A 56,535-nucleotide genomic window follows, 5' to 3' on the forward strand; every position below is an offset into this window, starting at 1 on the left:
TGCTTGCGTAGTCGCTATCAAAATTTTCTCTGCCTGAAATTTTACTCTTTACGATCCACTCGCCCTTTTCGCTGTATTCGGTTATGAAATTTGAGTCATCTCCCCTGCCCTTGCCCATCATGTCGCAAACTATGACGTGAGCGAACTCAAGCCCCTTTGACTTATGCACGGTCATCACTCTCACGCCGTCGCTACTTTTTGGGCTGATTTTAGAGCTAAAGTTTTCAAGGTTAAATATAAAATCACTTAAATTTTTATACCCCGCGCTTAGCTCAAAAAGCCTTAAAATATCAACATCAGCCATGCTTATGCCTAAATTTTTAGCTAGGTAAAATAGGCTATTTGTAGCACTCACTTCTGGCTTTATGCTTAGTTTTTTGACATTTGCATTTACTAGCGCTTTTACATTTTTTTCATAAATTTCTTCTTTAAATAGGCAAAATTTCGCATACTCGATGATAGCAGCGACAAGCGGCGTTCTTTTTAGCTCCAAAGTGCCTTCATTGACGCTTTTTATCCCTGCACTACTAAGCACTTCTGAGATGAGGCTAATGTCGCTATTTTTCCAGCAAAGTACGGTTATATCGCTTGCATTTACGCCAGCTTTTAAAAGCTCACTTGCTTGCGAAACGACCGCACCTGCGATATCTTCATCGCTTAGCACACGCAAGTAGCCGTAGTCATCTTTTTCTACTTCAAAATACGCACACTCGCCACTTACCTCATAGCTTAGCGTCTCATCTTTTTTGGCTGGGTCTTGCGGCTCGAACTCAAGGCCATATCTATGATAAATTTCTTCAAAAACGGCGTTATTAAATTTCACCAAAGCCTTTAAACTGCGGTAGTTGCTTGGCAAATTTTCTATATCTATCTGACTAAAATCATCTCCCAGCTTGTCAAAAAGCTCCTTTTTGCCACCCCTAAATTTATAGATGCTCTGCTTCGTGTCGCCCACGTAAAAGAAGCTTCCAAGCCCGTTTTGGCCGTATCCAGAGACGATTTCAGCGATGAGCGGTAAGATGATCTCGTACTGGATCACGTTTGTATCTTGAAACTCATCGACTAAGAGGTGATTTATCCTGCCATCAAGCCTAAAATAAAGCGCCTCTTTGTCTAAGCTTTGCACCAAAAGCTTAAAAACGAGCTTGTTTATATCAGCAAAACTTAGCGCATTTATCTCTTTGTTTAGCTCCAAATTTGAAGCCTTATAAAGCTTTAATAGCTTACTAAAGCCACTTAGCCTATACTTTTCGACCTCTAAGATGTAGTTTTTCGCTGCCTCTTTTAGCTCACAAAAAAGCCTATCAAGCTCAGGGGTATAAATTTTACTAAAAGTGCGGTAGTCTAGGCTTTGCCTAGCAAAAACCTTACTCTTAAATAGCTCAAATAAATTTTGCTCGCTAAATGTCTTTTTAGCCACATCGCTAGCGCCATTTTGCAAGGCTATATGCTCATTTAACGCCCTTTGCGCCGCCCTTACCTTGCTATCATCTGGATAGCTTGCGCCACTATCTTTTAGCTCGCCGCCAAAGCTCTCATAAAATTTCGCCAAAGTCTGCGAAAAGCTAGCCTCCTTTTGGCTTGAGATGATCATCATTAAGGCTAGCTCGCTAAGAAGCTTTTTATCCTTGCTCGCCTCTTTTACAAATTTTTTCCACGCCAGATCTTGCAAGCTATCTTGCACGCTGTAATCAGGGCTAAGCCCTAAATTTTGGCTAAATTTCTTTAGTATCCCAGAGAAAAACGCATCAAATGTATAAATTTTTAGCTCACTTTGCAAAAAGACGCTAAGCCTCTCATCTCGCCTTTTTATCGCCTCGTCTTGGCTTATATCAAGCTCCGCGCACACCGCTTCAAGCTCGCCTTTTTTGTTTTGCAAGTCCAAAAAAGTGGCGATTATGCGCTCTTTCATCTCGTTTGCTGCCTTTTTTGTAAAAGTTAGAGCGACGATCTCGTTTATATTTTCACCTCGAAGCACCAAAGCGATGTAGCGAACGCTTAGCGCAAAGGTCTTACCGCTTCCAGCGCTTGCTTTTAGGGCTAAAAAATTTTTCATAACTCTCTCCTGCAAAGTGTAGCGTATTCGCAAAATGCGCAAGCGCCGCTCTTTCTCTCAAAATTTATCTTGGTTTTGTTTATGCCTTTTAGCTTTTCTATCTCGCCGTTTAGATCCTCTACGCTTTTTTTCGAGCTAACTAAGCTAGGCTCGTTTTTTAGGGCATAGTAAGCACTTCGCACCTCTCCGCCGTAAAGTGCTTCGTAAAAGGCAAGCTGGAGCGAATTTACATTTGCTTCGCCCGTTTTGTAATCAAGTATAAGCACGTCGCCGTTTGCGCCAACGTCGATCCTATCGATAAATCCCTTTATCTGCACGCCGCAAAACTCGCTTTGCACCTCTTTTTCGCACTCAAGCACCCTAAAACCAGCCCTTAAACGCTCGTTTTCATAAATTTCATACTCTTTAAATTTATGCGTCCAAATTTCAAACTCAAGTGGCGTAAGATTTTGCTTTGCTAACATCTCTTTAAAAACGGCTAGATCAAAGGTGTTATTTTGCTTATAAAATTCACTCGTATAGTATTCAAAAAGTGCGCTATGAACGCTATTTCCTTGCTTTGTGCCAAGCTCACTTGCAATAGCTTTTGGCGCATCTATGTGAGCTATCTTTGTGTAGTAGTATTTTCTTGGGCAGGTTAGAAATAAATTTAACGTCGAAAACGAAAGTGGATTTGCGAAGAAATCATGCTCCAAAATAACCTCATCGTCACTTAAATTTAAGCTCGCCTCCCCTTTTAAAAATAGCTTCAAATAGGCCTCGTCGCTAAATTTTTCATCTTTTATAGTTTTAAAATTTTTTAAAAATCTTGAAGGTATGCTCTCTTCATTTACGCAGCAGCTTATCGCCACTTTTTTGGCGTTATTTATAAGGCTTTCGTAGTAAAATCTCTGCAAATTTTCACGCTCAATATAGCTTATAAGCCCAGCTTTTTGCCTCACTTTTGAGTTTAAAAACATCTCGTTTGCGCTTCTTGCTGGGATAAAATTGTCGTTAAAATCAACTATGATAACGCCATCAAATTTCATCCCGCGGCTCTCTAGCATGCCCATGACGCTGATCTTTCCACCGCCCACATCATCGATGCTTAGGCGCGAGATATTTAACAAGAAAATCTCACTTAGCTGCTTTAAGCTAAAGCTAAAATACCTGCATAAATTCTCCATCCTAAAAAGCTCAAGTGCGAGCTTCTCTTCGCATCTTGGCTCATTTTCAAGCAACAAAAGCTCATCTATTAGCTCTTTAAATTTGCTAAATTCACACGCCTCAAAATAGCTAGCCTTAAATTTCTCAAAAAGCTGCTCACTTACGCCAAATTCGCTTAAAATAAAGCCAAGCTCCTCGTAGCTCTCACACTTACTTTGATCAAAAACTGGGCTTGCCTCTTCGTTGATCGCTCTTGTGATGTAGAAAAGCGCTTCATAAAATTTTGTATTTTTAAAGCTCTCGCCCATGGCGTAGTTAAAAATTTTAGCGCTATCATGAAGCCTTAAAATCTCGCTAAAGCCCTCATCTGGCAAGATCACTACGATGTTTTCAGGCTTTATGCCATAAAGCACAAACTCACTCGCCTTTGCCATGGCATAGGCGCACTGTAAGCTTCTTGTGGCGAAATTTCTCACTAAAACTGGCTCAAATTTTGTGATATTTTCTAAGCAAACTAGCTCGTTTGTGTTTAAATTTAGCTCATATTTTTTATAGTTTTCAAACTCGCTAATGGCTGAAATTTGCCTTATCTTTTCTATTAGTTTTTTATTAAAAACGCTAGTTTGAAAGATGATCTTTAGCGTGGTTAGTTTTGAAATTTTCTCTAAAATTTCCCACTCAAACTCGCTTAAAATGCCATCAATGTGCAGTGAAATTTCACTAAAACTTTTTATGTAAGTTTCATTTATCGAGTAAATTTTTGGCAGGGTTATATCATCATAAAGATCCTCTTTATCAAGCAAGCTCTCATACTCTTTTAAAACCGCTTCAAGTATGCTTAAATGCTCCTCAAAATCAGCGTAAATGTCGTTAAATTTGATCTCTTTAATGCTCTTTTTGCTAATAGCTAGCTCTTTAAAAAATGAAAAAAGATAGTCGTTGTTTTTCAAAAACTCAAAAAACTCAGTTGGGATTTTAAGCACCGAGTTTGCCTCTTTGACGCTGGCACAGGCTCTGTTCATAAGCACTAAAGCGTAGGTGCTATCGCACTCAAAGCGGCCATTTACAAAAACGGCCTTTTTATAAAACTCGGCGATGCTTAGACTTTTGGGGATTAGCTCGTCATTAAAACCAGCGTTAAATTCCCTGATCTTACGCGAGTTTGTAAAGACGAAAAGTTGATTTAGATTGTGCATTTTTCTCTCTTAAATTTTTAAAAATGATAGCCAAAAGCTGATAAAAGAGCGCTTTTTCTCACTTAAGCTAAGCTTTGAAAATTTTTCTAAATTCATTAAAAATTTAAGCCTTAAAGTGCTGGGGGCTACAATTTCAAAAAGGAGTAAAAATGCATAAAGAGTTAAACAGATATGGCTTTTACTACGGCTTTCCAGTTTTGCTTGCCACCACAAAAGATCAAAAAGGGCGAGATGATATCACCGTGCTTTCGTCGTCTTGGACGCTAGGAGATAGCGTGGTACTTGGCATCGGAGTTGATAACAAAGGCTATAAAAATATCCAAAATGGCTCAGACATCACGCTAAATTTATGTGATGAGAGCTTGCTTGAAGCTATAAAAAAGATAGAAAAACTAACAGGCGACGAGGATGTGCTAGAGGAGAAAAGAGCCCTTGGATACAGCTACGAAAGTGATAAATTTAAGGTGGCAAATTTACACAAAGAGCCAGGCGTAAAGGCAAAAAGCGTGCGCATAAAAGAGTGCAAGATACAGATAGAAACGATCGTAGAAAAGTGTGAGATAAAGGAGTGGTTTTGTATAGTCACTTGCAAGATAGTTGGCATCTTTGTGGATGAAAATTTGTTAAAAGATGAAAAGATCGATACTAAAAGTTGGTCGCCTCTAATCTATAAATTTAAAGAGTACGTTAAAACTGGCAAGCGTTTGGGCTTAAATTTTGGCTTTAAAGAGGTTTGATCTAGCGTTTGGTAAATTTATTTGGCTTTGACCTTGGCTAAAAACTTTTGGCTGCAAATTTAGCCCTGCTATCAAGTCTCAAAAGCTCGCCGCAAACAGCCTTTGCACGCTTACATATATCTAAAATTTCATTCATTTTCGCTCCTTAATCTATAAAAACCGTGCGCAAGCGTCCCGCTCCCGCAAGCGCGGCACGGCAAATTTTAGAGATGCGTCTACTAAATTTACCTTTAAATTTGACTTGATTATAGCCAAATTCGCCCGAATTTTATGCGAGCATAAAAATACGCTATAATCGCCAAAATTTATAAAAAGGAAGCAAAATGGGCGGAATAAAAGAGTTTTTAAAACACGAAGCCAGCGGCGGGATTTTGCTGATGATCGCTACGGTCGCGGCGCTACTGTGTCAAAATACGTTTTTGAGCGATTTTTACAACGAATTTTTAAATACCAAATTTACCATGAGCTTCGGCGAATACGGACTAAGCAAACCCCTGATCTTGTGGGTGAATGACGGGTTGATGGCGGTATTTTTCTTTCTCATCGGACTTGAGCTAAAGCGCGAGGTGCTGGAGGGCGAGCTAAAAAATCCGTCGCAAATCGCGCTACCAGCGATCGGCGCGGCAGGCGGCCTGATAGTGCCCGCGGTTATCTTCTATCTTTTTACGAAACACGACTCCTTCGCGCTTGGCGGCTGGGCGATACCGACGGCAACGGATATCGCGTTTGCTCTGGGGATTTTGAGCCTACTCGGGCCTCGCGTACCGACTAGTTTAAAAATTTTCCTCATGACGCTAGCGATCGTCGACGACCTTTGCGCGATCGTGATTATCGCGCTATTTTACACGAGCGAGCTTAGCGCCCAAATGCTTGCGGTCGCGAGCGTTTGTCTAGCCGCGCTTTTCGTGCTAAACAGACTCGGCGTAAAGAGCAAGGCGGCGTATCTGATCGTAGGCGCGGTGATGTGGGTATCGGTGCTAAAATCAGGCGTTCACGCCACGCTTGCCGGCGTCGTGGCGGCCTTTTTCATACCGCTTAGCTTTAAAGACGAGCCAGGCAAATCTATGCTAAAAAGCATCGAGCACGACCTGCACGGCTGGGTAGCGTTTGGCGTGCTGCCGATATTTGCCTTCGTAAACGCAGGCATCTCACTGCGAGGCGTCGGACTGGACGAGATTTTGTCTCCGGTAGCGCTAGGCACGGCGCTGGGGCTTTTCGTCGGCAAGCAAATCGGAGTATTTGGATTTAGCTTTTTAGCGATCAAATTTAAGCTAGCCAAGCTGCCCGAGGGGTCAAATTTCATCCAGCTTTACGGCATCGCCGTGCTTTGCGGCATAGGATTTACGATGAGCCTTTTCGTTAACGGCCTAGCCTACAACGACACGGACGCCTTTGCCTACGCCGACAAGCTCGCTATCTTGCTAGGTTCGGTAGTTTCGGGTGCCGCGGGGTTTATATTGCTTAAATTTAGCGCCAAAAACTAAAGCGCGCGCATAAAAGAGTGCAAGATACAGATAAAAACGATCGTAGAAAAGTGCGAGATAAAGGAGTGGTTTTGCATCGTTACTTGCAAGATAGTTGGCATCTTTGTGGATGAAAATTTACTAAAAGATGAAAAGATCGATACTAAAAATTGGTCGCCTCTAATCTATAAATTTAAAGAGTACGTCACAACTGGCAAGCGTTTGGGATTAAATTTTGGCTTTAAAGAGGTTTGATCTGGCGTTTTGGCTGGCTAGAAAGCGAAAATTTAAATTTGATTTTGACCTTGGCTAAAAACTTTTGGATGCAAATTTAGCCTATCTTGTAGCGTTAAAATCAAATTTATAATATCTCGTATCTTGCTTGTCGCTTAGCCTTAAAAGTAGCTGCCACCTGCCCTCTTTTAGGCCTACACTCTCACTTACGAGATCATTTTCTTGCCAAGAGGCGTTTAGATCCTTATTGTCTTTATTTGTTTGTGGACGGGTAAGTAAAATTTCATATCTAAGGCTTGAAATTTCGCCATTTTTTGGCGTTAGGAGAAATTTAAACTTACCTTGCAAGCCTTTAAACTCTGGCTCAAATTTAAGGCCAAATTTCTCATCAAATCTCGCCTCGCTCTCTTTTATAAAAGTGATGTTTTCATCGACTTTTTGGTAGCTTTGCATATAAGCAGTGTCCATCTCTACTGGGTTTTGCAGTGCTATAACGATGGTTGCGGCACAAGCAAAGATGATAGCGATGATAGAAAGGACTATGGCGTAAGGCCAAAATGTTTTTTTAGCCATTTTTTACCTTTTTATAAAAGATGATGAGCACGAAAAATGCGATCAAGCCGTATATGAAAATTCGTAAGAAATTTAAGGTCGTCTTGTTTGAGCTACCGATGCCGCTTTCTAGCTTTAAATTTAAGCTCTCAGCGATCTGCTCGGCGATATCAGCGTAGCCGTTTAAGATAGCGGCGTTATAGACATCTTTGCCATTTTTTGAGACCAAAATGGGGATAATGGTGCCTGATTCTGGATTTACACTTAGAATTTGCTCTTTGTTAAAGAGCTTTGAAGTGTTTGTATCGCTAAAAATTTCAACCTTTTGCTTATCTTTTATGAGTGCTAAAAAGACAAAAGGCGAGCTTAAATTTTGCTCCTTAAAAAGCTCGCTTAGCTCGCCATCTTTATATACGCCAACTACTAAATTTATGCCGCTTTTTTGATAAAGCTCACTGCCGATCTCATTTAGTTTTTGGCTCACTTTTTGGCTTAAAATTCCATCATCATTGATAACAAAATTTGCACCCCAAGCCAAATTTTGCCAGAGCAAAATGATAAAAATGAGTGCAAATTTCTTCAAATTTAGCCTACAAATAGGTGATTTGGCGTAAGTACTGACCAGGCACAAATGGCGCCTGCGACGACTATTAGCAGGATAATGGCTTTTTCTATTATGCCTAGCATCGCTACTCCTTTACAATGACGTGTTTAGCGTTATCTACGCTCTTCATCTCGATGCTAGCTGCATCTTTTAGTGAGTAAGGCTTGGTTGCGACCTCTTTTTGCAAGCCGATGCCAACGTATGTAAGCACCGCTAGGATAGAGAGCAAAAGCGCCACCGCTATTAAAAATCCGCTAATGCCGTTTAAGGCAAAGATATTTCTATTTTTATTTTCCATTATTCGCCCTTTGACAGCGATATGACATACTCGCCAACTGCACTTTGCTGGATCTCATTTAGCCTGCCATCATTAAATTTAGGCATAGTGCCGATCGCTCCTTTTTTGCCACGATTTAGCACCTCAGCCACAAAGCTAGCCGAGCCATATTTGCTAAGATCAACCGACATGCCATCCATGCCCTTGCCATCTTCGCCGTGACACGCCGCACATGCAGCATAAAGCTCTTTACCAGTGGCTACTAAATTTTCATTTTTAGTGCTTTTTATCGCGCTTATCTCTTTGGCTACGTATGCTGCGATCGCCTTAGCGCCATCAGCGTCAGCTAAGCCTGCTGGCATCTCACCCATTGGATAATCAAGCCCTTTTGAGCCATTAAGTATAGTCTCAACTATGCCTTTTTCGCTGCCCCAAATTTGTAAATTTGCAGCCTTGCCGCCTATGCCATCGCCTGTGATGCCGTGACATGCTGAGCACTGCACAAGATATATGCTCTCACCCATAGCGTGAAGCGTCTCTTTGCTTGGATTTGCATACTCTTTTTCAAATTTGGCGTTTGCCTCTTTGACCTCTTTGTTATACTCACCGATTTGTGAGTAAGAATTTAGTGGGTAGCCCAGCAAATAGTACCAGATCGCCCAAACTAGCGCTAGTAAAAAGACGACCGCCCAGCCAAGTGGAACAGGGTTTTTGTATTCTCCTATGCCGTCCCAGTTGTGCTCGCTAAGCTCAACGCTCTCATCTTTTTTAACCTTCATCTGCCCCACATACCTACCAGCTACAACTATGGTAAGCACGATGATTAGAGCCGCTCCTATAAGAGCTAGTAAATTTACATTATCTTCTAAATTTAGCCATTGCATACGCTCTCCTTTGTAGCCTTACGCTCTAAAATTTCGCCACCGATCTCATCGTTAAGCGCTAGTTTTGAGTATTTCTCATAGTTTCTTCTACCAGTTTTTTCGCTCTTATAAAGATGAAAAAAATAAGCATACAAAGTGATCGCCAAAAATGCTGTCAAGAAAAAATAGCCATAAGCTTGAAACTCTCTAATGTTCTCCATCTTACGCTCCTACTTTAGGCTATTTAGATAAGCAATCAGTGCTACGATCTGGCGAATTTCACCTTTTTCAAATGCACTTTTTACCTGCTCATCTTTCATATTTTCAACGATAGCTGCAGCCTCAGCCTTGACGTTAGCATTTGTCTGCTCTAGCGTGCCAAGAGCTGGCATATCTTTTTCATCATAAGGCGTGTTAAAGACCTTTTTAACCGTTAGCGCTTCAGCGTAAGCAGTCTCTATGTCAGCATTTTTCTTAAATAAAAATGGATATGCTGGCATGATCGAGCCTGGCACTACTGAGGCTGGATTTAGCATGTGATTTTCATGCCAGTCGGTCGTTCTATAGTTGCCCACACGCATAAGATCTGGACCTGTTCTTTTTGAGCCCCAAAGGTGCGGACGATCATAGGCAAATTCGCCGCTTAGCGAATACATGCCGTATCTATCAGTCTCGGCTTTAAACGGACGGATCATTTGTGAGTGGCAAGTGTTGCAGCCATTTTGCATATAGATGTTTTTGCCAGCTAGCTCTAAAACGGTGTAAGGCTTTGTGCCCTCAAGCGGTCTAGCTCTGTTTGCAAAGTCTGGTAAAATTTCAACTATGCCAGCGTAAGCGATGACTATAAAAACGCAAACTGCAAAAAAGAATGGATTTTTTTCTAACCAAGCAAACATCACATCACCTCCGCGCTAGCTTTTGCCACGCCGCCCATAGGTGAAGCGCTTTTTGGCTCTGCTAAGATAGCTTTAGCAGAAGTTGATTTGTAGATGTTATAAGCAAACATCAAGAAGCCAACTAGATAAAGAAGTCCGCCAATAGCCCTTATATAGTAGTATGGGATAAGAACAACTACTGTGTCTATAAACGAGTAGAGTAAATTTCCATAGCTATCAGTCGCTCTCCACATCATACCTTGCGTGATACCAGCGATCCACATAGACGCAAAGTATAAGACGATACCTGTTGTTTGTATCCAAAACTGAGCTTCCATTAGCGACTTTGAGTAAATTTCACGCTTAAACACGCGCGGTGTCATGTGATAAAGTGCCGCCATGATCATAAAGCCAACCCAGCCAAGAGCGCCGTCGTGAACGTGTCCTGGTACCCAGTCAGTAAAGTGCGCTAGGGCATTTACAGACTTGATAGAAAGTATCGGACCTTCAAGTGTCGAGAACATATAAAATGTCGAAGCTAGAACCATAAATTTAATAAGCGGACTCTCTCTAAGCTGCGCCCACTCACCCTTCATCGTAAGAAGGATGTTTATGGCTGAACCCCACGAAGGCAGGATCAAAACGATAGAAAAGACTGAGCCCATAGTCTGCATCCAATCAGGCGTAGCAGAGTAAATGAGGTGGTGTCCGCCAGCCCAAAGATAGATGAACATCAAACCCCAAAATGAAAATAGCGATAGTTTATATGAAAATATCGGCTGACCGCTCTCTTTTGGTAAGAAATAATAAATTTGAGCGATGATAGCCACCGTAAAGACAAATGCAACTGCGTTGTGGCCGTACCACCACTGAACCAAAGCGTCGTTTGAGCCAGCGTACATAGATACAGAGTGTAGCCATGAGCCATAACCGCTAACAAGTCTTGTTGGAACTTCCATATTGTTAAATAGATATAGCATCGCAACGCCTAAAAATGTAGCGATGTAGTACCAAACTGAGATGTAAAGTGTCTTTTCGCGGCGGATGCCGATGAGGCCAAATATACTAACACCCCAAAGTACCCAAACAACAACCACTGCGATATCTAGTGGCCACTCAAGCTCGGCGTACTCTTTGGCTGTGCTCTCGCCCATAAAAAGCGTAACAACAGCTAAAATCATAACAAGCATATATAGCCAAAAGTGAAGCTTGCCGATAAACATCAAAAATGGCGACTCGCTCATCGAGACCTTTAAAACACGCTGTCCGATGTAGTACCAAGTGGCAAAGATGCCTGAGAGCATGAAGCCAAAAATGATGCCATTAGTATGAAGAGGACGCAACCTCCCAAACGCCGAATATTCACCGGCTATGTAGTTAAGCTCTGGACAGGCCATTTGAAAAGCTATAACTACGCCAACAACCATGCCTATGATACCAAAGAGTATCGTGGCAAACATAAATAGCCTTGCTACACTATAATCATAGTGTAGTAGCTGAGATGGTCGCATAAAATATCCTCCTAGTTAAATTTATATTAATGATTTGTTATTTTAGAGTATAAGGACTATAAAAAAACTTAATTAATATAAATTCTCATTAACTAGGAAAGTCTTCTGTCTATTTTGTAACCAAGTCCTGGGACATTTTTTATAAAGTTGTTACCAACTTTGTCTCTAACGCGCTTAACAAAGGTTCTAATAGCTGCCTCAGTAACGCTCTCGCCAACCCAAACGACGCTTTTGATCTCATCGTGAAGCACGAGTGTACCAAGTCTTTTTATCAAAAGTGAGATAAATGCAAGCTCTTTTTTAGTAAGCGAAATTTCAACGCCATCTCTGATAAGTACGCGCTTGATCTTATTAAAGCTATATCCGCTTGCAACTTGGATGATATTTGCAGTTTCTATCTTGCTTTTTGCGACATTTTCTATGGTTTTTAAAAGATCATCTGCCATGATAGGTTTTATAAGATACTTATCAACTCCAACATCGATCGCCTTTAATAAAGTCTCTTTTTCGCTATGCGCACTTAGGACGATGACAGGTGTGTCTTTAGAAATTTCTTTGATATATCTTGTCATATCAAGTCCATCACTAATTGGCATAAATACATCTGTAATTACCATATTTGGGTTGTATTTTTTAAATTTTTTCAAACCTTCATCACCATTTTGAGCAGTAAAAACTTTCTCAAAATTGTCACTTAGCACATCGTGCATGATCTTTTTGCTATCGCTATCATCTTCGACAAGCAAAACCGTTAGGTTCTTTAAAATTTTATTCATCTATCTCTCCTTTGTGTGGTAACTTTATTAAAAAACAGGCCCCATTGTCGCTGTTGCCCGCTGTTATTTCTGCGTTAAATTGATCGATTATTTGCTTTGACATATAAAGTCCTAAGCCAGTGCCTTTGGCATTTTCTTTGGTGGTAAAATATGGCTTAAATATCTCATCTATCACATTTTTATCTATGCCACCGCCATTATCTTCTATGCTTAGGTAAGCAAATTTTTCGTCATTATCAATCTTTATTTTTATATTTTTATCTTCTATCTTTTTTAAATTTAGTGCGTCTTTTGCGTTGTTTAGTAAATTTATAATGACTTGCATGAGTCTGTTTTTGTGACCATAAATTTTAGAGTCCCCTAGCACCTCAAGCTCTATACGAATGCCATCTTTTTTCATCACACCTTTTACGATCTGTATCGATGCTCTAGCTGCATCTGCTAGGCTAAATTCTTGCGAAAGTGTGTTTGGGTTTAAAAACGAGCTAAACTCATCAGTAGTTTCTGACATATACTTTATGATCTGCATAGCCCTCTCATAAGAGCCAATAAATTCGCCATCTTCGCTGCGTGCTAGCTTTTTCATCTTATATAAAACTAAGCTTAGCTCATTTAGCGGCTGCTTCCACTGGTGAGTTATATTTGCCATCATCTCGCCCATCATCGCAAGCTTAGCAATCCTCATGCCATCGCTACTTGAAAGGAAATTTTCATCTAAATTTAAACTAGGCATTTGCTCTATATCCTAAAAATGATAGATAAAGTCCGTTTAAGATCATTATGCAAGCTGAGAGCTTAAACATGATCTCTTTAAATTTCTCTCTTAGTAAGCCAAAAACAAAACTAGCTAGCAACATCGCTGGCAAGGTGCAAAGCCCAAAGATAAGCATTATCAGGGATGCGTCAGCCACATTTGCGCTTAAAACTCCAAGCGCTAAGAAATAATAGACCACACCGCAAGGCAAAAGCCCATTTAAAAAGCCAAGCAGTAAAAAATTTGCCAAATTTCTCTTTTGCACGCTTGTTTTTGCCATTTTTACTATAAATTTAAGTGCTTTTTCGCTCTCTACAAATTTTAAAAGCTCGCCCCTAAAAAGCAGTGCGATGCCAATAAATGCGATCGCTAAGCCAACTATGAAAAATATCACGCCTCTTGCTTGCATACCAAAACTAATGGCTGCTCCAAAAGCGCCAAATAAAGCTCCCAAAGCCACATAAGCAAAAATTCTAGCTAGGTTATAAAGCGCGCTTAGCATTAAAATTTCACTCTTGCTTTTGCCTTTAAAAAATAGAGCTTGCAAGCTCAAAAACCCGCTACACATGCCGATGCAATGACTAAAGCTGCTCAAAAGCGCAACTGAGATAATCATGTAAAGGCTTATATTTTGCATATTATAAAATTTCTAAAAACTGCTTAAATATATATTTGCTCTCGTTAGGACCGCTGCTTGCTTCTGGGTGATGTTGCACCGAGAAGATCGGATAGTCCTTGTATCTTACGCCCTCGATCGTGTTGTCAAACAAATTTCTATGTGTCACAACCGCTACTTCAGCGATGCTCTCTGGCACGTTGTAGTTGTGATTTTGCGTTGTTATCTCGATCGCTTTTGTTTCTAAATTTAAGACTGGATGGTTTGCTCCATGCTGACCAAATTTAAGTTTATATGTCTCGTATCCAAAGGCATTTGAAAGCAGCTGATGTCCAAGGCAGATGCCAAATATCGGGATTTTTGCCTCTATCATCTTTTTAATCTCAGCGATTTCAGCCTTTAAATTTTTTGGCTCGCCTGGGCCATTTGATAAAAAGACACCATTTATCTCGCCATTTTTAAATTTATCTATCAAAACTTCAGCCTTGGTATCGTGTGGCACGACGATGACCTCAAGACCAGTTTCACATAGCTCATTTAGGATGTTTCTCTTTACGCCAAAGTCAAAAACAGCTATCTTTTTTCCGATACTTTTTAGCGGCTTATATGACTTTAAATCTCTATCCCAAGCGCCTTTTTTATGCTCGTACTCGTCCATAGCGCTGACTGTTTTTACATAGTTTATATTTTCTATGCGTCCGCTACTTTCGAGCCTGCGTTTTAGCTCATCTTTGTCGCTTATCTGCGTTGAGATGTATGCCATCAAAGCGCCCTCATCTCGTAGCATCTTTGTTAGATATCTAGTATCAACGTCATAAACGCCAAATTTGCCCTGCTCTTCAAAAAATTTGCCTAAAGACTTTTGCGAGCGGTAGTTTGACGGAGTATCGTTGTAGCTTCTCATTATTACGCCGCTTGCGTGAATTCTAAGGCTCTCCATATCATCTTCGTTTATGCCAACAATGCCGATCTCTGGCATAGTAAAGACGATAAACTGACCAGCATAGCTTGGATCGCTCATGATCTCCTCATAGCCAGTCATAGAGGTATTAAAAACGAGCTCGCCTGCACACTCGCCGTGAGCACCAAAGGCCTTTGCCTCTAAAAAAACGCCGTTTTCAATGTAGATATAAGCTTTCATTAAAGCATTCCTCTTTTTTTAAGCTCATCTTGATACAAACGCTCAAAAATCAGGTCGTATTCATCAGTTCCTGGGATAAGTTTACGTTTGTAGTTTTGCATCATCTCATATACGCTATCTTCTATCTTCTCATAGCTCTTTAGATACTCATCTATCGAGCCATATATCACGTTTTTTACGCGGTTTTCAGATACGCTATAATCAACCAACCCGCTCTTCCAAATAGTCTCAAGTATCTTGTGAGCGACATTGCTAAATCTATCTTCATGAGTTAAAATGACGTCAAATTCGCCAGCAAGTTTCTTTTTAACGAGCCAAAACATATTTTTGCGATCGATTTGCATCGTTTGCATCTCGTCCTCGTTTTTCTCTAAAAGCTCATTTACTCGCTCATCTAGCGCTCTTTCTTTTTGAACGTCAGTAGTTAAAATTTCACTTGCTTTTGCTACGATTGGCTCAATACCTTTGTTTAACTTTACAAAACCACAGTTTAAAAGATCTATTGCTATTTTATGTGAGACATAAGGTACGTGTGGAAGTTTTATACGCATTTTAAACCTTTAAATTTTTATGCCATTGTAACTAAATAAAGGTAAAACTTTACTTTGAAATTTTAACGACTTTATCATTGTCACTTCTTAGAAAATAAATTTCTCTTCGTCCGTCATAAAGGACTTTGCCGCTTGTTTTTTGCTCGTTTTGTAAATTTGAAGATAGATCCATCTCAAGTGGCTTACTCATAAAATAAGCCTCGCCCAAGCTTCGTCCAAAATCAGGATACCAACTAAGTGCGCAAAGCAGGAGCAGGAGCAGATAAAAAGCTCTAAAAATTTTTCTAAATGGCGCATAAAAGAAACAATATCCAAATATAAAAAACACAGGTAAAAGCCACAAAAAAGGCACATTATCTACAAAAATCACATTGAAATACTCATTTATGCCATAAAATGAAAAGTAGTTGTTGTAAATTCCAACAAATAGCGTAAAAATAGGAGCAAGAACAAATATAATGCCAGTAAAAAATGCATTGAAAAATTTCATAGACTCTCCTTTTTTCGTTGGATTATATTAAATTTTAGCTTTATTATTGCTCTAAATTTATTAGCCAAGATGTTTTAAACTCCAAAATGTCACAAATTTTCAAAAACAAGAGAGTTAAAACGATAAATTTAAGATGAGTGTGACATTTTTTAGATAAAAAATAAGAGATTTTTTTGAAACTTTTAAGGTAAGAAAGAGAGAAATTTAAAATTTAGCCTTTGCCATAAAAGCAAAGACTAAAAGTTAGTTTTAAGCTTTTTTCTTCATATCAAATTTATTAGCCATGAAGCCAACAAGACCAACAAAGAAAAGACCACCGCAGATGTTGCCAAGTGTAACTGGAAGCAAGTTTTTGCTTAAGAAATTTGTCCAGTTGATGACATCTAGTTTATCAGCTGTAGTGTGGAGTAAAGCTGCTGCAGCGTTGATGTCGCCACCGCTTGCTGCTATGTAGTGAGCTTTAGAGATGATAGCTTCAGTGATGATGAACATATTTGCAACGCAGTGTTCCATTGAGCATGCGACAAATGCGCCGATCATCCACATAATGGCAAAGAATTTACCAGATAGGTTGCTCTCGCTTGTCGCAGTCCAAATAGACATACAAACAAAGACGTTACAAAAGATACCACGAAGAAATAGCTCATGAAATGGTGCTGTGATCTTGCCAATAGCTGCTGGTACGAAGTGTTGCAAGATGTAGCCGTCGTATTTTAGTGGCAAACCAGAGTAGTAGTACATATAAGCGATCAATGCACCGCCAACGAAGTTAAATATCCAAACAATTACCCAGTAGCTTATGGTTTTACCAAGTGGCAATTTGCCCTCATACGCACTAACACCGCTTAAAACAGAGCTAGTAAATAGGTGACCACCATAAAATACAACCATCATAAGACCGCAGCTAAATGTGATACCACCGATGAAATTTGAAAGACCGATAGACTGTTTTTCAGCCATACCAACTGTTGAGTGAGCCCAAAAGATATCACCCATAGCAATAGCAGCACCAGCCATGATAGCAAGAAATATAATGCTTACAAGTGGCGTATGGGCTTTATGCTCCATTGAATTTGAGACCGCTTGAGCGGTTTCTGCCGGATTTAACATCACGTCTCCTTTTTATTTAACCTTCTTTGATCTATAAGAAACAAAAGCAAAGAAGCAGTGCCAAAGATAGAGATTTTAGCGTCAAAATTTAATGTTTAAAGCTTGTTTTTACACTAAATTTCAAATCCAAAACGATCAAATTTATCTTTAGCAAACCCAGACTAAATTTAGCACTTGCTAAATTTAACCAACTAAATTTTTATCAATCTCTACAATTCTTAAAAAGGCTTTTCTGGCACTTTTTTTAGCCTGCTCGCTTAGCCCCTCCTCAAAATCAAGGACATTTTCAAGCAAGACACTAATGCCAAGGAAAAGCGTCTTTGGACAAATTTTACGCAAATAGCTTAAAAGCACCGGCGTTGGTAGGTTGTGAGTTGAGTAGATGTAGTCTCTATCGTCACTTAGGTCAAAAAACTCTATCTTATCCTCATCAAAGCCGCTCATAGCATCGACTACTATCAAAATGTCAGGCGCAAATTCTCTAATAGCTGAAAATTCATTCTCAGGCACATCTTGCCCAAAAAAGACCCTCCACTCTTTTAGCTCTTGCTCTACGATGCGGCCAACTTCATTGCCAACATCATCATCACCACGCATAGGATTACCGATGCAAAGGATGGCCTTTTTCATCAAAAGTCCTTCCTAAGCACGATATATCCCTCTTTTAAATTTGCCAAAATTTCTTTAAGCTTACACTCACAAAGCTGTGGCAAGAGTCTAGCGATATGCTCAGCAAAAATTTCAACTTCAAAATACTTGCTTAAATTTCCGATCTTAAATTTCACATATTCGCCTGAGTTTTTGATCATCTCGTCAAATTCCTCATCGCTTAGCTCTAAGATCTTCTCACTAAAATCAATCGTACCAACGCCGTGTCCCACGCAAGTGGAGAAAATTTTTATCTCCTTTAGCTCGCGTGGAAGCTTTTCGTTGTCGTCCATATGCCTTTTTGTAAGCTTATAAACTTGTATCATCTTTTACTCCAAACCTCACTATCAACATCAATCGCAAAATTTTTACCAGCTTTTGCATATTTTAGATAGACATCGTTGTGTAAAAGTGCCATACACTCAGCATATCTAGGATCATCTTCTTTTTTGATAGCTGCTATAACCGCTTCACGTGCAAGCTCTGGGTTGTGGATGTCGCTTGAGGCTTTGATAGCGTCCATATATTTTTCAAATAGTGTTCTACCAAAGATATAACTCATTAGCCTTTTACTTTCAGCATGCAAGTCACGTTCAAACAAGATATCGCCCATTACTGAGTTTTTAACTGGAGGAGGCGTAGTGCTATCATTTTCGTAGCTTTTTTTGTGTAGCTTTTGATCAATGATGCCAAGAGCCATACCTAGACCATAGATAACACTTGCTGGGTGTGGAGGGCATCCTGGGATATAGACATCAACTGGGATTATCTTATCTATACCGCCCCAAACGCTGTAAGCGTCGTGGAAAATTCCACCAGTACTTCCACAAGCACCAAAAGCAACTACGATCTTAGGATCTGGAGCTGCTTCGTAAGCACGAAGTAGTGGGTAATACATCTGTCTTGTAACTGGTCCTGAGCAAAGCAAGATATCAGCGTGTCTTGGGTTTGCTACAAGCTTAAAGCCAAATCGCTCTGGATCCCACATCGGAGTGATAGCAGCGAAAATTTCGATCTCACAACCATTGCAGCTTCCGCAGTCGATCCTATAAACGCTAAAGCTTCTTTTGATATTTTTTAAATGCTCTAGCTTTGCAGTTAGATCATTTGCTGTTTTTATGTCCTCTGGGACTTGATATAGACTCATTTTATAGCCTCCTCAACGCCTTTTGTTAGCCTCTCAGCAGATTGATTTTTCTTGCACTCTGGGCAGATAAAAAGATACTCTTTTGCCTCTTCAAGTCTGCCTGGGAGTAAATTTGCTGTGCCAAGCTTTTCAAGGGTGAAATTTATAAGCCTTTTTGGCGTAAATGGCTTGCCGCAGCATTTGCAAGTTTGCATCTCAAGCTCGCCTCTTTGGATAAGAGCGCTCTTGTCAAATTTAACCGCAAGCTCAAAGCTATCGCTAAGTCTTACGGCTCCAGTTGGGCAAACCTCATCGCAGCGACCGCAGAATATGCAGCGACCACAGTCAAACTGCCAAACAAGCCTTGTTTGCTCATCGTTCATCTTAAGCTCTATTGCGTTACTAGGGCAAGCGATACCGCAAGCTGCACAACCTATGCAAAGATCGTATGTATAGTCTGGCTGACCGCGGAAATTCTCAGGCACAATATATGGCTCAAATGGATAGGCGTATGTCGCCTTTCCATATTTTTCTGTGATGTCAAATAACTTCATCATCTTAAATCCTTCTTACTAACCCCGCCATCTTGACAGAATTTTTTAAGGTCTTTTTCTGTTAAAATTTTACTTTTCTTAGTCCTTACATCAACCAAAGTAACACGCTCGGTGCATGAGTAGCAAGGGTCAAGTGAGCAAACGATAAGCGCAGCGTCACTTATGTTGTTTCCTCTAAATTGATACCTTAGGCTTGGCCAGTTGTTATATGTCGCAGCCCTACATCTCCAGCGATATACTTTTTGAGCGCTACCTTGCATAACCCAGTGAACATTCTCACCACGAGGTGCTTCATCGTGACCAAGTGCGAAATTCTCAGGTTTGATCATAGTCACAGGATCGATCATGATCGGAGTTTGAGGCATCATCTCAAAGCATTGGCGGATGATATGGATAGAGCTTTTTAGCTCTTTATATCTAACCATCTCACGAGCAAAAACGTCGCAACCATGCTCAACTGCTACTTCAAATTCTATCTGTTTGAAGAAGTCGTATGGGTGATCGTAGCGGTTATCACGTTTAAAGCCAGAGCCTCTCATATTTGGACCAACTGGGCTAAAGTCACGTGCTATTTGGCGGTCCAAGATACCTACACCCTTCCAGCGTCCGATTTGGCGTTTATCTTCCAAAACTGCATCCCAAATTTCTGAAATTTGAATGTCAAGTTTATTGATGATCTCTAAGCCTTTTTTGATCTCATGGTTTGTCATATCACGTCTTAAGCCGCCCATAACGACGTTGCCGTATGTTTTGCGTCCGCCAGTTACAAGTTGAGCTAGCTCCATAGAGTACTCACGAACCCTAAAGATATGCATAAATGCGTTGTAGTTACCAGTGACCTCACAAGCTAGACCGATATTTAAAAGGTGGCTGTGAAGACGCTCGATCTCAAGACAGATGACGCGTATAGCTTGAGCTCTTAGTGGGATTTCAAGCTTGATAGCTTTTTCTGCAGCTTCGATACACGCAATAGCGTGAGCATAACCACAAATTCCGCAAACGCGCTCTGCAAGATAGCCCATTTGATCATAGTTCATTCTGTTTTCAGCTAGCTTTTCCATACCGCGGTGTTGATAGAACAAGCGATAATCAGCGTCGATGATCTCGTCGCCGTCGCAGAAAAGTCTAAAGTGACCTGGCTCATCAGATGTAACGTGTAGTGGTCCAAGTGGCACATCAACTACTGCATCACCTGTCGGGAACAAAAACTCCGCATCAGGCTCATCTCTGTGATCTACTGGATCAGGGCGGTAACGGTAGTCCATAGCATCTTTTCTAAGTGGGTGAAGTCCGTCTGGCCAGTCATCACTTAAAACTAGACGTCTTTTATCAGGCAGACCCTCAGCTACTAGACCAAACATATCATAAGCTTCTCTTTCATACCAAACACAAGCTGGCACGAGCGGAGTAACTGATGGAAATGTCGGATCGCTTCCTGGGATAAGGGTTTTAACTGTAATAAAGCACTTATCTTCAGCTGCAAAGTCGTCCGCCTCAGTCATCTTGCTACCTTCCATTGAGATAGCATAGTAAAGCGCATAGCAGCCATTTATCTGACGCTCGTCGTTTGGTATCATAGTGCTTATAAAGCCACCGATATCATAATAAAGTGTTTTTACAGCTAGTGGAAGATCATTTCTATCCACCAAAACTGTGATCTGATCGTCTGCTTGACGAGTTACTTCTAAAATTTTTACTTTAGTTTTTAGGATTTCAACAAATTTATCGCCTCTCATTTTAAAGCTCCCATCATTATATTAACACCGTTATTTACTAGCGTATAAAAGCTATCTACGTGCCATACGCCAAAGATTATGATAAGGGCACAGAGTGCTATAAGAGGTAAATTTTCAAATAAACTCATCTCTTTATTATGAACAACCACACCTTTTGGCTCGCCAAAGCTTGCCATGTTAAAGTGCGCAAAGTCAGCTATGAAAATAACTGCAAGTGCAATAGCAAATAGCGCAACTGCAATGTATTGACCACTTGTGATAGCTCCAACAAAGACGTTATATTCGCTAACAAATATAGCAAATGCTGGAACACCAACTAGTGAGCATACAGCTGCACCAAACAAAATAGTTGTAATAGGTGCGATCTTAACCATGCCGCCCATCTTACTCATATCTTTGTGGCCGTAAATTCTTGCTATGTTACCTGTTGAGCAGAAAGCCAAAGCTTTTGTGAAGCTGTGAGCTAAGCAGTGGAATATCGCTGCAAATAGACCAAATTTACCGCCAACACCAAGTGCAAATGCGATAACACCCATGTGAACGATTGAGTGGTATGCAAACATTCTTTTTACGTTGTGTTGTCTTATTAGGAAAAATCCTGCTACAAAAAGTGTGATAGTTCCTGATACGATCATTACGCCTTCAACAAAGCTAAATCCAACTGCTTGAGCTGTGATAGCGTAGTATCTTAAAAGTGCAAGCATCGCACATTTTAAAAGTACACCTGATAGCAATGCTGAGATAGGTGCTGGACCTTCAGCGTGAACGTCTGGCAACCAAGTGTGAGTTGGAGCAAGACCAGCTTTTGTACCAAAACCAATTAGCGCAAACACAAAGATAAGTTTTGCTGCATCTGGATTTAAATTTTTAGCGTTAGCCATTATGCTTGAAAACTGCATAGAAGCCTCGCCATCTCCTAGTGTGCTATATGTAGCTGAGTATAGAAGAACGGTTGCATAAAGAGCAAATGCAAGACCGATTGAACAAAGAACGATGTATTTGTAACCACTCTCTGTTGATTTTTGATCTTTATGGATAGCAACCAAAAATACAGAAGCTAGTGTTGTAGCCTCGATAGCTGCCCACATAAACGCAACGTTGTTGCAGATAACGCTTAAAGTCATTGTAAAGATAAATACATGGCTTAATGCGTAGTATTTTTTAAGATCGCTTAAGTGGATGTGTCCATCTTCAAGTTCCCATCTCATGTAATGGATAGAGTAGAAATTTACTATAAATCCAGTTACTGCGATAAGTACCAAGAAAACACAGCCTAAGCTATCTAAGAATAAAAATTTATCAAAACTATAAAAAGTTCCGCCACTTAAAACTTTAAGAACATTGTTAAGTAAAGCCACTGATGTCGCAGCAGAAAACAAGACATGAAGTCCGCTTAATACCGCATAATTTTTAGGACTTAAAAACAAGATCAAAGCACCAAGGAGCGGTAAGATAAGTATTAAAGCTAAACTATCCATCTCTAACCCCTTAAATTTGAAGCTTTAGAAGTATCTAAGCTATCATAAGCTTTATAAAATCTAATCGCTAGAACGCTCATTATGATAACAGCAAATATCGCATCTGTTAAGATACCAAGCTCAACTAGCTCATGTGAGTTGTAAGCCATTAGAGCAAGGCTTAGGTGGATACCGTTTTCAAACAAGCAGTAAGCTAGAATTTGTTTTATAAATGAGTTTCTTAGCATGAAGCCAAAAATTCCCATCATAAAGACTGTTCCAGCAGCGATTAACATAATCTCTTCTTTGATAAGAGAGAATTTTAAAAATATAGGGTGGATACTCATTGAAAGAGCTAGAGAAAATCCCATAGCAATAACAGGACTTACAAAAAATCCACCAACTGGCTCATCTTCGCTAACTACGCCAAGTTTTTTGATAAGCCAGAACAAAATTCCTGGCACGAAAAGAACTTTGGTAAAAAACGCAACGATCGCCCAAGTTTTTAGCTGCTCAGCGTTAAATTTCTCAGATAGCAAGAAAAATATACTAACTAAAAGTAGTGTCTCTATCGCATAAGCGATGATTGAGAGTTTCAAGCTTCTAAGACCAAAAACCGCAAGCGAAGTTACGATCATGCAAATGGCTAATATATCTAGTGTTTGCATCTCACGCTCCTACTACATAAAGTGTTAGTGCAACAAACGAAATAGCAAGTGCACCAAGAGCATTTTTGCGTAAAGATGAAGTCATTTTAAAGCGTGGTCCAAAGTTGTCTATAAATACAGCTGCGACGTAAAATACTCCAGTTTTTATCACAAAAACGATAATAGCTAAGAAAGGATTGCTAAAATTCCATGGCTCAAATATGCTTAGGAAAAGTCCGATCATAGCAAACTGTTTTAATATAAGTGATGCTTGAACTAAGCCAAGGTCGCTACCAGCATACTCACCAAGAACACCCTCTTGAAGCTCTTGTTCTGCTTCAGCTAAGTCAAATGGCTTTCTACCAGTCTCAACATACATACACCACAAAAATGCGATAGAAGCAACGGCAAAACTTGGAATTTGATATCCGATAACGCCAGTTCTTACCATCTCTTGGATCTCAACTAAATTTGATGTTTTAGCTGCAAGCATAACTACGATTAAGCACATAATCATAACTGGCTCAACATAAACACCAAGCATTTGCTCCCTACCGCCACCTGTTGCTGCAAATGGGTTGCCGCTATCCATTGAAGCTGCACCAAATACAAATCTAAGTAGCGCACCAAGATAGAGGATAACAAATATATCTGAGTAAGCTCCAAATACAGTGTCTTTGCTATAAGTGATAGGTATAGCAGCTAGCACTGCAGCTGAAGTTGCAAAAAGGAAAAATGGAGCCCATCTAAATACCCAGTGTGAGCACTCAGGGACGGTTCTTCCTCTTCTAAAAAGCTTTATAATGTCGCGATATGTTTGAAAGAAATCGCTACCTTGTTTTGATTGAAGTTTAGCTCTAAGTTTTCTTGCCATACCATCAAACAAAGGAGCTACCAAAACGATAACGACTACTTGAAATATCATTAAAAGTATAGTTTGCATTTTCGTCTCCTAAACTAAAAAGTAGCCCACAGCAAGTATGACACAAAGATATAGCAAGATATAAAGTGCATATACATTTGTATAACCACTTTGAACGATACCTAGCTTATCAGCAAATTTCACACACCATTTAATGACTGGCTCATAAAACATTCCCCACCAAATATCTTTTGGATGGTTGTGATACTCAACCGCGTCAAAATAATTTCTAGTAACTACTTTTTTATCAGCTCTAAATAGCCATTGCATAATTTTTCTAAGGTCGCCAGTGAATGGACCACCTGTCATTTGCATACGTGAGCTATATTTAAAGCCACAAGCCCAAGGATCAGTTTCGCGTGGTTTATCTCTGTTTGCTTTCATAACAGCAAGGATGATAAATGGCAAAATCATAGTTGCACATAGGACTAAAGCGATAAGTGGAGTTGAGATCATGCTACCCATAGGTGAAGTTACATTTATAGCACCAAGGCTAGCTTTATAGTCGCTTATAGCGATAGAATTTACAGCTTGCATGATGTAATCAACTATGTAGTTTGCGCCAAGACCAAAGCCAACGCAGCCTATCATTAGAATGATCATACCAAGAACCATACCTATCGGACTCTCTTTAGCATTTTCCCAAATTTTTTGATCTCTTGGAGTACCTGCAAAGATAACAGCGTAAAGTTTAAGGTGCATACCGACCAAAACGCCTGTTAGCGCAAGAGCTACGACGCCAAGTGTAAATGCATATCTAACTAATGTTCCTTCTCCCATCGCACCTTGAAGCATACCTTGATATGTAAACCACTCTGAAACAAAGCCATTTACTGGAGGTAAAGCTGCGATACCCATGATACCTATAAACATACCAAGGCTTGTCCATGGCATCTTTTTAGCAAGACCACCAAGGATGTCCATATTTTGTGTATGAGTAGCGTGGATAACTGAACCAGCGCAAAGGAAAAGTAGACCTTTAAATATAGCGTGGTTAACTACGTGGTAGCAACCTGCTAGAAAACCTACTGCTGCAAGTGTTAAATTTCCAGCTGCAACACCGTAGATACCAGTACCAAGACCTAGCAAGATGATGCCTATGTTCTCAACTGAGTGGTAGGCAAGCAAAGCTTTGAAGTCGTGTTGGCAAAGAGCGTATAAAACACCAAATAGTGAGCTAGCTGCACCAAGAGCGAGTATTGTAAGACCAAAATATGTGCTAAGTGGTAGGTAAAGTGTAAATTTAACTAGTGTAAATAGAGCAACTTTAATCATAACGCCTGACATAAGGGCTGAAACGTTTGATGGTGCTGCTGGGTGAGCTTGTGGAAGCCAAACGTGGAATGGCCACATACCAGCTTTACTACCAAAGCCAACCAAGAATAGTATAAATACAGCAGCAGAAGCGCCAAATGGCATCTTAACACCCATAAATGCGCTAAATTCAAAGCTTCCTGCATAGTAAGCTGTGATAAGCAAGCCACAGGTTATACAAAATGCACCAATTTGTGCGATGCCAAGATATACCATAACCGCTTTAAGTGTATTTTTACCGTCATTGACGATGATAAGAAATGATGATACAAGAGTCATAAGCTCCCATAAAACAACAAAGCAAAATACATTATCAGCGCTGATTACTAGAAGCATTGAAAGGATGAATGTGTTAAACAAACATGCAAACACACCAACATTTGCTTTTTTTATGTACTCTTCTGCATAGCTCATACCATAAACACTACTTGCAAATCCGATGAAAACAACGACAAAGCTGAAGAAATTTCCAAGTGGATTTAGTGCAAATTTTGGCGAATACAAAAAGCCATCCATAAGAGCAAAGCTATCACTTACTCCCATATTTGCAACGAAGTGACACATCGCATAAAAGCAGCTTATAGCACTTAGTCCAAAACCAACTTTAACAGCGGCTTTTGGAGCGCAGTAGAGCAAGATGCTAACGACGGCACTTACAAGAAATAGCATATAAACCGTAGTCATCTTATGCTCCTTGTCCGTTTAAAATTTTAGTAGCAAATTTATTCGCTGCTTCGTAGTCTATCCTCTTGCCAAGCTTATGTTTGCCCTCTTCTGGATCAACCATTATAAGAGCACTTGTTGGGCATACATCAACGCAAGCTGGTCCATTTTCACGGCCAAAGCACATATCACATTTAACTGCGATGTTTTTTGCGCCTGATTGTGACTCTACTTCAAGATAGTATTTTGGCTCGACAGCGTAATTTACTGAAGGCATAAGCTCTGCACTTGAGCTTATCGCACCATAAGGGCAAGCGATCGTGCACATCTTGCAACCTATACAAATTTCCTCGTGAAGCTCGATGCAATTATCGTTAAATCGCAATGCTCCAGTTGGGCATACATTTGCGCAAGGGCCATCGTCGCATTGTCTGCACTGAGTCGGCATAACACCACTAGCTTCTCTTAAGACGCTTAGCCTTGCACGTGATAGTTTGCCGCGTTCATAAGCACTTTTAAAACATGCAGCCATACAGGTCGCACATCCTATGCAGCGTTTAGAATCGGCAATCACAAATTTATGTTTTTTCATAAATTCCTCCTAAAAAACAAGGCAAGACCGCCCTGCTCACTAATAGAGTGATTGTTAATCACATGAATAGAGATAGTTAAATTTTTATTTAACATCTCAAACGCTCCTTCCTGAAATTTTTGAAACAATTCTATAACTTCTGGCGATTAAATTCCGTCAGCTATCTGACAAATTTTGTATTTTTGAAATTAAATTTTTATTTTATATTAATTTAAGATATGCTATTAAAAGGCGTTATTTTCGTATGATTAATCAAAAAAGATTAATATTTCATAACAGATAATTAGTAAAAAGAGTAAAATTATCTTAATTAAGTTTAAATTTAAAAATTAGTTTTTTAAGCTTGGGTTAATTAAATGAAACTGAAATTTAAAAATCTAAAATATAATCCATCCTTTAAATTTAAAAGGGTTATTGATGGAAATTTTTATAGTCATAGTTTTGTTTATCGCTTCAGTTTTTGCTTTTATGAAATTTGCCCCTGTTTTTGGCGGCAGACCAGATGCCAAGAGCCAAAAGCTCATAGAAGCATCGCCAAATTTTAACGGCAAAGTTTTTATAAATTTAGAGCCGACAATTGATATGGTAAAGAAAAATCCGCAAGCATCTATGTTAAATTACGTCCCTCAAGCGCTCTTTCCACCAAAAGGCAAGCTACCAAAGCGCCCTTTGCCAAATTTAAAATTTGACACAAATGCCCTCAAAAATGGCGAGTTTATCTGGCTTGGGCACGTTAGCCTCATCTGCAAGCTTGATGGCAAAACCATCATCACAGACCCAGTTTTGCACCGGGCATTCCCTCTCCCACTTGGCGGCAAGCCCTTTGCCTACGAGCACGCCATCACCGCTGGCGACTACCCAGAGGTGATCGACGTCGCCCTCATCTCGCACGACCACTACGACCACCTTGATCATAAAACGATCCTTGAGCTAAAGGATAGGATAACCAAATTTCTAGTGCCACTTGGCATCAAGGCTCACCTCGTAAAATGGGGCGTGGATGAAGGCAAAATTTACGAGTTTGACTGGTTTAACGAGCAAAAGATAGGAAATTTAAACTTTACTTTTTGTCCTTCAAGGCACTTTAGCGGGCGCACATTTAAAAGAAACATCACGCTTTGGGGTGGCTGGGCGGTAGAGGAGGCTGGCTTTAGCTTTTATTTTAGTGGCGATGGCGGATATGGCAAGCATTTTAAGATGATAAATGAAAAATTTGGCGGCTTTGACCTAGTTTTTATAGAAAATGGCGCTTACAGCGATGGCTGGCCCTACGTACACATGAAACCAGAGGAGTCAGCACAAGCGCTAAAAGATCTTGGTGCAAGGCTTGGCGTGCCGGTGCATTGGGGCAAATTTGATCTTTCTTATCACGCTTGGGATGAGCCGATCAAGCGTTTTGAAAAGGCTGCAACAAAACTTGAGCTAAACTACGCCACGCCGATGATCGGAGAGGTTTTCAGCGTGCAAAATCCACCTAGAAAAAAGTGGTGGAATGAAATTTAGGAATAAAATTTGCTCTAAATTTTAAAATCCAAAAGGAAGTGCAGATGAAAATTTCTGAAAATTTATCAAATTTAAAAAATGCCATCGACAAGGCAGCAAAAAACGACCTTGACTCGAGTGCGACTGGAAGCTTTTTGCAAAATTTAGAAAAAGCCAACAAAGAGACGGAAAAGATCTACGAAAAGCTTGAAAAAGAGCTAAAGAGCGACGCGCAGATGTTTAAGCAGTTTGACTTCATGCAGATGATGACAAAGCTTCAATACGGCAACCTAAAATCAAGCGAACGTGAGGAGCTGATAAACAAAATGAGCAAAATCGCCAAAGAAATTTAGCCGTTTAGTGTGATTTTACGGCGAGCTAAATTTGGCTGTTTTGCGTAAATTTATGTGGTTTTTTGCTGAGTAAATTTGCTAGAAAATACAAATTTACTCGCTTAGTGGCTGTTAATATCCTCACATTTGCCACATATTTTGTTAAGCACATCTTTTCTTACACACTGCGCGTATAACGCCATTGATGCGCAAAATTCCAGCAAATTTCTCAAATGATTTTAACCTCGAAATTTAAGCTAGTCAATCAATAAAGGCAAATTTTAAAATTTCATGAACGAGTAATTTCGGCTCTAAAATTTGAGCTAAGCGGTTAGTGAAGCCAAATTTTAGTAGTCAATTCTTGCGAGTGAATGAAAGTTTAAAATTTGCTTTGAGATGTAAATTTATCAAAAGGGAGACAAGGGGACTTGAATTACGAAGCCGTCCCCTTATCCCCCTTTTTAAATCCCCTAATCCCCTCGCACGTTCAAGGGGCATGCGATAGCACTATCGTGCCGCATGTGTTTTATGCCAAAGGAGTTTATAACAAATTTTAAAATTTATGAGCGAGCATATCACGGCTCTAAATTCAGTGCTAAACGTAGTGTAGCCTAAATTTAGTAGTCTGCTAAGGCGAGTGAGTAAGATTTTAAAATTTGTAAATTAAAGTTTTTTTGAAATTCAAAGTTTATTTCTTTGTTAAGGGGGAAGAGGCTTGAATTACGAAGTCGCTCTCTTCCCCCTTAACAATCCCCTAACCCCGACGACGTTAGAAGTGGCATGCAATGATGCTGGCGCATTGCATGCAGTTTGCTTTTAAGAAATTTCTAACAAATTTTAAAATTTCATGAACGAGTAATTTCGGCTCAAAAATTTGAGCTAAGCTACAAGCGAAGCCAAATTTTAGTAGTCAATTCTTGCGAGTGAATGAAATTTTAAAATTTGTAAATTTGTTTTGTTAAATCATGTTAGTGTCAAGTAAATTTAAAAATTTGCAAAGACAGTTTGATTAAATTTATAAAAGAATAATTTTAAAGAATACCTATTTATATATGTAAATTTGCTAGAGAGAATTTAAGAGCCAAAAAGGCTCTTAAATTTTAGTGGAGTTCGCTCCAGACTTTGCGTTTCCAAAGCCAAGCAAAAATTCCCAAGATGAAGAAGTAGATCATGACATAAAGTCCTGTGCTCTCGCGCTCAGCCTTTTTACTATCGCCTACTTTTTCTATGTAAGATACTATGTCGTCTTCAGCGGCTTTGTTTAAGCCAACTCTAGGCATAGCAGTGCCTGGAAGCATCTTTTGAGTATCGTTTATAAATTTATGCAAGTAGTCAGCACCTTTTGAGCGGATCATCATAGATAGATCAGGTGGGTTTGAACCCATATAAGCTGCGAGGCTTACTTTGTTGCCAAGAGTATATTTTTTATCATACTTCATATCGTGGCATCTTTGACATGCATCAGCAAAGACCTTTTCTTCAGTGATCTTACTCTTTGCATCTGCGTCAGCTGATACCTTTTTAAGATAAGCAACTATGTCAGCGATCTCAGCGTTTATATCGCCACCAGCACCCATAAATGCAGTCATCGGATAAGGATGCTCGTCGTTAAATTTATGTGATAGTTTTACAGCCATAGTTGGATTTTTGATAAGTGCAGCCAAAAATCTCTCGTCATAAATTTTACCAGCTGTGCTAAGATCTGGTGGCACTACACCAAAGCTTTGGCTAGCTGTCTCAGCGTCCATGCTAGCTGGCATACCAGCTGCTTCGATGCCGTGACAGCCTGTACATCCAGCTGCGCCAAATGTCTCAGCACCTTTTGCAGCGTCACCTTTTGCAAGGTCGATCGAATTTATATCAGCCCAAAAAGCTGTATAGTCATCAAGAATTTTTTGTGCTGTCTCAACATCTTTTGTAGCCGCTTCTATGCTAGCCTTATTGCCGCTAGCTTTTGCAGCCTCAAGCGCCTCTTTTTTCTGCTCTAAAAAGTGCTTTGCGTAGTCAGTATCTTCTTTTGAGAAGTTGTACTCAGCATTTGCAGTGTGCGGATGAAGCTTTGTATGAGCGTAAGGCTCGATACCCCAGTATAAAATACCTGAAAGGATAACAACGATGGCAAAAATTTTAAGCTCTTTCATAATTAGCCCCTTTTTCTTTCAAGTATTGTGATAACTGGAAGTGCGATTATAAATAGCACTAAAAATAGCAGTGAAGCGTAAAATCCTATCCAGTCATTGATGCCGCCTGTTGGGAGCTTGCCATATATAGATAAGACGATAAGGTCTGCAACTAGCACCCAAAACCATACGAAAAATAGTGGTCTTTTGTGAGCTGGAGCTACAAGACCGCTTCTATCAAAAAGTGGTATAAGCATAAACGCAACGCCTGCAAAGGCAAATGCGATAAGACCGATGTTATAAGCTGAAATTCCAGCTATATCAAAGAAGAAGCCACGTAAAATTTCATATTGCCACAAGAAGTACCACTCTGGGTAGATGTGTGGTGGAGTTTTTAGCGGATTTGCTGGCTCAAAGTTGATAGGATCCATCGCAAAGTTGAAGTGATAGCAAACAAGATAGATGACAAAGATCATGAAAAATGATACATACATGAAGTCTTTTGCCAAAAATCCTGGCCAAAATGGTATAACTTTAGCTTTTGCTCTGTCACCGTGTAGATACTCTTGCGCCTCTACTTCAAAGTCGATATCTTCGCTTGTTAGGTTATTTACGTGAGGAACTCTTAATGAGTAGAAGTGAATAACCAAAACAACGATAGTTACAAGTGGTAGCAAGCAGACGTGAAGCATGAAAAATCTAGTAAGTGTTGAGTCACCAACTGCATAGTCGCCCCTGATCCACTCAACCAAAGCATCGCCGATAACCGGCACACCACCAAAAAGCTGAGTGATAACAGTCGCCGCCCAGTAGCTCATCTGTCCCCATGGGAGCATGTAGCCGCTAAATGCCTCTGCTGAAAAGCAGATAAATAGCACCATACCGCTTACCCAAATGACCTCTCTGCCTCTTTTGTATGAGCCATAGTAAAGTCCAGTAAGCAAGTGGATATACATGATAAGAAAGATAGTCGATGCTGAAATCGCGTGGATATGACGCCACAGCCAGCCGTACTCGACCTCTTGCATGATAGTGTAATTTACGCTATCAAAGGCTAAATGTATGTCTGGTTTGTAATACATCATAAGCAAAAAGCCAGTGATGATCAAAAGTAAGAAAAGTGTCGTTAGGATAACGCCCATCGCCCAAAGGAAATTTATATTTTTTGGGATCCAGTATTCGCTAACTAGAACCTTCATAAGTTTCGTAAAAGCTAGGCGCTGGTCAAGCCAGTCAATAACGCCAGTTGATTTATGAGATAAAGACATCGCTAACCTCCTAAGCTTTAGCTACTAATTTTTCATATTCTGGGCTTGTTTCGCCTAGAACTAGCTTGGTTCCATCTATCTTAAATGGTGGGATATCAAGCGGTCTTGGTGGAGGTCCGTATGTCTGTATGCCATCGACGTTAAATTCGCCGCCATGACAGGCACAGACAAACATTTGCTTGCTCGCTTTATACTCAGGGATACATCCTAGGTGTGTGCAAAGTCCGATAAGAACTACATATCTCGCATCTCCAACGACTACATCTCTCTTGTCGTTTTTAGCCATATCTGGACTTTTTTTGAGGATGAAAATAGGCTTTTTACGCCACTCAACCTGTCTCATCTCGCCATCTTTGATCGGGCTTAGATCGACAGTTGTAAAACCAGCGGCTTTTACGCTAGGGAGCGGATCCCAGGTCTTTTTCATGGCAACTAGTGACATCGCGCCACCCACAGCTGCCACTGCACCAAACGCAAGGCCGATAAAGCTTCGTCTTTCTTGCTTTACTGACATTAATTTCCTTTCTATAAATAAAATTTAAACGATTATACTCCCAAAAAATTAAAAAACTATAATCTCATAATATAGTTTGTAAAAATAAAGTGAATTTAAGCTTTTTTTACACCAAAATTTGAAATAAATTTATCTAAAAATACCTGTATATCATGACTTTAAGCTTTTTATAAAAGAGAAATTTGACCTAATGCCCAAATGTTAAGATAAAAAAATTTTCTATTTTAGTGCTTGTAAAATAGAAAATTTTAATAATAAAATTTATTAAACTTAAAAAATTATAAATAGCAACTACTAAAAACGAATGACTTTGTTTTAAATTTTAAACGCTAGTTAAACTTTAAAACCATAAAAGGCTTAAATTTAAGCCTTTTTCTCGCTTATTTTTATATAAATATGTAAGATATCGATCGCTGCTGGCGTGATACCTGAAATTTCACTCGCCGCAAAAAGCGTTGGCGGGGCAAATTTCTCAAGCTTTTCGACCACCTCGTTGCTAAGGCCACTTATGCTTCTAAAGTCGAAATTTTCAGGTATTTTCACATCCATCATATCTTTCATTTTTTCGATCTGATTTTTTTGCTCGCCGATGTAGTGCTGATACTTGCACTCGGTTAAAATTTGATCAATGCTCGCATCATCAAGTGTGGCAAATCTCTCATCAAGCTTTCTTAGTTTCTCAGCCGTGAAGCTCTTGCGTGCGACTATCTTTTGAAGGCTCACGTTTTGGCTGATCGGCTCTTCATCAAGGCTTGCTAAAAGCTCTAAATTTGCCTTACTTGGCGTGATCTGAGTCTCGTTTAAAAACTCTAACCCCTCTTTTAAATTTCTTCTTATATTTTCTATCTCGTTAAAAGTCTCATCATCAAGCAGCCCAAGCTCATGACCATATCCGCCAAGCCTTAAAATGGCATTTTCCTCACGCAAAAGCAAGCGATACTCCGCCCTACTCGTAAACATCCTATATGGCTCTTTTGTCCCTTTTGTGACAAGATCATCTATCAAAACGCCGATATACGCCTCATCACGTCGCAAGATAAGCGGTTCTTTGTTATCCAGCGAAAGCGCTGCATTTATACCAGCCATTAGCCCCTGAGCGCCGGCCTCCTCGTATCCAGTCGTGCCGTTTATCTGCCCAGCCAAGTATAGTCCTTTTACCTTTTTGGTCTCCAAGCTATGTTTTAGCTGTGTAGGCTCGACGTAGTCGTACTCGATGGCGTATCCATGCCTTACTATTTTGGCGTTTTCAAAGCCCTTTACAGAGCGGAGCATCTGCACTTGCACCTCATAAGGCAGGCTCGTTGAAAAGCCGTTTATGTAGTATTCTGTCGCTTCAAGGGTCTGAGGCTCTATGAAAAGGTGGTGTCTGTCGCGGTCGCCAAAGCGGTTTATCTTATCCTCGATACTAGGGCAATATCTTGGTCCGATACCCTCGATCTGGCCTGTAAAAAGCGGTGCTTTGTCAAAATTTGATCGGATTATCTCATGGGTGGTTTCATTTGTATAGGCGATGTAACATGGCAGCTGCGTTGGAGAGAAATTTTTAGTTCTAAAGCTAAATGCAACTGGCTTTGCATCGCCATCTTGCTTCTCTAAAATTTCAAAATTTATCGTTTTTGCATCAATCCTTGGGCATGTTCCAGTCTTTAGTCTGCCTAAATTTAGCCCAAGCTCTCTTAAGCTAGAGCTTAGATCCTTTGCACTTAGCTCGCCCACACGGCCAGCTTCAAGTTTGTTAAATCCAACGTGGATTAGCCCATTTAAAAATGTGCCAGTTGTAATTATCACTTTTTTTGCGTTATATATGTTATTTAGATGGGTTTTAACGCCTGTTACTTCGCCATTTTCGCTTAAAATTTCAGTGGCGATCTCTTGAGAAATTTCTAAATTTGGCGTGTTTAAAAGCAAATTTCTCATATAAACGCGGTATCTATCCATATCGATCTGAGCGCGGCTACCACGCACTGCTGGACCTTTGCTCTCATTTAGCACGCGAAACTGGATACCAACGGCGTCAGTTGTAAGCCCCATTTGACCGCCAAGTGCGTCGATCTCTTTTACAAGATGTCCTTTTGCAAGGCCTCCGATGGCTGGGTTGCAGCTTGCAGCGCCTATTTGCTCGGCTAATATTGTGATCAGTAAAGTTTTTTTGCCCATTCTAGCAGCCGCAAGACTTGCCTCAATGCCAGCATGTCCGCCGCCAACGACGATGATTTCATAGTCCATGATAAATTTTTCCTTATTTTTGATAGGCGGATTTTATCAAAAAGCATATAAAATTTAAATTTTTTCAAAGAAATTTCACCACAAAATTTATGGCTAGAGTTTTTTATTAATGATATTTTAAATATTTTGCTGTTAGATTTACAAAATTTAAAATCCAAAAAGGCTTTATTCATGAGGAATTTACTAAAAGTCACTGGCTTTTTGCCCTACCTTGCGATCGCATTTTTAAACGCAAGTGTCGATCTAGCGCACAAAATAACCATCCAAAACGTCCTTTTAAAGACCTACTCAGGCGACACGCTTTTTATCCTAACAGCCGTTATAAATGCGATGATCTTGCTTCCATTTATATTTTTATTTTCGCCTTCAAGCTTTATAAATGACAAATTTGCAAAGACAAAGGTTATTAGAATTTGCGCCGTCTTTGGCGTTGTTATCAGCGTTGCGGTGCTTATTAGCTACCTTTTGGGTGCTTTTGGCGTGGCATTTGCACTCACACTCATTTTGGCTGCTCAAAGTGCGATCTACTCGCCAGCAAAATATGGCATCATCAAAGCTCTCGTTGGCACTGAGCGACTTGGCACAGCAAACGGCGTCATCCAAGCGCTCACCATCGTAGCGATACTTGTTAGCTCATTTTTATTTTCATTTATATTTGAAAATTTATACATTCAAGGCGAAAACTCAGAAGAAATTTTAAAAAGCGTCTATCCTATCGGCATCTTTTTAGTTGTATTTAGCGCGCTTGAAGCATTTTTTGCCTACAAGCTGCCTTACATCAGCGAAACAAACGAACAATGCGGAGAATTTGAGCTCAAAAAATACATCAGCCTTAGCTACTTAAGAGAAAATTTAAAAGAGGTAAGATCAGATAAAAATATCTGGCTAAGCATCGCTGGACTTAGCATATTTTGGGGCATCTCTCAGATCATCATAGCAGCCTTCCCGGCTCACTACAAGGCAGTTTTTAATGACGATAGCTCTCTAGCGGTGCAGGCCATACTCGCAGCAAGCGCCATAGGCATAGCATTTGGCTCATACGTGGCTGGCTCTATGTCAAAGCTTCACATCGAGCTTGGTATCGTGCCGATGGGTGCTATTGGTATATTTTTCTCGCTTTTATTTTTCGCATTTGGCTCAAGCATCGGCGTAGTGAGCCTTAGTTCATTTGCATTTGGCTTTTTTGGAGGCATATTTATAGTGCCGCTAAATGCGATGATCCAGTACTTTGCCCCGCAAAAGAGCACTGGCAAGATAATGGCGGCAAACAACTTCTTGCAAAACGTATCAATGCTGCTATTTCTAGCCATTGGCATAGGTTTAGTGTATTTTGAAATTTCAACCACTGGCCTCTTTGTCTTTACAGCGCTTGTTTGCTTAGTCGGCAGTTTTTACGCCATTTTACAGCTTCCACACCTTTTTACAAGGCTACTTTTATTGCCATTTTTAAAGACAAAGTACCGCTTTTTCGTTGAAGGACTTCAAAATTTACCGCAAAGTGGCGGCGCACTACTTCTTGGCAATCACATCAGCTGGATCGACTGGCTCGTGCTGCAAGCTGCAAGCCCAAGGGGCATAAGATTTGTCATGTATAGAACGATCTATAACAAATGGTATCTAAAGCAAATTTTTAAATTTTTTAAAGTGATCCCAATAGGCGCAGGCGCTAGCAAAGAATCTATCGAGCTAGTTAGAGAGTGCCTAAAAAATGGCGAAGTTGTCGCACTTTTCCCAGAGGGTCACATCAGCTACAACGGGCAGATAAATGAGTTTCAAAAGGGCTTTGAGCTTATCATAAGAGATCTAGAAGAAATTTGCATCGTGCCATTTTACCTTCGTGGCCTTTGGGGATCTAGCTTTTCAAGAGCTAGTAAATTTTACAAAGACCTCACTTCTAAAAACGGCAGACGCGACATCATCGTCGCCTTTGGCAAGCCAATAACCACATTTATAAACGCTGCAAAGATGAAGCAAAAGGTGCTTGAGCTTAGCTTTTCATCGTGGGAGAGCTTTATCTCAAGGCAAAAACCACTAACGAGCGAATGGCTAAATAACGCAAAAGAGGATAAATTTAAAGAGTGCGTGAGCGACAGCACTGGACTAAATTTAAGCAACTTGAAATTTATAACAGCCGTTTTAGTATTTATCAAAATTTTCAAACGCGAGCTAAAAGATGAGAAAAATATAGGCATCTTGCTACCTAGCTCAAGTATTGCAGCGATAGTAAATATGGCGCTTCTTGCCATGGGCAAAGTGAGCGTAAATTTAAACTATACGTTAAATGAGACCTCGCTAAATCACGCCCTAAGAAAAGCAAATATAAACACAGTGATAACCTCTAGCAAATTTCTTGAAAAGCTCGCACTTAAGGGCTTTGATCTAAAAGATTCGATGAGCGGCAAGGCTAAATTTGCAGAAGATCTCTCAGCTAGCGTCTCAAAAAAAGAGAAAATTTTAGCGCTTTTAACTGCGTTTTTTGCCCCAACTTGGCTTATTAAGCTTTGCTATTTTAAGCGTGTAAGCTTAGAGGATACGGCCACCATTTTATTTAGTAGCGGCAGCGAAGGCGAGCCAAAAGGCATCGAGCTAAGCCACAAAAATTTACTTGCAAACATTAAGCAAATAAGCGAACTTCTAAATTTCAAAAAAGATGACGTGATATTAAACTCACTCCCTGTTTTTCACTCATTTGGACTAACAGTCACCACGCTCATGCCACTTTGCGAGGACATAAAAATGGTAAGCGTGCCTGACCCAACAGACGGAGCGACTATCGGCAAAATGGCTGCAAGACACAGCGCTAGCATCATCTTTGGCACCTCGACCTTCTTTAGGCTCTACACCAGAAACAAAAAGCTTCATCCGCTGATGTTTCAAAGTGCCAGAATGGTCGTAGCTGGGGCTGAAAAGCTAAAACCTGAGATAAAAGACGAGTTTAGGCTCAAATTTGGCATAGAAATTTATGAAGGTTATGGCGCGACCGAAACGGCGCCAGTAGCTGCTGTAAATATGCCAAATATCCTAGAAAAAGAGAGCCTAAAAGAGCTTACATTTAATAGACCTGGCAGCGTTGGCATGCCTCTACCTGGCACTATTATAAAAATAATCGACCCAGAGACGCTTGAAGAGCTAGAAACTGGCGAGGACGGACTCATCGTCATCGGCGGATCGCAGGTAATGAAGGGCTATCTAAACGACGAAGCCAAAACAAGCGAGGTAATCACGCACATTGATGGCGTAAGATACTATAAAACTGGTGATAAAGGCCACATAGATGAAAACGGCTTTGTATTTATCGTCGATAGATACTCAAGATTTGCCAAGATAGGCGGCGAGATGATAAGCCTTGGAAGCGTCGAAGAAGAGCTTGCAAAGGTGCTTGGGGGCGACGTAGTCTTTAGCAGTGCAAACGTGCCAGATAGCAAAAAAGGCGAAGCGATCGCACTTTTAGTAAAAAGCGGCACAGAGCCAGAAAATATCGAGCAAATTTTAAAAGAGAGCAGCCTAGCTCCTATAATGATGCCAAGCTATATATTTATCGTTGATGATATCCCAACGCTTGCAAGTGGCAAGGTTGATTTTAAGGGGGTAAAAGCTCTAGCGGTCTCACTTTTAGCGGAGTGAGCCGCCGCCCTTTTATTTTTGTGATAAAATAGCGCCAAAATATTACCTAGGTCGCAGTTGCGACTGACATTTGCATAAATCTTAAATTTATTTTTTTTTGCAAATTCCGTTATTGATTTTATTTTTTCTATAAGGAGTTTTGTATGAAATTTTCTAGTGCTTTTAAATTTGGTGCGCTCTGCGTAGTTGGCTGTTTGCTCTCTTTAAATTCTGCCTTGGCAAATTCTTACGAGCAGATCAAAAAAGATGGCGTCATAAGGATAGCAACAGAAGGCGTTTATTCGCCATTTTCATTTCACAATGAAAAAGATGAGCTAATGGGCTATGACGTGGAGATAGCAAGGGCTGTGGCTAAAAAACTAGGCGTAAAGCCAAAATTTATCGAAGCTTCATGGGATGCGATGCTTGCGGCATTTGACGCTGGCAAGGCTGATGTTGTGTTTAACCAAGTAAGTATAACCGATGAGCGAAAGAAAAAGTATGACTACAGCGTGCCATATATGGTCTCTTACTCAGCCATCGTTGTGCATAAAGACAATAACGACATCAAAAGTTTTGCTGATCTAAAAGGCAAAAGAAGCGTGCATTCAGTAAATAGCATGTGGATACCAACCGTTGAAAAGTATGGTGCCAAGCTAGTTGTGGCTGATAGTTTGAGCGATCAGATAAATTTAATCATCACAAAAAGAGCTGATGATACGATAGATGATGCGGTGATGTTTTATGACTACATCAAACAACATCCAAACGCCCCTATAAAGATCATCGAAGCTGGCGATGAGCCGATGTATACGGCTGCGATTGTTAAAAAAGGTAACAAAGAGCTACTAAATAAGATAAATAATGCCCTAAATGAGCTTAGCAAAGAAGGAGTTTTAAGCGAAATTTCGCTTAAATACTTCGGCAAAGACATTTCTAAATAAGGAGAATTAATGAATTTTAAGCCCATTTTTGGCTTTATCGCAGGTGCTTTTTTAGCTTTAAATTTAAATGCTTCAACTATCAAAAAAGGCGAGCTTATAGTTGCAACTGAAGGCACTTACTCACCTTACTCATTTTATGATGAAAAGGGCGAGCTAGTAGGTTATGACGTAGATATCGCAAAAGCTGTGGCAAAGAAGCTAAATTTAAAGATAGAGTTTCTAACAGCTCCATGGGATGCGATGCTAGCTGCATTTGATGCTGGCAAAGCGGACGTGGTATTTAATCAAGTTAGCATAAACGAAGATAGAAAGAAAAAGTATGATATGAGCGTGCCTTACACCATGCCATATCCAGTAATTGTCGTGCATAAAGACAATAACGACATCAAAAGTTTTGCTGATCTAAAGGGCAAAAAAAGCGTGCACTCTGCAACTAGCAACTGGGCAGCGATAGCTGAGAAAAATGGCGCAACAGTGGTCGTAGCCGATGGCTTTAGCAAAGGCGTGGAGCTTATCATCTCAAAAAGAGCTGATGATACGATAAATGACAATGTCACATTTTTTGACTACATCAAACAACGCCCAAATGCACCACTAAAGATCGCATATACTAGCAATGAGCCGATGCCAACAGCTGCACTTCTTAAAAAAGGTAACACCGAGCTACTAGAAGCGATAAACAAAGCGCTTGATGAACTAAAAGCCGAAGGCAAGATAAGCGAAATTTCGATGAAATATTTTGGAAAAGATATTTCAAAATAAAGGATTAAAATGAAATTTACAAATTTATTAAAAGTAGTAGCAGTGCTTGCAATGGCTCTAAATTTGCAAGCAAAAACTATAAAAGATGGCGTGCTAACAGTAGCAACAGAAGGCACTTACGCGCCTTTTACATTTTATAATGACAAAAATGAGCTAGTAGGATATGACGTAGATATCGCAAGAGCTGTGGCGCAAAAGTTAAATTTAAAAGTTGAGTTTCTAACAGCTCCTTGGGACGCGATGCTAGCAGCATTTGACGCTGGCAAAGCAGACGTTGTGTTTAACCAAGTAAGCATAACTGATGAGAGAAAGAAAAAGTATGCTTTTTCAGTGCCTTATACTGTGACATTTGGCGCTATCATCACTAGAAAAGACAATAACGACATCAAAAGTTTTGCTGATCTAAAAGGCAAAAAAGATGCCGACTCAGCAACTAGCAACTGGGCGAAAGTCGCCGTAAAATACGGTGCTGAGCACGTCGTAACAGATAGTTTTGCCAAAAGTATGGAGCTTCTTATATCAAGGCGTGTAGATGCTGTTGTAAGAGATAACATCGTATTTTACGACTTCATAAAAGAGCGCCCAAATGCACCTGTAAAGATAGCTGCCTCACTTGATGAGAAAGACTACACAGCAGCAGCTGTTAAGAAAGACAACGCCGAGCTTGCAGAGCAAATTTCAAATGCTTTAACTGAGCTTTCAAAAGAGGGCAAACTAGAAGCCATCTCAAAAAGCTACTTTGGCAAAGACGTCTCAAAATAAATTTATAAACCAACAAGGCAAAAATGGAAAATTTAGATAGAGTGATCGAGCTTGTTTCAAGCTCGACACTACCGATGATCATCGCGCTTTTAAAAGTGACGATCCCACTTACTTTGCTCTCGTTTTCGCTAGGGCTTGTCATCGCCATTATCACAGCAGTAGCGAGACTTTCAAATATAAAAATTTTAAAATTTATATTTGCCACCTACGTTTGGATATTTCGCGGTACACCGCTTCTTGTGCAGCTTTTTATCGTATTTTACGGGCTTCCTAGCATCGGTGTCACGCTTGATACTTGGAGTGCGGCTACTATAGCATTTAGCCTAAACGTGGGCGCTTATGCGTCTGAGTCTGTAAGGGCTGCCATACTTTCTGTGCCAAAAGGTCAGTGGGAGGCTGCCACATCGCTTGGCATGACACACTATCAAATTTTAAAGCGCATCATCGCACCTCAAGCAGTAAGGATCTCGCTGCCGCCGCTTTCAAACACATTTATAGGCCTTGTTAAAGACACTTCGCTAGCAGCTTCTATAACGATGGTAGATATGTTTATGGTCGCTCAAAGGATCGCAGCAAGAACCTTTGAGCCACTCATCCTCTACATCCTAGCAGCGCTCATCTATCTAGTGGTTTGCACACTTTTAACCTATCTTCAATCAAGGCTTGAAAAAGCTGTCTCAAGGTATGTCTAATGGCTATAAATTTTAAAAATATAAGCAAATCTTACGGCGATCATTTGGTGCTAGATAATATAAATACAAGCTTTAAAGAGGGGCAAACGACCGTGATAGTTGGCTCATCTGGTTGTGGCAAATCAACGCTTCTTAGATGCATAAATTTACTTGAGATCCCGCAAAGTGGCACTTTAGAAGTAGATGACAGGAGTGTAAATTTTAAAGAGAAGCTTAGCTCAAAAGAGCTTTTAGAAATTCGCAAAAAAACAGGCATGGTTTTTCAAAGCTTCAACCTCTTCCCGCACCTAACAGCGCTTCAAAATGTCACCGAAGCTCCGATCTACGTTCAAAAAAAGGATAAAAACAAGGCGATAAAAGAGGCAAAAGAGCTTTTAGCTAAAGTAGGGCTTAGCCACAAAGAAGACACCTATCCAAACAGGCTCTCAGGCGGACAAGCACAGCGCGTGGCCATAGCTAGAGCGCTAGCTGTAAATCCATACTTTTTGCTACTTGACGAGCCTACAAGTGCGCTTGATCCAGAGCTTGAGGCTGAAGTTTTAAAGGTCATCTTATCTCTTGCAAAAGAGAAAAAGTCTATGATCATCGTCACTCATAATATGAATTTTGCTAGAAAGATAGCTGATAGAATTTTGTTTTTAGATAAAGGCGTGATCGCGTTTGATGGCTTGGTAGATGAGTTTTTTAACAGCCAAAATGAGAGGATAAAAAGCTTCATCTCGGCTATGGATATATAAATTTAGCTAGAAGATCTAGCTAAATTTAGATTAAATAAAGTGTGGTTTTATCTGCTCTATCCAAGCTGAAATTCTACCCTCAGTCTTGTCGCTTTCGTTATCAGCGTCAAGCGCTAGACCTACAAATTTACCATTTCTTACGGCATCAGAGCCATCAAATGTATATCCGTCAGTGCTAACTTCGCCAACTACTTTTGCACCTGCTTTTACGACCTCGTCATAGAGCTTTGCCATGCCGTTACAGTACTCATCTGAGTAGCTCTCGCTATCGCCCATGCCAAAAACAGCGACCGTTTTACCGCTTAAATTTAACGCTTTAAAATCAAATGCGTCCCAGTCATCTTGAAGATCGCCGCTACCCCAAGTCGATGTGCCAAGGATGAGCTTATCAAAGCCATTTAGCTTCGCTGCGTCCACGTCAGAGACATTTAAAAGCTCGTTTTTAAGGCCTAGACCCTCGCTTATAAGTTTTGCTGCATCTTCGGTATTTCCCATGCTGCTTCCATAAACTATACCTATCATTTTTATCCTTTTTAAAAAATTTTACTAATAATCGTATAAGGCACGAGCTTTATGCACCCTCTTGCAAAGCAGTGTCTAACCTCAACGTGCCGCCTAAATTCCTCATTTCTAGGACAAACGATATAGACCATCTCGCACTCGCGACCAAGCGCGCAAACGGCTGCATCGATGTCGTCGTTTAAATTTCTCATATCATCAAAGCTCACCCTTTTAAAGCTTGGCATGACGCTGAGTAAATTTTTGCCATCTTTTTTGACCGAGATGACGCCGCCATTTAGCACGACCTCTTTGTCCTGATGGCGGAGGCGTATTTTATCATAAACAAACTGGCAAAACATCTGCGCCGCGTCAATGAAAAACTCAAATTCTCCGCTTCTATAAAGCATCTTTATCATCTTTGCAGCTGCCATCTTTGGCTCTTTTGCTACAAATCTTAACCATTTAAAATCATTTTTCAAATAGGCATTTATAACGATGTTTGAAGGTATGCAAAAGCTATCAACTGGTTTGAAATTTAAAAATTTATCACGCAGTAAGAAATTTATCCTAGCCTCAAAAATGTCTTTGAAATTTAGAAATTTAGCGTAAGAAAGCGGGATCTTTAGCTCGCTTTCAACGCCAACATTATAAAGTGCGATGAAAATTTTCGCACGCGAAAGCTTGTCAAGCTTTGCAAAAATACTTGGAGTTATTTCGCCAATATCTGATAAAAACCCGAACTTCATCGATTATTCTTTGCATCCAAATTCCTTATCTAGGCCAAAGACCTTACAATACTCGCAAAATACGCAACTAACGCTTCTTTTGGCACAAACGATAGGGATATTTCTCTTTTTTGCTTGAGTTTTAATGGTCTTCATCGTGTTGTGATTTAAAAAGCTAGTTAGCATCACCACGCACTCAGTGTCTTGCGGGATCGGCTTGCGATTTACGCGGTTTTCATTTCTAGCGTCCCAGTGCTCTATCTTTTCAGCTCCCAAATCATGCAAAACCGCCTTAATAGGCGTGATCTCATCTGCTCCGATAACTAAAACTGACATAACAAGCTCCTAATTTTTATTTGTTTTTCTGATAACGATTATAAAAAAGCTTAGCTAAAATTATTCTTAGTTATGATATTTATTATCACTTATTTGTAGAAATTTGTAACGTTTTTGGTTTTTTAAAAAGGCTAAATTTACTCAGCCTTTTTAAATTTAATCGCCGCAACGAGAAAGATGACAAGTCCAACCGCTGCAAAAAGGCTACCAACATTGCCGATATTTTGCTCACCAAGATGAACTATCGTTTGGTGTCCTATTAGCGCGCCAGCTCCTATGCCGATGTTATAAATAGCTGAATATATCGCCATCGCAGCGTCTGTGGCATTTGAGGCTAAGCTTAGCACTTTTATCTGAAAGCTCATATTTATCCCAGCTATGCCAAGCCCCCAGATAAAGGCAAGTGCAAGCATCAAAGTCTCATTTGTAGCGATGAAATTTAGCACAAGCAGGCAAGCTAAAATGATAGCTATTGAGGTAGCTGTAAAAGCATTTGGTATGAGCTTATAAAATTTAGAGAAAAGCACGCTTGCTACGATGCCAGCAACGCCAAACAAAAGCAAAAATATAGTGATAAATTTACCATCAAAGCCGCTTATGTCTTTAGCAAACGGCTCGATGTAGCTATAGGTGCTAAAATGTGCGCTGATAACGATAGCAGTTAGCAAAAATATCACCATCAAAAAGCCATTTCTTGCAAGCTCCGGCAGGCTCTTTAGCGAGCCTGAGTTTTTGCTAGGCAAAAGTGGCAAAATTTTATATAGCCAAGCGCCAACGCCCACAGCAAAGATCCCTATGAGCCCAAATGTGACACGCCAGCCTAAGCTATCGCCTAAAATCCTGCCAAGTGGCAAGCCAAGTATCATCGCCATCGATGTGCCAAGTGCTAAAAGCCCCAGAGCTTGCGAGCTTTTATTGATAGGTGCCACCCTAACAGCAAGCGAAGCGGTGATCGACCAAAATATGGCGTGCGAGATGGCTATTAGCACGCGAGCTATGACTAAAACAGTAAAATTCCAAGCAACAGCGCAAAGTGCGTGAGAAGCGACAAAAATGATAAAAACCTTTAAAAGTAGCGACCTTCGCTCTAAATTTGCAGTTAGTAGCATAAAAGGTAACGAGAGTATCGTCACACTCCACGCATATATCGTGATGATGAGCCCAGTATCAGCCGTGCTCATGCCAAAATCCTTTGCTATGTCGCTTAAAAGTGGCACCGGCACGAACTCGGTTGTATTAAATATAAAAGCTGCAAAAGCTAGCGCGATAACCCTTAGATAGGCTATTTTATGAATATTTATCAAAATTTCATCCTTTTTACTTTGCCTCTACAATATTAAAATTTGACTTACATCTTAGTTATTTATAAATTTTAATTTTTTAATGATAGAGATTAATGACAAATTTTGGATTTTTCTTTTATAATAAAGCCATTTTTAAGATAATTTTAAGGCGGAAATATGTCAAAAATAATGAAAACTATGGACGGAAACGAGGCCGCAGCTTACGCGTCATACGCATTTACCGAAGTAGCTGGAATTTACCCTATCACTCCTAGCTCGCCTATGGCTGACTACACTGACCTTTGGGCAGCGCAGGGCAAGAAAAATTTATTTGGTATGCCAGTAAAAGTAGTCGAGATGCAAAGCGAGGGCGGCGCAGCTGGCACGGTGCATGGCTCGCTACAAGTTGGCGCCCTAACTACGACCTACACAGCTTCTCAAGGCCTACTTTTAAAAATTCCAAATATGTATAAGATAGCAGGCCAGCTCCTCCCTGGCGTCATCCACGTCTCAGCTCGCTCACTAGCAGCACAGGCGCTTTCAATATTTGGCGACCACCAAGATATCTACGCCTGTCGCCAAACTGGCTTTGCTATGCTAGCAAGTGGCTCAGTGCAAGAGGTGATGGACATCGCTGGCGTGGCGCATTTAGCAGCAATCAAGGGCAGAGTGCCATTTTTACACTTCTTTGATGGCTTTAGAACGAGCCATGAAATTCAAAAAGTAGAAGTGATGGACTACGCACACTTTGATAGACTCCTTGATAGAGAGGCGCTACAGAAATTTAGAGACGAAGCGCTAAATCCAGAGAGCCCAAAAACAAGAGGTACAGCGCAAAATGATGATATCTACTTTCAAACAAGAGAGCTAAGCAACCGCTTTTATAACGCAGTGCCAGATATCGTGGCAAACTACTTAGCTGAAATTTCAAAGATCACTGGTCGTGACTACAAGCCGTTTAACTACTACGGCGACCCTGAGGCCACGCGCGTCATCGTAGCTATGGGCTCAGTGACGCAAACTCTTGAAGAGGTCGTTGATTATCTAAACGCAAAAGGCGAAAAAGTGGGCATCATCAAGGTGCATTTGTACCGCCCATTTAGCACAAAGTATCTATTTGACGTGATGCCAAAGAGCGTGAAAAAAATAGCCGTTCTTGACCGCACAAAAGAGCCTGGCAGCCTTGGCGAGCCGCTATATCTTGATATAAAAGCTGCATTTTACGGCCAAAAGGACGCCCCAGTCATAGTTGGCGGCAGATACGGCCTTAGCTCAAAAGACGTCGATCCTGCGCAGATGCTAGCTGTGTTTGAAAATTTAAACCAAAGCGAGCCAAAAGATGGCTTTACAGTTGGTATCGTCGATGACGTAACCTTTACGTCGCTACCAACTGGAGAGAAAATTTCACTAAGCGACGAGAGCGTTAAAGAGTGCTTATTTTACGGCCTTGGAGCTGACGGCACCGTGGGCGCGAACAAAAACTCTATAAAGATCATCGGCGATAAGACTGATCTTTACGCGCAGGCATATTTTGCCTACGATAGTAAAAAATCAGGCGGTTACACACGCTCACACCTTCGCTTTGGCAAAAAGCCGATCCGCTCGACCTACCTCGTCTCAAACCCGCACTTTGTGGCTTGCTCGGTCGCAGCATATCTTGAAATTTACGACGTCATTGATGGTATCAGAGAAAACGGCACATTTTTATTAAACTCTATCTGGGACGCAGAGCAGACCATAGCGAAGCTGCCAAATAAAGTTAAGAAAATTTTAGCTAGCAAAAATATAAATTTCTACATCATAAACGCAACAAAGCTAGCACACGATATCGGCCTTAAAAACCGCACAAACACCATAATGCAGTCGGCATTTTTCAAGCTTGCTGACATCATACCATTTGAAGATGCGCAAAAATATATGAAAGAGTACGCACACAAAGCCTACGCTAAAAAAGGCGAGGCGATCGTGCAGATGAACTACAACGCTATCGACGTTGGCGCAAATGGGCTCATAAAAGTGCCAGTCGATCCTGCGTGGGCAAATTTAGCAGACGATGAACAAAAAGATGAAAAATATATCGGCAACAGCTTCATCGAAAACGTCGTAAAACCGATAAATGCGGCTCGCGGTGACAGCCTACCAGTCTCAGCCTTCATAGGCTACGAGGACGGCCACTTTGAAGCTGGTACGACGGCTTACGAGAAACGCGGCGTTGGCGTCATGGTGCCAAAATGGATCGAGCAAAACTGCATCCAGTGCAACCAGTGCGCATTTGTCTGCCCACACGCTGTAATCAGGCCATTTTTGATAGACGAAAACGAGCTTAGCGTAGCCCCAGATGGCGTAAAAGAGCATAACCTAGAGGCAAAAGGCAAAGAGGTTAAAGGACTAAAATACAAGATCCAAGTAAGCCCGCTAGACTGCACAGGCTGCGAGCTGTGCGCTCAAAACTGCCCAAGCAAGGAAAAATCGCTCGTCATGGTGCCGCTTGAAGAAGAGCTAGGCAAAAACGAGCAAGAAAATGCTGATTATCTATTTAAAAAGGTCGCTTACAAAGACGATCTCATGAACAAAGAGAGCGTTAAGGGCGTTGGCTTTGCTAAGCCGCTCTTTGAATTCCACGGCGCTTGCCCGGGATGTGGCGAAACTCCGTATATCACGCTTATTACAAGGCTCTTTGGCGAACGTATGATTGTGGCAAACGCGACTGGTTGTAGCTCGATATATGGCGGCTCTGCCCCATCTACTCCGTACACCACAAATGACGAAGGCAAGGGCGTTGCGTGGGCAAATTCGCTATTTGAAGATAATGCTGAGTTTGGCATGGGTATGAACGTAGCGATGGAGACTATGCGCCACCGCATCGAAGATATTATGAGAAACAACATAGATAGCGTGCCAAACGCACTTTCAGCGCTTTTCAACGACTGGATAAATTTCAAAAATGATGGCGTTAAAACGCAAGAGATCACGAAAAATTTATTGCCTATTTTAGAGCAAAATTTAAGCGCGCCAGGCGTTAAAGAAATTTTAGAGCTTAAGAAATTTCTCATCAAAAAATCGCAGTGGATCATCGGCGGCGACGGCTGGGCGTATGACATCGGCTTTGGCGGACTTGACCACGTGTTAGCAAGCGGCGAGAACGTAAACGTGCTAGTGCTTGACACCGAAGTTTATTCAAACACTGGCGGCCAAAGCTCAAAATCAAGCCGTGCAGGCTCGATAGCGCAATTTACAGCTAGCGGCAAACCGATGCAAAAAAAGGACCTTGGCTACATCGCAATGACTTACGGCAACATTTTTGTAGCGCAGATCAACTCAAACGCAAGCCAAGCAAACGTGATAAAAGCGATCTCAGCAGCTGAAGCGTATGACGGCCCAAGCCTCATCATCGCCTACTCTCCGTGCATCGCTCACGGCATCAAAGGCGGCTTGTCACAGTCAGGCGGCCAAGGCGAACTCGCTACAAAATGCGGATACTGGCCGACATACCTATACGATCCGCGCCTTTTAAAAGAGGGGCAAAATCCTCTAAAAATCACCTCAAAAGAGCCAGACTGGTCGCTTTATGAAGAGTTTTTGCTAAACGAGGTTCGCTACAACTCGCTTAAAAAGACCAACCCTGAGCACGCAGACGAGCTACTAGCTAAAAACAAAGCCGACGCACAAAGACGCTACCGCCAGCTAAAACGCCTAAGCCTAGCTGACTTTAGCGACGAAATCAATTAAATTTTAGGTGCTTTTGCACCTAAAATTTACTCTAACAGCTAGAATACATCTTGCTTGAAATCTTTTTAAATTTAATACTGCATATCTCGTCAAAGGCAAAATGGCGCTCCTTAAGATCGCCCATGATATATGAAAAATAAAATTTCTTCTCCGCAAAAGCCACTTCACTGGCTATGATCTCGTCAAGAGCGCTGTCATCTATATAAAAATTTTTAAAAAGGACACTTAGCTCGTAGTAGCCATTTTGCAAGTCTCCGATATAAAATTTAGCCCTAGCGCCACTTTTCATAAAGATAAAAGATACTATCTTTGCGTCACTAAAATTTAGATCTACAAAAATTCTCTCAAGCGTCTTTAGCTCGCCATAAAAAGACTTTATATACGAGTCATAATCCTCTATCCTCTTTTTAAACTCATCATCGTCTAGATCGCCACTTGTCCAGCTCTTATCGAAAAACCTCATCTTGCGCCAAGGCACTGCAGCTCCTTAAAATTTAACTTCTAAAGCAAATTTTATATATCATTATCTAAAATTATTCATAAATTTAAAAGGCAAAATATGAGCCAAACGCACTCTTTTAAGCCAATCTTTGACAAAAACTCTAAAATTTTGATCCTTGGTTCATTTCCATCTGTCATATCTCGTAAATTTGGCTTTTACTATACAAATCCGCAAAACCGCTTTTGGCAGGTGTTGGCTGGGATATTAAACGCTCCGCTGCCTGCGAGCACGGATGAAAAGATAAAATTTCTACTTTCTCACCACATCGCGATATATGACGCGGCGATATCATGCGAGATAGAGGGCTCAAGCGATGCCAAGATGAGCAAGATCGTGCCTGTAAATTTAAAGCCATTATTTAATGAGGCAAATATTAAGCAAGTCTATGCAAATGGTGGCAAGGCTTATGAAATTTGCAAAAAATACTTAGAAGGCGAGATCATAAAAGCGACAAAAAATGAAGTGATAAAACTACCATCAACCAGCCCTGCAAATGCTAAATTTAGCCTTAAAAAGCTTGCAAACGAGTGGTCGATGATAGCTAGAGCGCTAGAATAACAAAAATCAAAATGACTTTACCTTTAAATTATTTTTGCCTTGCGCCATTTTGCATTATAAAATTTATAAACTTACCTCTTTAACTTTCGCTTTTTATTTCTAGGCTTTGATCTAAACAGCGGCCCAGTTTTTGGTTTTGCCCTTGTTTCATAGTGTATGTTATAGCACTTTAGCAGCTCTTGTCCGCACTTTTCACATGTAGTTTCACCTATATTATAAAATTTCATGCAGTCAGGGCACCACATACCCTCTAGTCTTTGCACGACTGGTGGCTCTTTTCTAAAAGCCATCCAAAAACCATAGATGCTTAGCACCAAAAATCCAAATGCTGGTAGCAAGTATAAATAACCAGCATCGTCAAATTTAAAAAATTTTTTGCCTACCTTTACATTTTTATGTATTAGCATAGATATACAGTCAAGCAAGCACATAAATCCTATAAAAGACCAGCCTATGCGTTTAAATATATAAAACATTATAAAAATTAAATCTTCACTAATACAAAAGCTAACTATTTTTATATTTTGCAAACAAATTTAGTATTACTCTTGCAGCCAAAATAGTAAATATAAAAATAGCTATATATTTTATATAAGAGCCATCAAAAATATTCAAGATAAGCCTAAAGCCTAGTAGATATATCAAGAGCAATGCAATGAACGACAGAAGGTCAAATTTAATTAAGCCACTTGCTTTGCTATTCTTGACAAAAAATGGCGCAACACAATAGATAAAAGTGCAAACAAAAAAGGAGACCGAGAGAAGATCGGCTTCACTCCAGCCCCTAATATAGTACTTCCCATAGACCATACATAAAACGAGCTCTACAAACGATATACAACCCACAGCTACTCTTTCACCTTTTTCCATTCCACTCCCTATCTTGGCAATATCGCCTAAATTTTAAATGAATTTATATGGAATTTACATAGCCAATGAAAGAGCCTATATTTTAGATGCTTTTTTACCGTGCTTGTCGTTAAATTTAGTTAGTGGCTTGCCGCAGTCTGGACACCAAGAGATATCTTTGCCGACTTTAATAGCTTTGCCACAGCTATTACACCATTTGCATTCAAATTCTTTCTTGATATCTTTAAATTTAATAGACCTATATCCAAGCCAAAAAAATAATATGGCGCCCGCTAATGCCGCCACACCAGAAAGAAAGTAGAAATCTCCCATCAAAGAGTAGTCGGTACTATCATATGCTCTCGCTATTTTCTTGCTAGTAAAAATTTGAATAGCAGTTATCAAAAATCCAATAGATATAAAGAAATTACTCATTTTTCATTACCTTTAAAAGCCAAATTTGCAACCCTTCAACTACTTTTTTTTAGCTCCCTATATATAAAAAGCAAGCCAAGTAACGCCATGATCGATCCGACTGGTATATTTAGACCATAAGGAATAGTATCTCCTTTTGGTATACCAAAAATATTTATCGGTGGAGCCGGATCCACTATGATAGACAGCCCTCCAGCAAAAATAACAAAACCTATTAAATAGTTCATTTTACCTCCTTTAATCAGATTACCGTCATACCTTTTATTTTGGAGCATATATAAAATCTGTATAGAAAAATTTATCATCATCTAGAGACACGGTCAAGATTAAAGACCTGAGCCTATTAACTCTATCAGATATGCTGGGTCTCAAAGGACTGATTAGATAGTTGCTTTTCTTTTTAAAAGACCTCTCACATGTTTTTACCTTGAAAGGGCCAAAGTGATATAAAGGGGTATTCAATAGCCAAACTATACCCCTCATTATCCTAATCGGTAGCTCTTTTTTATGATATTTTTTATATATATCTATAAGGTCGCTCTCTAATAGCCAATACTTCTCATCACTCCACTCAAAATAATCCATAAGACATGCAACAAATGAGTTCTCATCATAGCATTTTTCATATGCTAAATTTTTATAAAAATACTTCATAAGTCCTCTATGTAATCAAAATCAACACTTCTAATATCGCCATCATATATTCCAAATATGTAGCTACTTATCACCTCCAGTCTCTCTTTTGGGTCAAATTCCAATGATAGATATGGCCTTTTGATAGACTTTTTCTCAAATATAAGCTCTTGAGTACTATGCATAATAAAAACATCCAATATAGACACTATCCCTGCAAACAGTTCTCTTGGAATTTTTACTTCACATTTATATGTATCATAAATTTCAAGCAGATCTTTTTCTAGTCGCCAATATTTATCATCATACCATATGCCGTTAAGAGCTATTTGTCCTATAAATGAATCCTTATCAAAATACTTACTTGTTTTTACATTTTTATAAAAATTTTCAAATTTCATCAATCGCCTGCTCCATTTATGTTTTTAAAAATTTGATTTTTCAAATTTTTTAAAATCTTTATGCTATTAGTTCACAACATATTTAGGCAAACCCCTCAAATAGAGACCAAATTTTATAGCCGTTCTTTTTATTATCTCTTCGCTTTCATCTTTGCAATAAACCATATAATAATAATCACTCAAAGATGCGATATAGATACAAATTTCAGGAAAATATATACGATATGCAAACTGCACACCAAAAGCGTCCCTAAAGCTAAGCATTGTAAAAATTTCAATATCTTCTTGGCAAGTTATACTTTTTGCTCTAAGTAAATTTTCTAATCTGCTTTGTGAATATTTTGCATCAAAAAGAAGCTTTGTAGCTTTTTTATAGTTGCAAAAACAAATTCTTGTTGATGCTTTTTCTTTGATAGCAAAAAGTGCTAGAAAAAATTTTAAATATTTATCTTCATTGCCTAAATAATAGCTTTTCTCTTCATCACCCATTTCCATAAAGCTATTTTTAAAATATCCTTGAGCTTCATCTTCGTTTAAATTTCTATCAAATATATCCAAAATAAAACGCTTCATTTTCTTAGTACCTTGCCTTCTTTGCTGACTAAAATCAATTAAATAGGTTTCTGCAACTTCATAAATTTTTCTTTTCGTTTAGAACCAGCAATATATTGATCTATTTGTGAATACAAAAGTGGCAGTTTCTGAAGCTCGCTAGTTAGTATCTCAAAATCATTTTTGACACAGAGCGATATGATAAATTTTAAAATATCTTTATATTCACTAGTGAAATTTATACGCAGTAATGCCCCATCTACCAATCCATTGTTGTCAAAAGAGATCTGTAGGCAGCTATCCTCTAGATTGCCATAAATGTCCAAGCTGTCCGACCATGATTTTACTTGTGGCAAAATAGAAGCAACACTATTAAAAATTTCTTTATTAACTGATACTTTATGCCAAAAGATAGAATCATCAAATGTTTCTAAATTTAAAACTGCCTCATCGCTGTTGCTTGGTAAAATGTAAAAATCACATTGCCAAATCGCCAATACTAACTCCTTTTATGAATATAGTTTTACAGCATAAAAATTGCCATTGCTATTTTTGCATACAACAATATCATAAAACCAAATTCTAGTATCTCGTCAAGTTTTTCAAAATCGGTCTTATCCACTATCTTAAAGATATTTTCCTTTAAACAAACTGCTTTTACTGGACGCCAAACAGGTATATCTTCATTTAGTATTTTTACATAAATATTAGTAGTCATATTTAACTCATTTTACTCATATTCTTCTTCTAATTGGCAACTGAAATTTTCTATATCTACTTCAATACCAAATTTTTCAAGTAATATCTTGTTTGTCTCTGGCGTGATGGCATAGGCACCACTTAGGTATTCGTTTCCATTTTTATCTAGTTGAATATGTTTTTCATTTGGATAGAAATTCAATAAAACATTCTCAATATCATTTAACGTACAATTTTTAATAGGAATAGATTTTACAAAACTATCATCAAATTTATTATAATAAATAACGCAAATATTAGTTTTTGGCTTAGATTTCATTTTTTACACCCCTACCCATTAGCCTCTCACAAATACCTACTTTTATTATCAATATGTTCCCAACTATTATGTAATTCATCAAGACTATATAAAACGCCGGTGCTTTTGTTGATACAAATTTCTACCACTTTGAGCAATAACTAATTTTTACATCTTTTTTAGCCTACCTTAAAGACTCTCCGCTTGTTCCAGAATTTCTATTTTTGTTATTACCCCTCGAATCCACCAGCTCAAGACTCATAAAGGTATTATTTATATTCATACATCAATTTGTTTATCTTTACGAAAAAAAGCACAAATAACATAGCAAATATCAACTATGAGCTGAAGACATAAACAAGCATATGCGATATAGAGTAAATTTCTATCACCTAGGTCGTATGCAAAAAATTGAGGAATGTTTATAAAATTTGTCAGGATGATCATTATAGCACCAACAAAAACAAACAAGTATCTAATCATAAATTTTCGACCCTTGTTTTTAGACTCTTTTAGCCAAAAAATCAAAAATATAAAACTTGCAATAGATCCGAAAATTAGACCAATATTATTAAAAGCCAACGTTATCCCCCATCAAAAAAATAGTAACTATCAGAAATATATTCAAAAAGAGTTGATAATAGCCAGAAAAGTGCTTAGGATTATTTTGCCAATCTATCAATATAATGGCTGGCCAGATCATATTCATAAAAAAAACAACTATCACAGCCATGAATATTCCGGTGCTTGTTTCTGACCAATTGTTGTGATAATAGACAATATGGCAAGCAAAATAGACAAGTATGGCAAAACCTATAACAATACATAACGTAGATAAAAATCTCAGAAATTTATATATGAAATTTATCATAAATCGCTTACTTATATATAGTATTAGATAAAGCACTAAATTTGATATTAAAAAAATAGATATTAAGTCCACTTGTTATCCTGTCACTTTGTATGCTGAAAAGTGGACTTACTCCAAACCTTGCCAATTAGTTCAAAATCCGCCAACTTTTGCTTTTATCCTTTAATTTTACATTTTTAACCTTTAGCAAATTCTTGTTTTTTCGATTTCTCTTTTTGAATTTTGGTGTTATAAAATGAAAAGTTGCATTACTTGGGCATTTTTTGATGTTTTTTGTGGAACGGAGAGTAAGATAAAAATGCAAAACTAGCTGCCAAGCTCATAATAACTGAAACAAAACAAGTATCACCCAAACTGGAAAAATCATGTTCTATTGCAAATCTTTCGAATTTTTTATTTGCAAATATCCTAATAGATATAAATAAAAATCCAAAGCCTATAAATCCATAGCAAAATTTATAAAACATAGTTGTTACTTGAATTTGTTGTTATTGCTTTTGCTGTTTTCTAAATTTACATCTTTAAATTTGACTTATTCTTTGGATTTGTGGAAAAATCCTAAACATATAAAAAATAACCCAACAATAAAAAATCCAAAAATACTTTTTTCATCAATTGTTTGCCAACCATGAAACCTAAAATAAATTTTGCCACCAAATAAAGCCCAAATGGCTTCCAAAAGAAAAATACAACCTAAAAAGATAAATCCAAATTTAGCGTTCATTCTTTATTCCAAGTGTCTTTTTTATATTGCTATATCCTGTTAAACAAAGACTATATTATCATTAAACATATCTTTTGCAAATTTAATCTCTCGGTTCTATTTTGTCTATTTGTTACTATACATACGATCCACTTTATCTTTTTGCGACATTTTATTCATTTAGGATTCTTTTTATAAAAAATGCCAAAAAGACAAAAACTGGCAAATATAAAAAAGGACGCAAAAAATATAAATTTTTCAACATCATTTGAAAAGTAATATTTAAATCCACGATATGAAATATAATTAAACTCCAAAAAACTAAAAGCGTAAATATATGAACTAATAGATATAAAAATCAAAAAAATCTTAGCTCTCATTTGTCGTTTTTCCACTCTTTATAAACTCCACACAAGCCAGCTCCTACTGCCCAAAGCAAGAGAATGTCTAAACACTTTTATCTTTTTCTAAATTTTTCAACTCATCTGGAAACTGTCTATAATATTTTTCAACTTCTATTGTTTCAACATTACATTTAGGGCATTTGCCATTTTTAGTATCAGCGTAATTATAACTATTTTTACACTTTGGGCACTTTGTAAATTCTGGTATTTTAGAATTTAACCTTATCAAATATATCGTATATGTGATCAACAAAATGATTAAAACTATCTGCATGATTATAGACTGCGCAGTTGATACTACATATACTTTTCCGCCTTTATAGCCTTCTTCTGTTAATAGTTTATATAAATTTAAAGATGATAACAATGTAAAAAATATTGCTATCACGAACCGTATTTTAATCATGACTTATGCCTATTTACTCGTAAATTTACATCAATCATCAACGTTATCTTTATCTTTTTTTCGTTTATTCCTAATGCTTCTTCTTTTGGGTCCTTTTTTTCTTTTTTCTAAAAATTCTATTTTTCTTATATAGTCACCATATTTACTTGCATCCATCACCTCGCCACCACAAAAATTGCATTTACTTTTATCACGTAAATGCCCAAACCACCAAGTAGTTTTACATTTAAGACATACTAAATACTCCGGGTATTTTTTGATGTTTTTTGTGGAACGCAAGGCAAGATAGAAAAATGCGAAACTAGCTGCCAAGCTAATAATGGCTGGAATAACATAAGTATCGCCCAAACTAGAAAAATCATGTTCTATTGCAAATCTTTCAAATTTTTTGTTCGCAAATATCCTAATATATATAAATAAAAATCCAAAACCAATAAAGACATAGCAAAATTTATAAAACATAGTTGTTCCTTGAATTTGTTGTTATTGTTTTTGTTTTTTTAAATTTTATTTTTTCAAATTTAACTTATTTTTGGATTTTTCTCTTTTTTATTTTGGTACACAAAAAGAGAATTTGTAAATTTATCGTTTCCAGTA

At 39.2% G+C, this 56,535-nt stretch carries 61 protein-coding genes (1 of these 61 cut by a window edge); 13 read left to right on the forward strand and 48 right to left on the reverse strand.

The genetic code is table 11. The features are described from left to right. Together CVS86_RS06325 and CVS86_RS06330 are read right to left on the reverse strand one after the other, a co-directional pair. Nucleotides 1–2,056 carry the 5' portion of a RecB-like helicase gene (locus CVS86_RS06325; RefSeq protein ID WP_107791334.1) on the reverse strand. 764 nt of this gene lie to the left of the window's left edge, so 2,056 of the gene's 2,820 nt are visible here — the first part of the coding sequence; the start codon lies at nt 2,054–2,056; its stop codon lies beyond the left edge, outside the window. Continuing rightward, entirely contained in the window at nt 2,053–4,398 is a 2,346-nt protein-coding gene (locus CVS86_RS06330; protein WP_107791335.1) for a RecB family exonuclease, read from the reverse strand. Before CVS86_RS06330 ends, CVS86_RS06325 begins: the two co-directional genes overlap by 4 nt. A gap of 149 nt (nt 4,399–4,547) precedes the next feature. Here CVS86_RS06330 and CVS86_RS06335 point away from each other — a divergent pair, with 149 nt between their 5' ends. From CVS86_RS06335 to CVS86_RS10125, 3 genes are all read left to right on the forward strand, one after another. After that, nucleotides 4,548–5,135 (forward strand): flavin reductase, encoded by a 588-nt coding sequence (locus tag CVS86_RS06335; RefSeq protein ID WP_103608518.1) that lies wholly within the window; start codon nt 4,548–4,550, stop codon nt 5,133–5,135. A gap of 323 nt (nt 5,136–5,458) precedes the next feature. After that, entirely contained in the window at nt 5,459–6,619 is a 1,161-nt protein-coding gene (gene nhaA, locus CVS86_RS06345; protein ID WP_107791336.1) for a Na+/H+ antiporter NhaA, read from the forward strand. A gap of 105 nt (nt 6,620–6,724) precedes the next feature. Continuing rightward, nucleotides 6,725–6,853: a hypothetical protein gene (locus tag CVS86_RS10125; protein ID WP_265094623.1), complete on the forward strand. Its 129-nt coding sequence runs from the start codon at nt 6,725–6,727 to the stop codon at nt 6,851–6,853. An 81-nt stretch (nt 6,854–6,934) separates the two neighbouring features. Here CVS86_RS10125 and CVS86_RS06350 read toward each other — a convergent pair whose 3' ends face one another. The 24 genes from CVS86_RS06350 to CVS86_RS06465 form a co-directional block, all read right to left on the reverse strand. After that, nucleotides 6,935–7,405 (reverse strand): FixH family protein, encoded by a 471-nt coding sequence (locus CVS86_RS06350; RefSeq protein WP_107791337.1) that lies wholly within the window; start codon nt 7,403–7,405, stop codon nt 6,935–6,937. After that, nucleotides 7,398–7,967 (reverse strand): hypothetical protein, encoded by a 570-nt coding sequence (locus tag CVS86_RS06355; RefSeq protein WP_107791338.1) that lies wholly within the window; start codon nt 7,965–7,967, stop codon nt 7,398–7,400. The genes CVS86_RS06350 and CVS86_RS06355 overlap by 8 nt, the downstream gene beginning before the upstream one ends. A 106-nt stretch (nt 7,968–8,073) precedes the next feature. Next, the gene (locus CVS86_RS06360) at nt 8,074–8,286 is read right to left on the reverse strand and encodes a DUF4006 family protein (protein ID WP_107791339.1); all 213 of its coding nucleotides are present in this window, start codon (nt 8,284–8,286) and stop codon (nt 8,074–8,076) included. Continuing rightward, the gene (locus CVS86_RS06365) at nt 8,286–9,149 is read right to left on the reverse strand and encodes a cbb3-type cytochrome c oxidase N-terminal domain-containing protein (RefSeq protein WP_107791340.1); all 864 of its coding nucleotides are present in this window, start codon (nt 9,147–9,149) and stop codon (nt 8,286–8,288) included. Before CVS86_RS06365 ends, CVS86_RS06360 begins: the two co-directional genes overlap by 1 nt. After that, nucleotides 9,137–9,349 carry a cytochrome c oxidase, cbb3-type, CcoQ subunit gene (locus CVS86_RS06370; RefSeq protein ID WP_002939259.1) on the reverse strand — a complete coding sequence of 71 codons (213 nt, stop codon included), beginning with the start codon at nt 9,347–9,349 and terminating at the stop codon, nt 9,137–9,139. The genes CVS86_RS06365 and CVS86_RS06370 overlap by 13 nt, the downstream gene beginning before the upstream one ends. A gap of 9 nt (nt 9,350–9,358) precedes the next feature. Continuing rightward, complete coding sequence (ccoO, locus tag CVS86_RS06375; RefSeq protein ID WP_002939297.1) at nt 9,359–10,024, reverse strand: cytochrome-c oxidase, cbb3-type subunit II; 666 nt, start codon at nt 10,022–10,024, stop codon at nt 9,359–9,361. After that, a complete protein-coding gene (ccoN, locus tag CVS86_RS06380; protein WP_107791341.1) occupies nt 10,024–11,514 on the reverse strand; it encodes a cytochrome-c oxidase, cbb3-type subunit I in 1,491 nt (496 codons plus the stop codon). The genes ccoO and ccoN overlap by 1 nt, the downstream gene beginning before the upstream one ends. A gap of 92 nt (nt 11,515–11,606) precedes the next feature. Next, nucleotides 11,607–12,290 (reverse strand): response regulator transcription factor, encoded by a 684-nt coding sequence (locus CVS86_RS06385; protein WP_107791342.1) that lies wholly within the window; start codon nt 12,288–12,290, stop codon nt 11,607–11,609. Beyond that, nucleotides 12,283–13,023, reverse strand: coding sequence for a sensor histidine kinase (locus CVS86_RS06390; RefSeq protein WP_107791343.1), 741 nt, complete (start codon nt 13,021–13,023; stop codon nt 12,283–12,285). The genes CVS86_RS06385 and CVS86_RS06390 overlap by 8 nt, the downstream gene beginning before the upstream one ends. Then, the gene (locus CVS86_RS06395; protein ID WP_107791376.1) at nt 13,016–13,660 is read right to left on the reverse strand and encodes a sulfite exporter TauE/SafE family protein; all 645 of its coding nucleotides are present in this window, start codon (nt 13,658–13,660) and stop codon (nt 13,016–13,018) included. Before CVS86_RS06395 ends, CVS86_RS06390 begins: the two co-directional genes overlap by 8 nt. A gap of 22 nt (nt 13,661–13,682) precedes the next feature. Next, nucleotides 13,683–14,801, reverse strand: a complete 1,119-nt coding sequence (gene carA, locus CVS86_RS06400; RefSeq protein WP_107791344.1) for a glutamine-hydrolyzing carbamoyl-phosphate synthase small subunit — start codon at nt 14,799–14,801, stop codon at nt 13,683–13,685. After that, nucleotides 14,801–15,352 (reverse strand): DUF507 family protein, encoded by a 552-nt coding sequence (locus tag CVS86_RS06405; RefSeq protein WP_012001188.1) that lies wholly within the window; start codon nt 15,350–15,352, stop codon nt 14,801–14,803. The genes carA and CVS86_RS06405 overlap by 1 nt, the downstream gene beginning before the upstream one ends. 49 nt (nt 15,353–15,401) lie before the next feature. Further along, the gene (locus CVS86_RS06410; protein WP_103597978.1) at nt 15,402–15,842 is read right to left on the reverse strand and encodes an isoleucyl-tRNA synthetase; all 441 of its coding nucleotides are present in this window, start codon (nt 15,840–15,842) and stop codon (nt 15,402–15,404) included. A 249-nt stretch (nt 15,843–16,091) separates the two neighbouring features. Beyond that, nucleotides 16,092–16,952, reverse strand: coding sequence for a formate/nitrite transporter family protein (locus tag CVS86_RS06415; RefSeq protein ID WP_103569455.1), 861 nt, complete (start codon nt 16,950–16,952; stop codon nt 16,092–16,094). A 183-nt stretch (nt 16,953–17,135) separates the two neighbouring features. Then, nucleotides 17,136–17,582 (reverse strand): hydrogenase 3 maturation endopeptidase HyCI, encoded by a 447-nt coding sequence (locus tag CVS86_RS06420; RefSeq protein WP_107791345.1) that lies wholly within the window; start codon nt 17,580–17,582, stop codon nt 17,136–17,138. After that, the gene (locus CVS86_RS06425; protein ID WP_002939326.1) at nt 17,582–17,926 is read right to left on the reverse strand and encodes a formate hydrogenlyase maturation HycH family protein; all 345 of its coding nucleotides are present in this window, start codon (nt 17,924–17,926) and stop codon (nt 17,582–17,584) included. The genes CVS86_RS06420 and CVS86_RS06425 overlap by 1 nt, the downstream gene beginning before the upstream one ends. Then, nucleotides 17,923–18,747, reverse strand: coding sequence for an NADH-quinone oxidoreductase subunit B family protein (locus CVS86_RS06430; RefSeq protein ID WP_107791346.1), 825 nt, complete (start codon nt 18,745–18,747; stop codon nt 17,923–17,925). Before CVS86_RS06430 ends, CVS86_RS06425 begins: the two co-directional genes overlap by 4 nt. Continuing rightward, nucleotides 18,744–19,283 (reverse strand): formate hydrogenlyase complex iron-sulfur subunit, encoded by a 540-nt coding sequence (locus CVS86_RS06435; RefSeq protein WP_002939210.1) that lies wholly within the window; start codon nt 19,281–19,283, stop codon nt 18,744–18,746. The genes CVS86_RS06430 and CVS86_RS06435 overlap by 4 nt, the downstream gene beginning before the upstream one ends. Further along, nucleotides 19,280–21,016 (reverse strand): NADH-quinone oxidoreductase subunit C, encoded by a 1,737-nt coding sequence (locus CVS86_RS06440; protein ID WP_107791347.1) that lies wholly within the window; start codon nt 21,014–21,016, stop codon nt 19,280–19,282. Before CVS86_RS06440 ends, CVS86_RS06435 begins: the two co-directional genes overlap by 4 nt. Next, entirely contained in the window at nt 21,013–22,494 is a 1,482-nt protein-coding gene (locus CVS86_RS06445) for a hydrogenase 4 subunit F (protein WP_107791348.1), read from the reverse strand. Before CVS86_RS06445 ends, CVS86_RS06440 begins: the two co-directional genes overlap by 4 nt. Before the next feature lie 2 nt (nt 22,495–22,496). Beyond that, the gene (hyfE, locus tag CVS86_RS06450; protein WP_012001181.1) at nt 22,497–23,141 is read right to left on the reverse strand and encodes a hydrogenase 4 membrane subunit; all 645 of its coding nucleotides are present in this window, start codon (nt 23,139–23,141) and stop codon (nt 22,497–22,499) included. A 1-nt stretch (nt 23,142) separates the two neighbouring features. Further along, entirely contained in the window at nt 23,143–24,063 is a 921-nt protein-coding gene (locus CVS86_RS06455; protein WP_002939300.1) for a respiratory chain complex I subunit 1 family protein, read from the reverse strand. A 9-nt stretch (nt 24,064–24,072) separates the two neighbouring features. Further along, a complete protein-coding gene (locus CVS86_RS06460; protein WP_009294858.1) occupies nt 24,073–26,040 on the reverse strand; it encodes a proton-conducting transporter membrane subunit in 1,968 nt (655 codons plus the stop codon). Nucleotide 26,041: 1 nt separating this feature from the next. Continuing rightward, entirely contained in the window at nt 26,042–26,611 is a 570-nt protein-coding gene (locus CVS86_RS06465; RefSeq protein WP_002939266.1) for a 4Fe-4S dicluster domain-containing protein, read from the reverse strand. Between the two features lie 417 nt (nt 26,612–27,028). On the opposite strand from CVS86_RS06465, the gene CVS86_RS06470 reads away from it, so the two are divergent. Together CVS86_RS06470 and CVS86_RS06475 are read left to right on the forward strand one after the other, a co-directional pair. After that, nucleotides 27,029–28,114, forward strand: coding sequence for an MBL fold metallo-hydrolase (locus tag CVS86_RS06470; RefSeq protein WP_107791349.1), 1,086 nt, complete (start codon nt 27,029–27,031; stop codon nt 28,112–28,114). Between the two features lie 44 nt (nt 28,115–28,158). After that, the gene (locus CVS86_RS06475) at nt 28,159–28,446 is read left to right on the forward strand and encodes a hypothetical protein (protein WP_021085374.1); all 288 of its coding nucleotides are present in this window, start codon (nt 28,159–28,161) and stop codon (nt 28,444–28,446) included. 1,079 nt (nt 28,447–29,525) lie between these two features. Here the strand turns inward: CVS86_RS06475 and CVS86_RS06480 are convergent. The 4 genes from CVS86_RS06480 to mnmG all read right to left on the reverse strand — a co-directional run bounded on the left by CVS86_RS06480 (nt 29,526) and on the right by mnmG (nt 34,553). Next, entirely contained in the window at nt 29,526–30,566 is a 1,041-nt protein-coding gene (locus CVS86_RS06480; protein WP_107791350.1) for a c-type cytochrome, read from the reverse strand. 2 nt (nt 30,567–30,568) lie between these two features. Then, nucleotides 30,569–31,813, reverse strand: a complete 1,245-nt coding sequence (locus CVS86_RS06485) for a cytochrome b (RefSeq protein ID WP_107791351.1) — start codon at nt 31,811–31,813, stop codon at nt 30,569–30,571. A gap of 10 nt (nt 31,814–31,823) precedes the next feature. After that, nucleotides 31,824–32,327: a ubiquinol-cytochrome c reductase iron-sulfur subunit gene (gene petA / locus CVS86_RS06490; RefSeq protein WP_103612822.1), complete on the reverse strand. Its 504-nt coding sequence runs from the start codon at nt 32,325–32,327 to the stop codon at nt 31,824–31,826. Between the two features lie 363 nt (nt 32,328–32,690). Further along, nucleotides 32,691–34,553, reverse strand: coding sequence for a tRNA uridine-5-carboxymethylaminomethyl(34) synthesis enzyme MnmG (gene mnmG / locus CVS86_RS06495; RefSeq protein ID WP_107791352.1), 1,863 nt, complete (start codon nt 34,551–34,553; stop codon nt 32,691–32,693). Between the two features lie 171 nt (nt 34,554–34,724). Between mnmG and CVS86_RS06500 the strand changes: the two genes are divergently transcribed. The 6 genes from CVS86_RS06500 to CVS86_RS06525 all read left to right on the forward strand — a co-directional run bounded on the left by CVS86_RS06500 (nt 34,725) and on the right by CVS86_RS06525 (nt 42,053). Then, nucleotides 34,725–38,177 (forward strand): acyl-[ACP]--phospholipid O-acyltransferase, encoded by a 3,453-nt coding sequence (locus tag CVS86_RS06500; RefSeq protein ID WP_107791353.1) that lies wholly within the window; start codon nt 34,725–34,727, stop codon nt 38,175–38,177. A gap of 143 nt (nt 38,178–38,320) precedes the next feature. Continuing rightward, nucleotides 38,321–39,100, forward strand: coding sequence for an amino acid ABC transporter substrate-binding protein (locus tag CVS86_RS06505; RefSeq protein WP_103569424.1), 780 nt, complete (start codon nt 38,321–38,323; stop codon nt 39,098–39,100). A 9-nt stretch (nt 39,101–39,109) separates the two neighbouring features. Next, the gene (locus CVS86_RS06510) at nt 39,110–39,862 is read left to right on the forward strand and encodes an amino acid ABC transporter substrate-binding protein (RefSeq protein WP_021093337.1); all 753 of its coding nucleotides are present in this window, start codon (nt 39,110–39,112) and stop codon (nt 39,860–39,862) included. Between the two features lie 9 nt (nt 39,863–39,871). Beyond that, on the forward strand, nt 39,872–40,624 hold the full coding sequence (locus CVS86_RS06515) for an amino acid ABC transporter substrate-binding protein (RefSeq protein WP_021088117.1): 753 nt from the start codon (nt 39,872–39,874) through the stop codon (nt 40,622–40,624). Between the two features lie 23 nt (nt 40,625–40,647). Continuing rightward, nucleotides 40,648–41,316 carry an amino acid ABC transporter permease gene (locus CVS86_RS06520; protein ID WP_021089366.1) on the forward strand — a complete coding sequence of 223 codons (669 nt, stop codon included), beginning with the start codon at nt 40,648–40,650 and terminating at the stop codon, nt 41,314–41,316. After that, nucleotides 41,316–42,053: an amino acid ABC transporter ATP-binding protein gene (locus CVS86_RS06525; RefSeq protein WP_107791354.1), complete on the forward strand. Its 738-nt coding sequence runs from the start codon at nt 41,316–41,318 to the stop codon at nt 42,051–42,053. The genes CVS86_RS06520 and CVS86_RS06525 overlap by 1 nt, the downstream gene beginning before the upstream one ends. Nucleotides 42,054–42,083: 30 nt before the next feature. Here CVS86_RS06525 and fldA read toward each other — a convergent pair whose 3' ends face one another. From fldA to CVS86_RS06545, 4 genes are all read right to left on the reverse strand, one after another. Further along, nucleotides 42,084–42,575 (reverse strand): flavodoxin FldA, encoded by a 492-nt coding sequence (gene fldA / locus CVS86_RS06530; protein ID WP_107791355.1) that lies wholly within the window; start codon nt 42,573–42,575, stop codon nt 42,084–42,086. Nucleotides 42,576–42,586: 11 nt separating this feature from the next. After that, on the reverse strand, nt 42,587–43,300 hold the full coding sequence (locus tag CVS86_RS06535; RefSeq protein ID WP_107791356.1) for a UDP-N-acetylmuramate--alanine ligase: 714 nt from the start codon (nt 43,298–43,300) through the stop codon (nt 42,587–42,589). A gap of 3 nt (nt 43,301–43,303) precedes the next feature. After that, a complete protein-coding gene (locus tag CVS86_RS06540) occupies nt 43,304–43,615 on the reverse strand; it encodes a DUF2325 domain-containing protein (RefSeq protein ID WP_002939277.1) in 312 nt (103 codons plus the stop codon). 137 nt (nt 43,616–43,752) lie between these two features. Then, a complete protein-coding gene (locus tag CVS86_RS06545; protein ID WP_107791357.1) occupies nt 43,753–44,919 on the reverse strand; it encodes a sugar transporter in 1,167 nt (388 codons plus the stop codon). Nucleotides 44,920–45,075: 156 nt separating this feature from the next. Between CVS86_RS06545 and nifJ the strand changes: the two genes are divergently transcribed. Further along, nucleotides 45,076–48,627: a pyruvate:ferredoxin (flavodoxin) oxidoreductase gene (gene nifJ, locus CVS86_RS06550; RefSeq protein ID WP_107791358.1), complete on the forward strand. Its 3,552-nt coding sequence runs from the start codon at nt 45,076–45,078 to the stop codon at nt 48,625–48,627. A gap of 31 nt (nt 48,628–48,658) precedes the next feature. Here nifJ and CVS86_RS06555 read toward each other — a convergent pair whose 3' ends face one another. Beyond that, the gene (locus CVS86_RS06555) at nt 48,659–49,090 is read right to left on the reverse strand and encodes a hypothetical protein (RefSeq protein ID WP_194169710.1); all 432 of its coding nucleotides are present in this window, start codon (nt 49,088–49,090) and stop codon (nt 48,659–48,661) included. A 96-nt stretch (nt 49,091–49,186) separates the two neighbouring features. On the opposite strand from CVS86_RS06555, the gene CVS86_RS06560 reads away from it, so the two are divergent. Further along, nucleotides 49,187–49,687 carry a DNA-deoxyinosine glycosylase gene (locus tag CVS86_RS06560; protein WP_107791360.1) on the forward strand — a complete coding sequence of 167 codons (501 nt, stop codon included), beginning with the start codon at nt 49,187–49,189 and terminating at the stop codon, nt 49,685–49,687. A 71-nt stretch (nt 49,688–49,758) separates the two neighbouring features. On the opposite strand, the gene CVS86_RS06565 is transcribed toward CVS86_RS06560, so the two are convergent. The 13 genes from CVS86_RS06565 to CVS86_RS06640 form a co-directional block, all read right to left on the reverse strand. Beyond that, nucleotides 49,759–50,163, reverse strand: a complete 405-nt coding sequence (locus CVS86_RS06565; protein WP_141090652.1) for a hypothetical protein — start codon at nt 50,161–50,163, stop codon at nt 49,759–49,761. Nucleotides 50,164–50,194: 31 nt separating this feature from the next. Continuing rightward, nucleotides 50,195–50,557: a hypothetical protein gene (locus CVS86_RS06570; RefSeq protein WP_103645121.1), complete on the reverse strand. Its 363-nt coding sequence runs from the start codon at nt 50,555–50,557 to the stop codon at nt 50,195–50,197. 75 nt (nt 50,558–50,632) lie between these two features. Next, nucleotides 50,633–50,971 (reverse strand): DUF2614 family zinc ribbon-containing protein, encoded by a 339-nt coding sequence (locus CVS86_RS06575; RefSeq protein WP_103645122.1) that lies wholly within the window; start codon nt 50,969–50,971, stop codon nt 50,633–50,635. Between the two features lie 35 nt (nt 50,972–51,006). Beyond that, the gene (locus CVS86_RS06580) at nt 51,007–51,198 is read right to left on the reverse strand and encodes a hypothetical protein (protein WP_103645123.1); all 192 of its coding nucleotides are present in this window, start codon (nt 51,196–51,198) and stop codon (nt 51,007–51,009) included. Between the two features lie 34 nt (nt 51,199–51,232). Continuing rightward, on the reverse strand, nt 51,233–51,625 hold the full coding sequence (locus tag CVS86_RS06585) for an Imm41 family immunity protein (protein ID WP_103645124.1): 393 nt from the start codon (nt 51,623–51,625) through the stop codon (nt 51,233–51,235). Beyond that, the gene (locus tag CVS86_RS06590; protein WP_103646893.1) at nt 51,622–52,005 is read right to left on the reverse strand and encodes an Imm41 family immunity protein; all 384 of its coding nucleotides are present in this window, start codon (nt 52,003–52,005) and stop codon (nt 51,622–51,624) included. The genes CVS86_RS06585 and CVS86_RS06590 overlap by 4 nt, the downstream gene beginning before the upstream one ends. Before the next feature lie 66 nt (nt 52,006–52,071). Then, entirely contained in the window at nt 52,072–52,494 is a 423-nt protein-coding gene (locus CVS86_RS06595; protein WP_141090653.1) for a hypothetical protein, read from the reverse strand. A 122-nt stretch (nt 52,495–52,616) separates the two neighbouring features. Then, complete coding sequence (locus CVS86_RS06600; RefSeq protein WP_103618034.1) at nt 52,617–53,054, reverse strand: hypothetical protein; 438 nt, start codon at nt 53,052–53,054, stop codon at nt 52,617–52,619. 26 nt (nt 53,055–53,080) lie between these two features. After that, entirely contained in the window at nt 53,081–53,275 is a 195-nt protein-coding gene (locus tag CVS86_RS06605) for a hypothetical protein (RefSeq protein WP_199906528.1), read from the reverse strand. Nucleotides 53,276–53,287: 12 nt separating this feature from the next. Further along, nucleotides 53,288–53,575 (reverse strand): hypothetical protein, encoded by a 288-nt coding sequence (locus CVS86_RS06610; protein ID WP_107791362.1) that lies wholly within the window; start codon nt 53,573–53,575, stop codon nt 53,288–53,290. 1,382 nt (nt 53,576–54,957) lie between these two features. Continuing rightward, entirely contained in the window at nt 54,958–55,149 is a 192-nt protein-coding gene (locus CVS86_RS06625; RefSeq protein WP_107791364.1) for a hypothetical protein, read from the reverse strand. A gap of 426 nt (nt 55,150–55,575) precedes the next feature. Continuing rightward, complete coding sequence (locus CVS86_RS06635) at nt 55,576–55,938, reverse strand: hypothetical protein (RefSeq protein WP_107791365.1); 363 nt, start codon at nt 55,936–55,938, stop codon at nt 55,576–55,578. Nucleotides 55,939–55,968: 30 nt separating this feature from the next. Then, a complete protein-coding gene (locus CVS86_RS06640) occupies nt 55,969–56,400 on the reverse strand; it encodes a hypothetical protein (RefSeq protein WP_107791366.1) in 432 nt (143 codons plus the stop codon). Between the last annotated feature and the right edge of the window lie 135 nt (nt 56,401–56,535).

The organism is Campylobacter concisus, from assembly GCF_003048605.1.
Lineage (GTDB): Bacteria > Campylobacterota > Campylobacteria > Campylobacterales > Campylobacteraceae > Campylobacter_A > Campylobacter_A concisus_BM.

What these genes read in the sequence shown, in the direction of transcription:
- CVS86_RS06555 (WP_194169710.1), bottom strand. Translation starts at nt 49,090, where the DNA reads ATGAGGTTTTTCGATAAGAGCTGGACAAGTGGCGATCTAGACGATGAT.
- CVS86_RS06560 (WP_107791360.1), top strand. Translation starts at nt 49,187, where the DNA reads ATGAGCCAAACGCACTCTTTTAAGCCAATCTTTGACAAAAACTCTAAA.
- CVS86_RS06420 (WP_107791345.1), bottom strand. Translation starts at nt 17,582, where the DNA reads ATGAAAAAGGCCATCCTTTGCATCGGTAATCCTATGCGTGGTGATGAT.
- CVS86_RS06445 (WP_107791348.1), bottom strand. Translation starts at nt 22,494, where the DNA reads ATGGATAGTTTAGCTTTAATACTTATCTTACCGCTCCTTGGTGCTTTG.
- CVS86_RS06505 (WP_103569424.1), top strand. Translation starts at nt 38,321, where the DNA reads ATGAAATTTTCTAGTGCTTTTAAATTTGGTGCGCTCTGCGTAGTTGGC.
- CVS86_RS06460 (WP_009294858.1), bottom strand. Translation starts at nt 26,040, where the DNA reads ATGACTACGGTTTATATGCTATTTCTTGTAAGTGCCGTCGTTAGCATC.
- CVS86_RS06585 (WP_103645124.1), bottom strand. Translation starts at nt 51,625, where the DNA reads ATGAAGTATTTTTATAAAAATTTAGCATATGAAAAATGCTATGATGAG.
- CVS86_RS06485 (WP_107791351.1), bottom strand. Translation starts at nt 31,813, where the DNA reads ATGTCTTTATCTCATAAATCAACTGGCGTTATTGACTGGCTTGACCAG.
- ccoN (WP_107791341.1), bottom strand. Translation starts at nt 11,514, where the DNA reads ATGCGACCATCTCAGCTACTACACTATGATTATAGTGTAGCAAGGCTA.
- nhaA (WP_107791336.1), top strand. Translation starts at nt 5,459, where the DNA reads ATGGGCGGAATAAAAGAGTTTTTAAAACACGAAGCCAGCGGCGGGATT.
- CVS86_RS06440 (WP_107791347.1), bottom strand. Translation starts at nt 21,016, where the DNA reads ATGAGAGGCGATAAATTTGTTGAAATCCTAAAAACTAAAGTAAAAATT.
- CVS86_RS06415 (WP_103569455.1), bottom strand. Translation starts at nt 16,952, where the DNA reads ATGTTAAATCCGGCAGAAACCGCTCAAGCGGTCTCAAATTCAATGGAG.
- CVS86_RS06575 (WP_103645122.1), bottom strand. Translation starts at nt 50,971, where the DNA reads ATGAGTAATTTCTTTATATCTATTGGATTTTTGATAACTGCTATTCAA.
- hyfE (WP_012001181.1), bottom strand. Translation starts at nt 23,141, where the DNA reads ATGCAAACACTAGATATATTAGCCATTTGCATGATCGTAACTTCGCTT.
- ccoO (WP_002939297.1), bottom strand. Translation starts at nt 10,024, where the DNA reads ATGTTTGCTTGGTTAGAAAAAAATCCATTCTTTTTTGCAGTTTGCGTT.
- CVS86_RS06385 (WP_107791342.1), bottom strand. Translation starts at nt 12,290, where the DNA reads ATGAATAAAATTTTAAAGAACCTAACGGTTTTGCTTGTCGAAGATGAT.
- CVS86_RS06395 (WP_107791376.1), bottom strand. Translation starts at nt 13,660, where the DNA reads ATGATTATCTCAGTTGCGCTTTTGAGCAGCTTTAGTCATTGCATCGGC.
- CVS86_RS06390 (WP_107791343.1), bottom strand. Translation starts at nt 13,023, where the DNA reads ATGCCTAGTTTAAATTTAGATGAAAATTTCCTTTCAAGTAGCGATGGC.
- CVS86_RS06455 (WP_002939300.1), bottom strand. Translation starts at nt 24,063, where the DNA reads ATGCAAACTATACTTTTAATGATATTTCAAGTAGTCGTTATCGTTTTG.
- CVS86_RS06635 (WP_107791365.1), bottom strand. Translation starts at nt 55,938, where the DNA reads ATGATTAAAATACGGTTCGTGATAGCAATATTTTTTACATTGTTATCA.
- CVS86_RS06405 (WP_012001188.1), bottom strand. Translation starts at nt 15,352, where the DNA reads ATGCGTATAAAACTTCCACACGTACCTTATGTCTCACATAAAATAGCA.
- CVS86_RS06465 (WP_002939266.1), bottom strand. Translation starts at nt 26,611, where the DNA reads ATGAAAAAACATAAATTTGTGATTGCCGATTCTAAACGCTGCATAGGA.
- CVS86_RS06435 (WP_002939210.1), bottom strand. Translation starts at nt 19,283, where the DNA reads ATGATGAAGTTATTTGACATCACAGAAAAATATGGAAAGGCGACATAC.
- CVS86_RS06350 (WP_107791337.1), bottom strand. Translation starts at nt 7,405, where the DNA reads ATGGCTAAAAAAACATTTTGGCCTTACGCCATAGTCCTTTCTATCATC.
- nifJ (WP_107791358.1), top strand. Translation starts at nt 45,076, where the DNA reads ATGTCAAAAATAATGAAAACTATGGACGGAAACGAGGCCGCAGCTTAC.
- CVS86_RS06510 (WP_021093337.1), top strand. Translation starts at nt 39,110, where the DNA reads ATGAATTTTAAGCCCATTTTTGGCTTTATCGCAGGTGCTTTTTTAGCT.
- CVS86_RS06580 (WP_103645123.1), bottom strand. Translation starts at nt 51,198, where the DNA reads ATGAACTATTTAATAGGTTTTGTTATTTTTGCTGGAGGGCTGTCTATC.
- CVS86_RS06610 (WP_107791362.1), bottom strand. Translation starts at nt 53,575, where the DNA reads ATGAAATCTAAGCCAAAAACTAATATTTGCGTTATTTATTATAATAAA.
- CVS86_RS06475 (WP_021085374.1), top strand. Translation starts at nt 28,159, where the DNA reads ATGAAAATTTCTGAAAATTTATCAAATTTAAAAAATGCCATCGACAAG.
- CVS86_RS06525 (WP_107791354.1), top strand. Translation starts at nt 41,316, where the DNA reads ATGGCTATAAATTTTAAAAATATAAGCAAATCTTACGGCGATCATTTG.
- CVS86_RS06535 (WP_107791356.1), bottom strand. Translation starts at nt 43,300, where the DNA reads ATGAAGTTCGGGTTTTTATCAGATATTGGCGAAATAACTCCAAGTATT.
- CVS86_RS06640 (WP_107791366.1), bottom strand. Translation starts at nt 56,400, where the DNA reads ATGTTTTATAAATTTTGCTATGTCTTTATTGGTTTTGGATTTTTATTT.
- CVS86_RS06335 (WP_103608518.1), top strand. Translation starts at nt 4,548, where the DNA reads ATGCATAAAGAGTTAAACAGATATGGCTTTTACTACGGCTTTCCAGTT.
- CVS86_RS06470 (WP_107791349.1), top strand. Translation starts at nt 27,029, where the DNA reads ATGGAAATTTTTATAGTCATAGTTTTGTTTATCGCTTCAGTTTTTGCT.
- CVS86_RS06365 (WP_107791340.1), bottom strand. Translation starts at nt 9,149, where the DNA reads ATGCAATGGCTAAATTTAGAAGATAATGTAAATTTACTAGCTCTTATA.
- CVS86_RS06430 (WP_107791346.1), bottom strand. Translation starts at nt 18,747, where the DNA reads ATGAGTCTATATCAAGTCCCAGAGGACATAAAAACAGCAAATGATCTA.
- CVS86_RS06500 (WP_107791353.1), top strand. Translation starts at nt 34,725, where the DNA reads ATGAGGAATTTACTAAAAGTCACTGGCTTTTTGCCCTACCTTGCGATC.
- CVS86_RS06330 (WP_107791335.1), bottom strand. Translation starts at nt 4,398, where the DNA reads ATGCACAATCTAAATCAACTTTTCGTCTTTACAAACTCGCGTAAGATC.
- CVS86_RS06360 (WP_107791339.1), bottom strand. Translation starts at nt 8,286, where the DNA reads ATGGAAAATAAAAATAGAAATATCTTTGCCTTAAACGGCATTAGCGGA.
- CVS86_RS06625 (WP_107791364.1), bottom strand. Translation starts at nt 55,149, where the DNA reads ATGAACGCTAAATTTGGATTTATCTTTTTAGGTTGTATTTTTCTTTTG.
- CVS86_RS06520 (WP_021089366.1), top strand. Translation starts at nt 40,648, where the DNA reads ATGGAAAATTTAGATAGAGTGATCGAGCTTGTTTCAAGCTCGACACTA.
- CVS86_RS06480 (WP_107791350.1), bottom strand. Translation starts at nt 30,566, where the DNA reads ATGAAAGAGCTTAAAATTTTTGCCATCGTTGTTATCCTTTCAGGTATT.
- petA (WP_103612822.1), bottom strand. Translation starts at nt 32,327, where the DNA reads ATGTCAGTAAAGCAAGAAAGACGAAGCTTTATCGGCCTTGCGTTTGGT.
- CVS86_RS06540 (WP_002939277.1), bottom strand. Translation starts at nt 43,615, where the DNA reads ATGTCAGTTTTAGTTATCGGAGCAGATGAGATCACGCCTATTAAGGCG.
- CVS86_RS06595 (WP_141090653.1), bottom strand. Translation starts at nt 52,494, where the DNA reads ATGGGTGATGAAGAGAAAAGCTATTATTTAGGCAATGAAGATAAATAT.
- CVS86_RS06605 (WP_199906528.1), bottom strand. Translation starts at nt 53,275, where the DNA reads ATGACTACTAATATTTATGTAAAAATACTAAATGAAGATATACCTGTT.
- fldA (WP_107791355.1), bottom strand. Translation starts at nt 42,575, where the DNA reads ATGATAGGTATAGTTTATGGAAGCAGCATGGGAAATACCGAAGATGCA.
- carA (WP_107791344.1), bottom strand. Translation starts at nt 14,801, where the DNA reads ATGAAAGCTTATATCTACATTGAAAACGGCGTTTTTTTAGAGGCAAAG.
- CVS86_RS06570 (WP_103645121.1), bottom strand. Translation starts at nt 50,557, where the DNA reads ATGGAAAAAGGTGAAAGAGTAGCTGTGGGTTGTATATCGTTTGTAGAG.
- CVS86_RS06565 (WP_141090652.1), bottom strand. Translation starts at nt 50,163, where the DNA reads ATGTTTTATATATTTAAACGCATAGGCTGGTCTTTTATAGGATTTATG.
- CVS86_RS06590 (WP_103646893.1), bottom strand. Translation starts at nt 52,005, where the DNA reads ATGAAATTTGAAAATTTTTATAAAAATGTAAAAACAAGTAAGTATTTT.
- CVS86_RS06410 (WP_103597978.1), bottom strand. Translation starts at nt 15,842, where the DNA reads ATGAAATTTTTCAATGCATTTTTTACTGGCATTATATTTGTTCTTGCT.
- CVS86_RS06370 (WP_002939259.1), bottom strand. Translation starts at nt 9,349, where the DNA reads ATGGAGAACATTAGAGAGTTTCAAGCTTATGGCTATTTTTTCTTGACA.
- mnmG (WP_107791352.1), bottom strand. Translation starts at nt 34,553, where the DNA reads ATGGACTATGAAATCATCGTCGTTGGCGGCGGACATGCTGGCATTGAG.
- CVS86_RS06425 (WP_002939326.1), bottom strand. Translation starts at nt 17,926, where the DNA reads ATGATACAAGTTTATAAGCTTACAAAAAGGCATATGGACGACAACGAA.
- CVS86_RS06515 (WP_021088117.1), top strand. Translation starts at nt 39,872, where the DNA reads ATGAAATTTACAAATTTATTAAAAGTAGTAGCAGTGCTTGCAATGGCT.